Origin of the sequence: Marinobacter sp. (assembly GCF_965229985.1) — a bacterium.
In the GTDB taxonomy this organism is placed as follows: domain Bacteria; phylum Pseudomonadota; class Gammaproteobacteria; order Pseudomonadales; family Oleiphilaceae; genus Marinobacter.
Window position 1 is genome coordinate 2,697,540 of record NZ_OZ245935.1, and the last position, 57,149, is coordinate 2,754,688.

Here is a 57,149-nt window from a genome sequence, read left to right on the forward strand (position 1 = left end):
TGATGATGGAAAGATCGGTGGAGTTATTGAAATGGTTGAGTCCGAGCAATTCTGGGTGCGGATTCAACATGCCCGCCCGGAAGGAAGCAAACTTCGCAGCGCGAAGGGCATCAACCTGCCTGACAGCCAACTGAACATCAGCGCACTGACCGAAGAAGACCTCAGGAACCTTGCGTTCATCGCAGAGCATGCCAACGTTGTGGAGATGTCATTCGCCAACTCAGCTGCAGATGTCGAGTTGTTGCAAGAACAACTCAAGAAGCTTGGCGCAGAAACGTTACCAATTGTGCTCAAAGTCGAAACCCGGAAAGGGTTCGAAACCCTGCCGAGGATGTTGCTGGCCGCCATGCGTTGGCCATGCTGTGGCGTGATGATCGCCCGCGGGGATTTAGCCGTGGAGTGCGGCTACGAGCGTCTGGCCGAGGTTCAGGAGGAGATACTGTCGGTCTGTGAAGCGGCGCACGTGCCTGTCATCTGGGCAACCCAGGTGCTTGAGAATCTCGCCCGAAAGGGCGTGCCATCACGAGCCGAGATATCAGATGCTGTTATGGCGCACAGAGCGGAATGCGTGATGCTTAACAAAGGCCCTCACATCACCGAGGCGGTGCAGGCTCTGGACAATATTTTAAAGCGCATGCAAAGCCACCAAAAAAAGCGGCGGCCCATGCTCAGGGAATTGAGATTGGCCCATCTGGCCACGTGAGCGCGAACACACCTCATGCGTTGGTCACTTTTTGTTCATTGAATCGTCACAACAGGCGACCATTCTTGGAGTTATTTCAGAGAACATGAGGCTGGTTGCATATGGCTCGTCTGGATCCGGGATTAGAGGCTCTTTACCTGGAGCGGAAGCGACTGCCCCATGAAGCGGTCGCGACACTCGTCAATTGTAAAAATCTGATCCTGGGTATGAGCGCTGCCCAACCGCCCGCCCTGATGGCAACGACTGCGGATGCGCTGAAGGATCGACTGATCGGCCCTCTGGCTTTCTATTACCTTCATGGTACCGAAGCTCTGCGCAAAACCCTTTTGGCGCCAGACTTGCAGGAGTTTGTCACTCCCCGCCCCTTGTTTCTCAGCCACTCGGACAGGGACGCGATTGCGCAATCCGGATCCAGGAACTGGATCGAATTTGTACCGGCCATGTTGCACCAGGCCGGTCGCCTGTTAACCGAACACATCGATCCCGAGTGCTTTCTCGTGACGGTTTCGCCGATGGATCGCCATGGCTATTTCAGCCTGGGCACCAACGCCGATTACGGCGCGTCTGTTATCCGAAAAGCCAGAAAAGTCATTGTCGAGGTCAATCGTTACATGCCTCGCACCTTTGGTGAGTGCTCTGTTCACATCTCGGAAGTCGACTTGATCGTGGAACACGATGAGCCACTGATCGAGGCCACACCCAGCTCTCCAACCGACGTCGACCTCAGAATTGCCGACCAGATCGTTCATCAGATCCATGACGGCGACACACTTCAGATCGGCGTGGGAGGGGTACCGAATGCTGTACTGGCAGGCCTCACCAACCATAAAGACCTGGGTTTGCACAGCGAATTGTTTTCTCCTGCAATGATGCCGCTGATTCAGTCTGGCGCCATCAACGGCAAGCGGAAAACCTGGATGCAGCACAAGCACGTGTTCACCTTCGCCCTTGGGGACAGAAAGCTCTACGACTTCCTGGACGACAACCCCTCCATCGTTGGCTATCCGGCATCCTGGGTAAATAACCCCGACATTATCCGGTTAAACGAGAACATGGTTTCCGTCAACTCAGCGCTGGAAATCGATCTGACCGGTCAGATCAATTCAGAGCAATTGGGTGACCGACTATTCTCGGGAAGCGGCGGGCAACTGGACTTCGTTCGTGGTGCCTACGCGGCCAGAAACGGTCGTTCCTTCGTGGCCCTCCGTTCAACGGCGCAGGACGGAAACGTTAGCCGTGTCGTGCCAAGGCTTCGGGGCGGCACCGTGACCGACCCCAGGAACGACGTTCACATGGTCGTGACGGAACATGGCTGCGTCAATCTTAAAGGCCTTTCGATCCCTCAGAGGGCTAGAGCACTTATTAATATCGCAGATCCCGAATTCCGGGAAAGCCTCGAACGTGAAGCGAAAGCGATCGGTCTGCTATAGAACATCAGAGTTGGCAGCATTCAGGCAAATAGTTCAGCTACAGGTTTAATCTGATCTTAATGGTTGCAAGCTAGAGTCTGGGGTCCACTTCAACGAAGAGTAGTTCCCCATGTCTGGCGATTCTTCCCTGTTAGTCGAAAAATTATGGCGATTAAAACGTCGCATTGATAAGGGCGCCTGCCCCGGCGTCGAATTCATTCACCTTAATACGCTCCTCAGAGAACCCGCTTATCGTGCGGATGTACTCAGAAGGGTCGAGTTATCTGGTACCCCAGAACTTCAGGCGCTCGCCAAGGAGATACAACTTAATGACGACGGGCAACCGCTTATGGCGAAAGAAACTACTGCCCGCTTTGAAGCACCCGAAGAACCCCGCACTGGAAAAAAAGGCTGGTTACGGCGCAATGCGCTGATCATTTTCCCGATTCTGGCCATTGGTTCGACGGCAGTCGGGTTCACTGCATTTGAAGACCGTTCTGTACGCGTTGATTCTGACATTCTGGTTGATACCACATGGGAATCTGGTAAACGGTACATCCTTGAGAAAACCATCTATGTTGAGAACTCCAATCTCAACATAGAACCGGGTGTTACCGTCGAAGGCGAACATGGATCAGCGCTTGTCGTGACCGCAAATTCGAAGCTCTTTTCCCGAGGCTCAGCAGACAAACCAATAGTCTTTACCAGTGCCCAGACTGAGGGCAACCGATCCCGTGGCGATTGGGGTGGTGTTGTTCTGCTTGGCAACGCACCGGTGAATCAGCCCGAAGCCTCCATCGAGGGTCTTCCCGAAGGTGAGACACGGGGTGCATTCGGCGGTACTGACGCCGAAGATTCCTGTGGGGTTGTGGAATTTACCCGAATCGAATTCGCTGGCTTCGAGGTCTATAAAGACAACGAACTGAATGGCCTTACCCTAGGCGGGTGCGGTAGCAACACGATTGTCAGGAATGTGCAGGTTCACCGATCCCTGGACGATGGTATTGAAATGTTTGGTGGCAATGTCGATCTCAAAAACATCGTCATCTCTGGTGCCGGAGACGATAGCATCGACTGGGATTGGGGCTGGACTGGAAACGTCCAATTCGCAGTAATCCAACAGCACCCGGATGCCGGAGACAACGCGTTCGAGGGTGATAACAACGGTAACGACCACGAAGCCCTGCCCCGCTCAGAACCCACATTCTACAACGTCACACTTGTTGGCGGCGGCAACAGCCAGAAAAAGCACCGAGGCATGGTGCTGCGGGAGGGCTCAGGTGGCCATTTTCACAATATGTTGATCGACAGCTACGCCATTGAGGCTATCGACACCCGTGACAACGTACTTTCCCTTGTGAATCGAGCCAGACTGACTTTCGGTAACAACCTCTTGGCCAACCTCGGGCATTTAGGAAGAGTCACCCAGGAATCAGGCAAGGATGACGACGACTTCGGCTTCAGCGAGCAAGCCTGGATGGAAGAACCAAAAAACAACAATATATTCCGTGTTGAAACTGCTTTGTTCCCTAACGCCAAAGACCTCACCAATCCGGTTTTCATGCCCAAGGTGCAACTGAGGCAAATGAACGCGACACGCCCACCACAAAGCGAGTTCTTTGATGAGTCGGCCAACTTTGTAGGTGCTGTGAGCCCGGTATCTGCCCAAAGCTGGCTCGACGGTTGGACTGACTTCCCCGCTAATTAACCATCAGACCAGCTTCTCGGGCCACGGAAGGCCCTTCTGACATCTTTAAGTCAATTCCAGTCCTGGCTTAATTTGAGAATCTGATTCTTGTAGGGAGCGATCGTCTCAAGCAAAACATTGGAGCGGGAAAACCAGCTGCGAGCCCAGGCGATTTCGTTCTCCGCTTCATCATAAAGGGTCGACTCAATGGTCCATTGATGGAGGTCGGAATTAATGACTCTAGCTACAGCTACAACGCGGCTTTCCCAAAGGACCTGGAGAGGCTGCAATTCAAACTTGTCACATTTGGCCAGCAGCGAGGTTTCCTGGGTATTGCCGGCTAAATGAGAGGCATCGTGCAATAGTTGAAAGATGACAGATTCCTTGACCACTCCCCATGGAGTATTGGCGAAAGGAGTGAGTCTTACAGACATCGAACAATAACCATTTTCCAGCTCAACGTTGGGACGGATCCAGGCATCGGACGTTGATGACAGGTACAAGGACGATAATGCCTTGAAATGGAGGTTTCTTTCACTCATCGACTTACCTCTCCAAACCATACTGCCCGATGAACATGACATCTTAGCGATTGAATCATGCCTCTTTATCAACACCAGAAAAAAAGTCGGGGCATCTGGCGTCTTGGGCGAAAGGTGGGCCATGATTGAGAGCAAGAGTAGCTTTCTGCCACTACTTTCAGCTCCCAGAATCCTCTCATAGTATTGCAATGTTGAGACAATCGATCTTTAACACTGTTCGGTGAAGCGAGGTAACGTCATGCGCTACAGACTGAGTCCCAACGGCAATTTTGCGAGGCACCTGAGACGGCTAATGCGGTCAATCAATGACGACATCGCGCTCTCACTTCTCCGAGCGTGCCGGGATCCCGAGACTGGGGTTCATGAGGCTCGGAAAGGATGCAAGGAGATTCGGGCCATGCTGCGCCTCGTCAAGCCGCATATGGATAAGGAGGACTTTAGCGACAATCAGTCGTTCTACAAAGAGGTCTCAGCCAAATTATCGGGCAACAGGGATGCGCTTGTTCGGACAATAACCTGGAACGGCCTCACAGCTGAGACGCCATCGTTGCAGGGGGCGCCTGCCGACACGGTTTCAGGCTTTCTATCGTCACAAACCCAGCTTGATCCGCTCGCTGAAAAAGGAAGTGATTTTTTCCTGAACCTTGCACTGGAAGTCGACTCACACAACAAGGAGCCAAAAAATTGGAGCCTCCCCAAATCCCTTTCTGATCTCGTTCCAAACCTCAAAAAAATCTACCAGAAAGCCCGTAAAGCAGAAAAGAAAGCCCGTGAATCTGAAGAGATCGAGGACTTTCATGAGTTTCGGAAACGGTCCAAAGATCTCTTTTACTGCTTGAGAATCCTTCGACCGATGTTCGGAAAGGGCCTCAAATCGAAAGTGTCGCAGCTTCAGAATCTCACCGAGACCCAGGGTGATGCGAACGACTATGCGGTTTTGAGGGATTATCTCATCGACCACCGGGAGGCTCTGGAGCTCGATGAAAAGGATTTTGAACTCGTAAAGAACGCCATTCAGGCGAAGCTGCACAACTTGCAGGACCGTGCACACAGCGAGGCGAAGCACCTGCTCTCTGAGTCTCCTGGAGCGTTCATAAAACTGTTATGAATTTGGGATAAGGATGACTAGAGAGCACTGAGGATCTAGTCATGTCCGCACAACCACAAGTCAAGGAACTCATTGGATACTCGTTTTTGATCGGCTTTGCCAATGACCATGTTTTTGATGCAAGAGAGTTGATCACTTTGGAAGCACTAGCCGGTTCAAATGGGCGGGTAGATGAGGCTGAGATACTTGCACTGCGGGCGCTACTGGATCGCTTGGAGGAGCAGGAGTTGGCTATGAGTGTTCGCTTGGAGATTGATCAGTTCCGGGAAACCAACAACATTTAGCCTGACCTCCCCTTAATGACCTAAACCAATGGAGTCCCCACCCATGAACCCTGATCTTCTTGCCCTTGCCCTGATGAACGACCCCAATTACACCCTCCTGAGCATCGACGACGAATGGGCGGATAGGTCTGAAGAAGACGAAACGCGCGCCTCTTTCGAAATGGTTGCAGATGGTGGCGAGTTGATTGGGTATATTAAAACCTGGCACGACGACGATGATTACGCCGGGTTTGTCCACTTTGATGCCGAGGGCAACATCGTAGACTGGAAGACTTTTGCAAAAGAAATGCACCAAAACGGTACAAAGTCATGAGAATGTCATAAAAATCAGGCAATCTTTACTTGCTGTTGATCGCCATCATCGTGTGATTTACCAGTGGATCTTCATTACCGGGAACCTAGTGTCCCGGTTTTTTGTTTCCTGGTATCCGTATCAAGAAATGCGGCCATGAGGGCCAAGGCATGGATTCTTTGAACAGCCTAAAGTCCAGATTTCTCTTCTCCACAGCGGGTCTACGATTCCGTCCGAGTGTTGAGATTGAGCGTGGCCACTGCTCCTTATCCATGCACCTCTCTCCATTCTCACTTTCTCCATCCGGCCATATTCTTGATTCAACGATATTCCAGCTCCTGTTCAATGCAGCCTCTCTCAGCGCCAACACGTTAGTGCCTGACGGCGAAGTAAGCTGTATCGAGTTCCAGTTACCTCCAGCTCCTCCGTCCTGTTTTTCAACCGCTGTAGCCGTCGCAGATGTTGTTCAGGCTGATCCTCGTCAGATATGTGTTACAGCACGCCTCTTCGGAGATCTGGACTTTGAGATCGCGTACGCTGTTGGCAAATTTCAAATCCTTGAGACGCCTCACTCGCAGGATATGTTGAATTCAGACCAAGTCAGTCCGGAGGGCTTTACCTCAGCGTTCGACATCGTTCGCCCGTTGAATTCATGAAATTATATTGCGCCCGCAATATTTACGTAACCGAATTGTCACTCTTGGCCTTCACACTGCCCGCTCTCTCGAAGATCAGAAGTCGATCTTGTTGTCCGGCTCCCGGACGGGGGCCGGTTTTTCCTTTTCCCGTTAATGCTTTTCACGGTCCCGAAACAAAGGATTGTTTAAATATCGCCGTCTAAAGGAAAATCCAGTTGGCACCCTATTTGGGTGATGTGCTCAGGATGAGCCCTCTTAAGCAGATCTATCTGCGCGTCGTTTTAACGAGGGCATATATGTCAATTATGGAAAACGCGATCGAAGGCGTGGAAGCTCGTGTCCTTTGGTCCTGCAAGCAAAGATGTGTCGAGCTCCTGGAGCTGGGCATCAGGGAAGTAAGTGGCTTCTTCAGGCCCTTCCGTTATGAAGTCCACATCGAGGGCGAAAGCTCATTGTTCCGCAGCACAAGTGAATACGCCGCCAGGCATTATCTGACAATGCTATTGGGGGATGGGATAGTCGAGCTTGAGCACTCCTTTACCTGAGCTAGACTTAATGCACGACCATCCCCTCTTATTGGTCGTCGAGAAGAATGCCCTGCCCTTCATTTGGCCGATACGCAGTGTCGGCCTTTTGTTTTCCCAAAAAGCGCCCATTTCACCATCTGCTACCATTTTCAGGATGACTCGTAATATCAGGTTGGCAATTGGATGTTCGGAAATAAAACAATCGGATTCAAAAGGAGCAGGACAGATTATGACAACCCTGAAAGCAACAGCGGCAGCCGCAACCCTCTCACTTACTCTGGCAAGCACGCAGGTACTGGCAGAAATGCAAACCAAGACTATCGAATACAAGGTCGGCGAAACCACCTTCACCGGTTACATGGCCTGGGATGATGAGTTCGAAGAGAAGCGTCCGGGCGTTCTGGTGGTCCATGAGTGGTGGGGCCACAATGAATTCGCACGAGATCAGGCGGAGCGGCTTGCGGCATCCGGCTACACGGCGTTTGCTCTGGATATGTATGGCTCCGGCAAACAGGCAGATCATCCCGATACCGCCCAGAAGTTCATGCAGGAAGCGACCAAGGACATGGACCAGGTCAAAGCGCGCTTCATGAAGGCGATGGAAATCCTGCAGAATCATGAAAGTGTTGATGCTTCGCGCATTGCTGCACAAGGCTACTGCTTTGGCGGCGCAGTCGTCTTGAATATGGCACGCATGGGCGTGGATCTGGACGGCGTCGTCAGTTACCACGGCGCGCTTGGCAGCCCAATCACCGCAGAAGCCGGAACCGTGAAAGCCAGGGTTCAGGTGTACACCGGTGGTGCCGACAAGATGGTTCCCTCGGAGCAGGTCGCCGGCCTGGTGAAAGAGATGCAGGACGCCGAAGTAGACCTCACGCTGGTGAGCTTCCCCGGGGTATTGCACTCCTTCACCAACCCGGGAGCCGACAAGGTCGCCGAGGAATTCGGCATGCCGATTGGCTATGACGAAGAAGCCGCCAACCGCTCCTGGGAAGGCACCATGCGTTTCTACGAGGCCATTTTTGCCCAGTAAAACGGGCAACGCCCCTGAGTCACGGACCCGGCTTGACCGCCGGGTTTTTCTTTTTCAGAGGGAAGACGCGATGCTGTTGCGAACGTCGGTCATCAAATCGTCCAGCGGCAAAGCCCCGGAAGCCATCGGGGGATGGATTACAATCTCAATCTCACCGCTGCTGAACGCCGCACTGCCCTTGGGCAAACGTTGGTGGGAGCCGCAGATGGTTATGGGAAGAATCGGTAGCTGACCATCCTGGGCAATGACAAAGCCACCCTTCTTGAAAGGCAGCAACTTGCCATCCCACGAACGGGTACCCTCCGGAAAAATCAGTATGCTGGTGCCGTCCGGAAGCTGGTCAACACCGCGCTTGATACTTTCCAGGGCGTCGCTGCCTTTGGAGCGGTCGATAAACAGGTTCCGGGACGTCTCCAGAGCCAATCCGAACAGGGGCACCTTGCGCAGCTCCTTCTTGATCACCCACCGGTACTGCAGACCGAGGGCTAGCACCAGTGCGGGCGGATCAAGATAGGAAGCATGATTGCTCAGAATCACGTAGCGCTGGCCCGGTTCGATGTTTTCCTTGCCACGCACTTTCAGGCGGATACCGCAAACCTTCAGGATGATCCAGGCATAGATCTGGGTGCCATGAAACGCGGCGTCCCCACGCTTTCCAAGCAGGGCAGCAATCACGATCGGGAAAAACAGGATCAGGGTGAGCAGTATGGCCCAGAACAGGATCCAGGCAGCTTTTAGCAGTCGGAGCATGTAATGATTCCTGGAGATCTCGACTTCCGGTTAAACGAGCAGCAGGCCGGTAAAGATTACACAAAGAGGGGATAATGACAAAAGCGGGGCATCATGTAATGCCTATTTTCAGACATTAAAAAAGGCAGCCGAAGCTGCCTTTTTGGCGGTTATTGCCGAATCCATCAGGGATTACAGGGCAACAACGTTCTCCGCCTGAGGACCTTTCTGGCCCTGGGTAACGGTGAACTCAACCTGCTGGCCTTCTGCCAGAGTTTTGAAACCGCTGCCCTGAATAGCGCTGTAGTGAACAAAAACGTCCGGGCCGCCTTCACGAGTGATAAAGCCAAAGCCTTTTGCTTCGTTGAAGAACTTAACAGTACCGGTAGTAGTAGACATACTTAAACTTCCTGAAATCAATCATATTATCTGCCGCCTCTCACCTTCATAGTGTCAAGTCGGCGTTTTGCGGAAATACAGAACTCGCGGAATCAAAAACAGGACGGTCACTACTAACTGCGGAGGTACGTCTTATTCATGAAATGCTTTACTGAATCTTTCCTACGCCTTTCACTCTACTCCTGAATCCGAAGCTTGCCAAGGGTATTTTCAAGAAAATATGTAGGTAGTGGTACCCATCAACCCTTCACCAGGCCGAAGGTGTAAATTCCCAACGCAGTCATGAGGATGGAGCCAACCACGTGAGCCAGAATACCGGTAATGGCCATGGCCCATTTGCCTTCCTGGATTGCGGCAAACATCTCGAGCGAGAACGTGGAAAAGGTGGTTAAGGCACCGCACAAACCGGTGATGGCGAAAAGCCGCCATTCTGGCGCTAATGTGGTGCCGTGACTGAAATAGCCGATCAGCAGACCAATCAGCCAGCCACCGCTGAGATTGGCAACCAGGGTTCCGTAGGGAACAGCATGGTAGGTCGTGTTCAGCCACAATCCCAGCGCCCAACGCAGGTTGGCGCCGATCACGGCGCCAACACTGACTGCAAGAAAAGACAACCACATGTCAGGGCAGTTCCTTGTCAGGCGGGGTTGTGATCAATCACAGACTCCTTGTTCTGCGCAAAGGCATCAAACGGGAAGTCATCTACCGTCAGCATTTCCAGAACCACGGTTTCATACTGGCGCATGAAATCGGCCTCTTCCTTGGTGTAAACACCGGCCTCAAGCGCAGCCTCAAAACGTTCTTCCGGATGCAACGCCGTCATCGGCAGTTCGCCCTTGGCATAGGCCTTGGTTACCTTCCGGTAAAGCTGCTCGGCCTTGTCGTAATCTTTCAGCAGACCGTTGTAGCGCGCTACCGGGTTCTCAACGGTACCCTCACCGTTGGTGGTCCACACACTCGCGATCAGCTTGTTGCGGATTGGCGTGTCGGTGGAAATTGCACGGGCCAGCTTGCGGGCCAGATCATCATGGGGGCTGTCCCACCGGCGACCCAGCGGCATGGTAACACCGCGCAGAACCAACGCCACTGCCCGGTTCGGCAGGTTTTGCAGAAACTCATCCAGTGCACTCTCAGTGCGATGCAGCAGCAGGCTCAGGCTGTATTCCATCACTTCCTTTTCACCCTCCACCGGCTGGGTTTCGTGCCAGTTCTTGAGCACCATGGAAGCGAGGTACAGGTTGGACAGCATATCCCCCAACCGCGCAGAGATAAGCTCCCGCATTTTCAGTTCGCTGCCGAGCGTGGTCATCGCCGCATCGGAGCACAGGCCAAAGGCCGCGCTGAAGCGGGCAACGGCTTGCGCGTACTTGCGACTGGCACTATCAAACGGAACGTCTGCCCGACCAAGACCCAGAGCCTGGGTGAAGGCGCGAGCGGCATTGCCGAAAATCAGCCCGGCGTGGCCGAAGAAAGCATCGTCAAACGCGTTGATGTCATCGTTGTCCTTGGCCGCCAGCTCCTTGAGCACATAGGGATGGCAGCGAATGGCGCCCTGACCGAAGATCATCAGGCTACGGGTCATGATGTTGGCACCCTCAACGGTGATAGAGACGGCAGCACCGCTGTAGCCAATGCCCAGGTAGTTGCGCGGGCCAAGTGTCACTGTCTTGCCACCGTGAACGTCCATGGCATCGGTAAGCACACCACGCTGGAACTCGGTAAGGTGGTACTTCAGGATTGCCGAAGGCACCGCCGGCTTCTCGCCTTTATCAATCATGTTGGCCGTATGGTTTACAGCAGCCTGGGAGATATAGGTCTTGGCGGCAATCCGGGCCAGTGGCTCCTGCACGCCTTCCATATCCGCAACCGGCGTATTGAACTGGCGGCGGATGCGTGTAAAGCCACCGGCGGTGCCAACCGAGTAGGCAGCAGCACCGGCAGCGCCTGAAGGCAGCGTGATGCAGCGCCCCACAGACAGACACTCAACCAGCATGCGCCAGCCCTGGCCGGCCATATCCACACCTCCAATAATGTAATCCAGAGGAATAAAGACGTCTTTACCCTTGATCGGTCCGTTCAGAAACGGACTGCCAATCGGGCAGTGGCGACGGCCGATTTCCATGCCTTTGGTGTCCCGCGGGATGAGGGCACAGGTGATACCGTAGTCTTCAGTGTCACCCAGCAGCCCGTCCGGATCGAACATCCGGAAGGCCAGGCCTACAACGGTGGCGATGGGAGCCAGGGTTATCCAGCGCTTCTCGAAGTTGAGCCGGATACCGACCACTTCCTTGCCGTCCACCTTCTGTTTGCACACGATACCGGTGTCCGGCAGTGAGGTTGCATCAGAACCGGCGCGAGGACCGGTCAGGCCGAAGCACGGGATCTCACGGCCATCCGCCAACCGGGGCAGATAATGGTTTTTCTGGTCTTCGGTGCCATATTTGACCAGCAGCTCACCCGGCCCGAGCGAGTTGGGCACACCGACAGAGACCATCAGTGATTCATTGGCAGCCAGTTTCTGCAACACCGCTGTCTGGGCCTTGGCGGAAAACTCCAGGCCACCGTATTCCTTCGGGATAATCATGCCGAAGAACTTCTCTTTCTTCAGGAAGTCCCACAGCTCTTTTGGAAGGTCTGCCCGTTCAACGGCAACGTCCCAGGCGTTGCACATGGAGATTGCCTGGGTGCATTGATTGTCCACGAAAGCCTGCTCTTCCTCGCTCAGGCCGGTATTGCGATTAATGAGCAGGTTATGCCAGTCCGGACGACCGGTGAACAGTTCGCCATCCCAGCCGACAGTTCCGGCTTCCAGGGCAACTTTCTCTGTATCCGAAACCTTAGGGGCGACTTTCTTGAACATCGCAAAAATGCGGGGAGTCAGCCAACTCTGACGGAAGCCCGGAAGGCCCGCGGCTGCTGTGATTGCGGCACCAATAAAGAGCAACAGAGCCAGCCAGCCGGAGGCAAAGATGAGGGACAGCAGACCGGTTACCGCCATCACACCGATAGCGGAAGTTGCACCTGACTCGCGCCGCATCACAATCAGCAAACCGGTCAGTGCCACTACAAACAGAATGAAAGTCATCATAGGTTCTCTCTGTCATCCATGGTTCGGAAAATTCGAAGACTACAATTCGTTACGTTTACGGTACCGCATCAGATGAGGGCTGACCAGCAAATGCCGCACAGTCAGCCAGTTACGGCCATCAGACCCTGATTTATGAGGTCACAATCACACGAATACCTTCCAGAGCCAGGCTGGCATGGCCTATGGCCTCTTTCGCCGCCGCGAACTGGTTCCGGAAGAAGTCGATTTCCTCTTCACGGATCGCCGGATTCACTTTCTGCAACGCTTCCAGTCTCCGGATTTCCGGCTCGAAACTGGCTGCGAGCTGCTCAAGTGCCGCTGTTTTCAGGGGTTCCAGGTGAGGCTCAGACAACCGCTCAGCGTGATCCACCATGGTTTCGACCTGGGGCCGTATCTGGGGCACGATTGCCTGGGCCGTGCGCCGGCGGATATTCGAGCACATCTCGTTGAGGCGGTCGTGGGGCAACGCTCCCGAGAGTTCCTTGCCATTCACGTCCACCAGTAGCCGAAGTGGCGAGACCGGTAGGTAGCGGGTCAGCTGCAGGGCTTCTGGCGCCGGGCAGTGCACGGTGAACAGGGCTTCCATCAGCAGCGTTCCAGGAGGCAAGGCCTTGACGGAAAGGCTGGCAAGGGCGGCCTTTCCAAGACCGGAACTGGTGACCGAGTCCATCACCCCGGTAACCATCGGGTGCTCCCAGCTCATAAACGCCAGGTCTTCCCGCTCGAGGGCATTGTTTCGATCCCAGGTCACAGTCATCCCATCTTCCGGCAACTCGGCCACATGGCCAGCCTGGTATTGTTCGCCGGGCCGCAGAATATCGGAGTGATCGGCATGGTCTTCGACGTCCACGCCGAGAATGTCAAAGGCTTCCATCATGTAGTCCCGAACCCTAGCCTCGGCTTCCTCGTCTTCGATGGCAGCGATCAGATCCTTTGCCACCTCAGGCCGGCAGGAATTCAGCTCAATCAGGGCATCGCGGCCATTTTGCAGCAGCGTTTTCAGGCGTTTCGCCTCGTTTTCAGAAGCTTTCACCAGCTCGTCGGAGATACTGGCATCACCATCAATAGCCTGCTGCCACTGGGCCTGCACCGTTTCCTGAACCGCAACACCCACGGCGCAGCTTTCGGCAAAGGCGTTCAGACCCTCATGGAACCAGCGGAACTGGACCTCCTGGCTGGTATCACGCAGATATGGAACATGAATATCGATGGCTTCGGTCTGACCGATCCGGTCCAGCCGGCCTATGCGCTGCTCGAGCAAGTCCGGGTTTGCGGGCAGATCGAACAGCACAAGGTGATGGGCAAACTGGAAGTTGCGGCCTTCGCTGCCGATTTCAGAGCAGATCAGCGCCTGGGCACCCTGCTCCGTGTCGGCAAAATAGGCGGCGGCGCGATCACGCTCGATCAGGCTCAGGTGCTCATGAAAGGCAGCACTGCGGATGCCGGCCCGCAGCTGGAGATAATGCTCCAGGGCCATGGCGGTCTCGGCGCTGGCACAGATGACAACGACCTTTGCGGGACGCAGGCTGACCAGCTTTTTCTCAAGCCACGCCACCCGCGGATCGTCTGCCAGCCACTGCTCCTCGGGCACCAGTTGCTCGGGGGTCAGCCCCTGAATACCTGAAGCCAGACCTTCGTACATGGCCGGGCACGGCAAAGGTTCCGGGTTGGGACGGCGCTCGGGGAATCCCTGAATTGCCGCCCGGGTGTTCCGGAACAGCACCCGCCCGGTGCCATGTCGATCCAGTAAGGCATCAATGACCGATTGCCGTGGGTTGTCTCCGGCCAATAGCTGGTCCAGCTCTTCGCCAAGCCATTCCCGCAGCAGTTTCTGGTCTTCGGCACTGATTTCGGATTCTTCGTCCTGAAGCCGACGGACAACAGCGTTAATCGTCTCGTACTGCTCTTCCTCTTTCCGGAAGGCTTCCAGATCGTGGAAACGGGCCGGATCGAGCAGCCGCAAACGGGCAAAGTGACTGGCAACACCCACCTGCTCAGGGGTCGCCGTCAACAACAGCAAGCCCCGGCTGATCGCCGACAATTCCTCAACGATCTGGTATTCAGAACTGACCTCTTCCGGGCTCCAGGCCAGGTGGTGGGCCTCGTCTACAATCATCAGGTCCCATTCGGCCTTCAGGGCATCGTCCCGCGCCTTCTGGCTTTTCTTCAGGAAATCGAGACTGCAGAGCACCAGCTGCTCGCTCTCAAAGGGATTGACCGCGTCTTCGTCGCCAAAAATGTGGTTAACCAGGGCATCAACGTCGCTTTCCTGCTCTTTCAGGGCATCGTAGCGACCTTGATCCACGATGGAGAAACGCAGATTGAAACGCCGAAGCATTTCCACCAGCCATTGATGGGTGAGGGAATCCGGCACCACGATAAGGGCGCGTTTTGCCCGCCCGGTGTGCAGCTGATAATGCAGGATAAGCCCCGCCTCGATGGTTTTGCCGAGGCCGACTTCATCGGCCAGCAGCACCCGAGGCGCATGACGCCGGGCAACTTCATGGGCAATGTAGATCTGGTGCGGCAGGTGTTGGGTGCGAGCGCCGATCAGCCCCTGGGCGGGGGATGCCCGCAGCCGGTTCATGTGCTGAAGTGTGGCGTACCTCAACCGGAAAGCGCCGTTGCGATCGAACTGGCCCGCGAACAGCCGCTGGTGCGGCGCTGAAAAATTAACCGAGCCTGCAAGTTTTACCTCGGAGATTTCATGCAGGTCGGTACCATCGTCTCCGTGGTACATGAGTACACCACCGATATCCTCGACCGCGCGAACGGTGTACCGCTCGCCGTCAAAGGTCTCAATCTCCTCGCCCAGCTGATAGATGATGCGGGACAGAGGTGCGTTATCAATCGCGTAGGTGCGCTCTTCATCGGCAGCAGGAAACCCGAGGGTCACCCGGCGCCCGGAGATATCCGTGACAATTCCGAGTCCCAGGCCGGTATCACTGTGGCTGACCCAACGCTGACCAATAACAAATTCCGATGTATCCAAGAAACCTCCAGACCAATTAAGTTCTTGTGGCGCCGTTCTCACGCACCCAGTAAGCCGTTGCCCCGCACACCGCCGCCGGCACCACAAACAGGTTCAGCACCGGCACCATGGCGGCCAATGCCACCGGTAAGCCGAACCCGAAGGCAGACAGCCGCGTGTCACCCAGCAAACGACGCAAGGCGGGGAAGCTGACCTTATGGTTGTCTGCGGGATAGTCCACGTATTGCAGGGCCATCATCCAGCTGTTGAAAAGAAACCACAGAACGGCTGCAACCAGGTTAACAACCGGGATCAGGCCGATGATAAGCAGGCCGATGGCACGGGGCAGGTAATACAGAATCTTCTGGACCTCACGCCAGAGCGCGCGGGGAATGTCCTTGATAATGGATGCCCAGCTGTCGTCGGTGTTCACCTCCTGACCGGTCAGATGTTTTTCCGTCAACTCGGCAAGGTAGCCGTAGAACGGGGAGCCAATCAGGTTGGCGACAATCACGAAGCCATAGGCCAACATCAGCACGATGACCGCGCCGTAGAGAATCCAGAACAGCCAATCCAGTGCCTGAAGCCAGGCCCAGTCCGGCAACCACGCCATGGCGGCGGCGATCAGGCCGGCAAAAAGCTCTCCCATAAAGAAGAACAGCAAGCCGAAGAGCAGAATATTGATAATCAGTGGAATAATGACGAACAGCCGCAGGCCGGGCTGACGAATCAGGCGGAAACCTTCACCCAGATAGCCCAGTCCACGAAAAAAATTACCCTTGAGCATAGCTGGCAGGACCTCCGCTTCAATGACAATGACGGGGCGCAAAGCATATCATGTTGGCAACATTCCCACAGCCCGAGAACGCTCAGTGACCTCCCCGATGGATACTTTGAAACAACAAATGACCAGCCTGTTGCAATACCGCCCCCTCTGGCGGGCAGCTTTTGTGGTTTCCGTGCTGGCCATCGGGTTTTTTGCGACAACGGACAATCCTTACCCCATTCCCTCATCATCAAGCGACAAGGTTAACCATCTGATCGCCTTTCTTGAACTCACCATACTGACCCGCCTGGCCTGGCCGGAACTTCGGGCGATCTGGTTTGCACCGGCACTGCTGAGCTTTGGCCTTGGGATCGAAATCATCCAGGCAAACCTTCCCTACCGGGAATTTTCCCTGGCAGATCTGGCAGCAGACGGCGCCGGAATCGCCATCGGCCTCCTTCCCTGGCCCGGCATTCGCAGAGTCGGAAAACCGGATTTGCGAAATTCGCCAGGATCCCTGTGAGATATATCTCACAAAGACGTGAGATCTTGCGGTGACATCACGTGCGCAGTGGTGCGAATACGCCCTTAGGGAAATCCTAACTTACTGATATGTATATTTTATTGGATAATTCAACGCCGACCCCAATCGTAACGGGTGCACAGTTCACACGTTTGTCAGAATCCAATTGGTATAGTGTTTACATCAAGGACGACAGGGAAATGGACGACGCACTGGATGCACCCCGGCATGGATTGCAGGGAGAGGCAAGGACACAGGGACGCCTCGCTTAAGGGATAACTATTCGGATAGCCGGCTCGGATGCCGGCACCACGGAGTGGCTCAAGGATCTCGCAACATGGCTGTTGCCCAATGCGCAAGGATGCGCCGACCTGTTCCGAGAAAGGGTAACCGTATGGTTGCCCTTTATTTTTTTAAGCCCACCGCTTCTGCTTCAGCCTTCCCGCTGGTCACTCCAGCGAGATAGATGCGCACCTTATTGAACTCCTCGAACTCATGCAGATCCGGCCAGGTCCGGGCCTCCATCGTTGTCTGCCTCTGATATTCGCTGTCACCCAACACCTTCATCCTGGAATCGGCAAGCAAAACCCGCGGGGCCGCCTGTCGAAACACCTTGAGCAAAGGTCGGTTCTCGGGGTCATAGAGCACATCTGCCGCCGTCACCACGTCCAGATGCTTCGGGCGATCTGCCCAGTCACGGCAAAGGCCAATGGAAACGCCATTGAGAGCCGCGTTGGCACTGGCTGCGTCCAGCGCTGCCGGATCAATGTCGCAGGCGATGGCCTCCCTTGCTCCGGCCATTGCCGCAGCCACGGCCACTATTCCGGATCCGGAGCCGAAATCCAGGACCCGCTTACCCTCGACCCACTTGGGGTTGTCCAGAATCCAGCTGGCGAGCACCTGGCCGCTGGCCCAGCAAAACGACCAATAGGCAGGTTCGGCAACCACCGCCTGGGCTTCTTCATGGGACAAGGGCCCTTCAAGCACCGTCGGATCAAAGAGATACAGGGCGATTCGCTCACAGCCCGCGGGGCGGGACACGGCCACCCGGCCCCGGGCCAGGGTTTTGCGCAGGTGCTGATTCAGACAATCCGCTGACATGGGGTATCCAACCTCGAATTTCACGAAGGCGTCATTGTACCCATGACCCTGGCGGGAAACAGGGTGCGGCAAGCAGAAAACAGCCATTTCCGCTATACTGCCGCCTCCATCTGACAACTGGTTTACCGCTGAAATGGCAAGCAGACCCGACACCGACGACTACCTTTCCCTGTTCCTGAACGATGTGCCGCTGATGGACGTCCGGGCACCGGTGGAGTTCAGTCGTGGCAGTTTTCCAAATACCGAAAACGCGCCCCTGATGAACGATGAGGAGCGCCACCGGGTCGGCATCTGTTACAAGGAAAAAGGCCAGGACAAAGCCATCGAGCTGGGCCATCAGCTGGTATCCGGCGACATCAAGGCCCAGCGTATTGAAGCCTGGAAGCGCTTTATTGCCCGCCATCCCGAGGGTTATCTGTTCTGCTTCCGGGGCGGCCTGCGTTCCCGGCTTACCCAACAGTGGATCCGGGAGGCTGGCATTGACTATCCGCTGGTCAAAGGCGGCTACAAGGCACTGCGCCGGTTTCTGATCGACAGCCTGGAAGCGCAGATTGAATCCGGCGAATTCCGGATTCTCAGCGGGCGCACCGGTACCGGCAAGACACGGGTACTGAAACAGCTCCCCAATCCGGTGGATCTTGAGGGCCTGGCCAACCACCGCGGCTCCAGTTTCGGGCGCCAGGTAACGCCCCAACCCTCACAGATCGATTTTGAGAACCGGCTGGCCGTGGCCATGCTCAAAGCACGTCACTTCAACGATGGCCCGGTTTACCTTGAAGATGAAAGCCGCCTGGTAGGGCGTTGTGCCCTGCCCGAATCCCTCAAGGATCGCATGGCCGAGTCGCCGCTGCTGATTCTTGAGCAACCCATGGCAGAGCGTGTTGCCATTATCCGGGAAGACTATGTTGAAGGCATGTTCTCGGATTACGTGAACCGCGACGGAGCCGAAGCGGGCTGGCTGAATTTCCGGGACTACCTGTTGAGTGCCATTGATCGCATTCGCAAGCGCCTGGGTGGCGAGCGGCATAAACAGCTGCGCGGCCTGATGGAAGAGGCGCTTGTGCAGCAGGAAGCCACCGGACTGACTGGCGCCCATGACGCGTGGATTCAGGCGCTGCTTCAGGACTATTACGACCCCATGTACGACTACCAGCTGAGCCAGAAAGAGGGCCGGATTCTTGTCCGCGGAGGCCCCAAAACCATTCTTGACTGGGCCAGTGAGCGATCAATTGCGTAAGCGACTGACTGAACATTTTTACCTGCAATACACGCCCCTGACATTTGTCTGCTATATAGAGAAGTAGACGAATCACGTTGTTGCAGGATTTTGTCCGTTAATCCGACACTTATGAAGAATACCAACGAACAAGGAGTCCTTTATGGAAGATCTATTCGGCGCTGAGGGCGGTGCCTCGGAACTTATGAATCAAGCCATGGCCCTGGTCATGACTTATGCCCCGAAAGTGGTGCTGGCGATTGTCACATTGATTGTGGGCATGTGGCTGATCAACCGGTTTGTAAACGTACTCGATAACAAGCTGGGCAAGAAAGACCCCACCCTGAACAAGTTTCTTTGCGGCCTGATCAGCGTCATCCTCAAGATCCTGCTGCTGATTTCCGTGGCGTCGATGGTTGGCATTGCCACCACATCCTTCATCGCCATCGTCGGTGCTGCCGGTCTGGCCGTCGGCCTGGCGCTTCAGGGCAGCCTGGCCAACTTCGCCGGCGGCGTACTGATCCTGATATTCAAGCCTTTCAAGGTCGGCGATGTCATCGACGCCCAGGGCTACCTGGGCTCCGTCCGGGAAATATCCATCCTCTACACCATTGTCGACACCTTCGATAACCGCCGGATCGTGATCCCGAATGGTCAACTGGCCAACGCCAGCCTGACCAATCTGAGCGCCTATGAGACCCGCCGTTGCGACATGAGCTTCGGCATCGGCTACGGCGATGACATCGACAAGGCCAAGGCCGTCTGCAAGCGACTCATCGAAGAAGACGAGCGCGCGCTGAAAGACCCCGAGCCTCTGATCGTGGTTGGCGCCCTGGGTGAAAGTTCTGTCGATCTGACCGTGCGGGCCTGGACCAAGTCCGCCGATCTTTGGCCGTTCTACTGGGACATGCATGAGAAGGTGAAAAAAGCGTTCGACGCCGAAGGCATCAGCATCCCCTTCCCCCAGCGCGATGTGCATATGATTAAAACCGACTGAGATTCGCGATCGGTTTCTCATTGATACATCTGGTTACTCGCAAACTGCGTAACCTCAACTAAGCTGACCATTAATGGCGGGGTTTACCGACCCCGCCAGGCCATCGGGGCCAGGCAATCTGATCAAAACAGGCTCCGGAACGCTGTCATTGCTGGTAGGAGGTTGTCACTATGCCGGTACAGCAGTTGAAGGAATTCCTTGATGAGGCGGGTGTGGAATACATGTGCCTCTCTCACCCTCCTGCGTATACTGCCCAGGAACTGGCCCACCACGTAAAGATTGCCGGCGACCGCGTCGTTAAAACGGTGATCATCGAGCTGGATGGCAAAATGGCAATGCTGGTCATGCCAGCAACCTGGCGAATCCGCTGGGACAGGCTATCACGCATCCTGGACACCGACTTTATCGATCTCGCCGATGAGCAGGAATTCAAAGACCGCTTCCCGGACTGTGAAGTAGGCGCCATGCCCCCCTTTGGCAACCTGTTCGGAATGACCGTGTATTGCGCAGAAGCCTTGACCGAGCAGCCGGAGCTTGCCTTCGCCGCGGGCAGTCACAGCGAATCGGTCCACATGAAAACCGCTGATTTCCTGACCCTTGTGCAACCCATGGTACTGAACCAGGGCTTCAACAAACCGGGAGCCCAGAAACCCGCGTGGCTGGTCAAGGGCCGTCGCCGGCCGGACGACGCTGCCAAGCAGCGGGTATCAGGAATGGCCGGGTACTAAGGCTTTTCTGGCCGGCTTGATCCCGGTCTCTTGTCTGGCTGCCGCCATCGCGTAAACTGGGGGCATCAGACAGGAAACCGATATGACTCAAGCCTTTGATATTGTGGTAGTTGGTGCCGGCATGGTCGGTGCTGCCCTCGCCACTGGCCTCGGCCAGAATGGCTTCCGCGTTGCCCTGGTTGACCGGGCTCCGCCGCCCGCCTTTGATCCAGACAGCGCCCCGGATATCCGGGTTTCTGCCCTCAGCGCCGGCAGCGAGCGCTATCTTCAGAGCCTGGGCACCTGGGACCATATACTCCGCATGCGGGCAACGCCCTACAGACGCCTGGCCGTGTGGGATGAAACCCGTTATCCACTGCAGAATCTGGTGCCCAGAAAGCTGGCTGAAGTTCAATTCGACGCCACCGAGCTGGGGGCACAGCACCTGGGGCATATTGTCGAAAACTCGGTGACCCAGCAGGCACTCTTGCAAACTGCCGAGGCCTGCCCCCAGGTGACCCTGTTCCACGGCCAGGGTGTGGCCTTACTGGCGCAGTCCGGTGATACAGCGACGGTCACCCTGGATGATGGCCGAGAGCTGGTCGCAACCCTGGTGGTTGGAGCCGATGGCGCCCAGTCGCGAATTCGCGACCTGGCCGGCATCGGCACCACCCGGAACCAGTATGACCAGCAGGCAATGGTCATCTCGGTACGCTATCAAGGGCCAGTCGAGGACATTACCTGGCAGGGCTTCCACCCCTCCGGCCCCCGGGCCTTCCTGCCCCTGCACAGCGCTGGCCCGGAACATCCCGGCGAAAGCTGGGGCTCACTGGTCTGGTACGATTCACCCGAAGAGCTGGCGCGCCTGAAATCGCTGGACGACAACACGCTGATGAGCGAGATCCAGTCGTCGTTTCCCACGAGCCTGCCACTGCTGACCCACATCGACAGCAAGGCCTCGTTTCCCATTGCCCGCCAGCACGCCAAACACTACCACGCCGGGCGAGTGGTCCTGGCCGGCGATTCAGCCCACACCATCAACCCGCTGGCTGGCCAGGGAGTGAACCTGGGCTTCCAGGATGCGCAAGCCCTTCAGGCAGCCCTCAAAGAGGCCAAGCGCGCCGGTGACGACCTGGCCGATTCGAAATGGCTGAACCTGTACGAACAACAGCGCCGGCCGGCGAACCGCAGAATGATGCTGACCATGGATCTGTTCTACCATCTGTTCAGCAACAAGATTCCACCGATCCACCTTCTGCGCAACCTCGGCCTCGGCGCCGCCCGGGCCCTGCCCTTCGCCCGCAACCGGGTGGCCCGATACGCCATGGGCATCGACGAGGAACTGCCGGCCGTCGTGAGACAGATAACCTCCCGGATTCCGGGCCTGAATCAGCTTTAACGCCTAACAACTATCGCAAGGACAATCCAAAAGGAGCCACCATGTCAGAGACGATTTTCACCAAGATTATCAACCGGGAAATCCCCGCAGACATCCTCTACGAAGACGACATCGCCCTGGCGTTCAGTGACATCAACCCGCAGGCGCCTGTGCATTTTCTGGTCATCCCCAAGAAAGCCATCGCCACCATCAATGACATTACCGAAGAAGATCGGGAGTTGGTGGGGCATCTGTATCTGGTGGCAGCGAAGATTGCCAAAGAGAAGGGGTTTGCCGACGACGGCTATCGCGTTGTCATGAACTGCGGGGAAAATTCGGGGCAAACGGTGTTCCACATCCACTTGCACGTTCTTGCCGGCAAGCCGCTGGGCTGGCCTCCGTATACCGATAAGATGAAGCAGGGCTGATTGCTTTAGACCTATGGGGAGGGCCGGCATGTGGTGCGGCTTTCCGGGACACGCTCGAGCCGTCCCTGGTCGCTTGACTTTCGCCATCCATGGCGAAAGACAGTCCCGGAAAGCCGCACCACACGCCGGCCGGTCAAACCACACAGTTAGGCGTGCTTAGTAACTACCAAATACTACTGATAGGCAGCACCAAGGTTTGAACGGAGGGGCTGGTCCGGGCTTTCCAGACTGTCTGTGGCCATGGATGGCCACAGCCAAGCCCTACAGGGACGTACTTGCGGGCGTGTCTGGAAAGGCCGGACCAGCCCCGCCAGCCACCCAAGTCAAACGATCAGCGACCGACGACTTTCTCAGCCTCTTCCACCGGCGTATGACGAACGTCCTCGCCTTTGACCATGAAGATCACGTTCTCGGCAATGTTGCAAGCGTGGTCACCTACCCGCTCCAAGGCACGGAGCACCCACATCACGGACATGCACCGTGAGATGTTGCGGGTATCTTCCATCATGAACGTCAGCAGAGTACGGGCCGCTGCCTGATATTCCTCATCGACGCGCTTGTCTTCCTTCATGATCCGCAGTGCCTGCTCGGAATCCAGGCGGGCAAAGGCGTCCAGGGCATCGTGAAGCATGCTTAGCACGTGGGTACCGATGTGGCGCACTTCCACGTAGCCGCGGGGGGCCTGGCCCTCTTCCTGCAGTTTGATAGCCAGTTTGGCGATTTTCTTGGCTTCGTCACCCACACGTTCCAGATCGGCGACCATCTTGATGACCGAGATGACCAGACGCAGATCCCTTGCCGTCGGCTGGCGACGGGCGATGATCAGGGTGGCTTCCTCGTCGATCTCCACTTCCATGCGGTCAACTTTCTTGTCGTTGGCGCGGATCTCGTCAGCCAGATGGCCATCGCCATCCACCAGCGCCTGAATGGCATTCTCCACCTGGGCTTCTACCATGCCGCCCATTTTCAGGAACTCGGTTTTGAGCTCCATCAGTTCATCATTGAACTTGTGGGATATGTGATCCCCGTAAACGTCGTCCTTCTTAGTAGGCATACTGTTCTTCTCCAAAATTCCTCAGGTCCGGAATCAGCCGAAACGGCCGGTGATATAGGACTCGGTCAGTTCATGTTCCGGCGAGGTGAATACCTTGTTGGTCTCGTTTACTTCCACCAGGTGCCCCAGGTGGAAGTAGGCCGTGCGGTGGGATACCCGGGCCGCCTGCTGCATTGAGTGGGTCACGATAACGATCGTGTAGCTCTCGGACAGTTCGGCAATCAGTTCTTCCACTTTCGCCGTGGCAATAGGATCCAGCGCCGAGCAGGGCTCATCCATCAGCACAACTTCAGGGCTCACTGCAATCGCACGGGCAATACACAGACGCTGCTGCTGGCCGCCAGACATACCGGTTGCATTGGCGTCCAGGCGATCTTTAACTTCTTCCCAAAGACCGGCCTTACGTAGGCTATTCTCCACGATTTCATCGAGATCCGATTTGCGATTGGCCAGCCCGTGGATGCGGGGGCCGTAGGCCACGTTGTCGTAAATGGACTTGGGGAACGGGTTGGGTTTCTGGAACACCATTCCAACCCGGGCTCTGAGTTCAACCACGTCACGCTTTGGATCATAAATGTCGTGGTCGTCCAGGTGCAGGGACCCCTTCACACTACAGATATCAATGCTGTCATTCATGCGGTTCAGACAGCGCAGGAAAGTGGATTTACCGCAACCGGATGGCCCGATGAAGGCGATGACTTCGTTGCGGGCAATATCCAGGCTGATTTTCTTGATTGCACGAGTATCACCGTAAAACACGTCGACGTCGCGCAGTTTGAACTTCGGATCGTCGGAGAACGGCTTGCCAACGGTCTTGCCTTCCTCGATCACGGTTTCAGCGGGTTTTGATTCCTGAACTGGCACGGCGACCTCGTCGGGTTGGGTAGCTTCACTGGCAATGGTTGTATTCACACTATTCATCTTGATTCTCCTTACCACCGGCGCTCGAGACGTTTGCGCATCCAGATGGCCAATGCGTTCATGCTGATCAGGAAGGTCAACAGCACCATGATGGCTGCCGACGCACGTTCAATAAAGGCCAGCTCAGGGCTACCTGCCCACAGGAACACCTGCACCGGCAGAACCGTGGCCGAATCGAAGAAGCCATCGGGCACATCCACGATGAACGCTACCATACCGATGAGTAGCAGCGGTGCGGTTTCACCCAGTGCCTGAGCCATACCGATGATGGAACCGGTCAGCATGCCCGGCATGGCCAGCGGCAGTACATGGTGCAGAACCACCTGCATTTTGGAGGCGCCGATACCTTCCGCCGCCTCCCGGATCGAGGGCGGTACGCTTTTGATTGCCGCGCGGCTGGAAATGATGATGGTCGGCAGGGTCATCAACGTCAGAACCAGACCACCAACCACCGGAACCGAGCGCGGCATGCCAAACAGGTTGATAAACACGGCCAGGCCGAGCAGACCAAAGATGATGGAAGGAACCGCCGCAAGGTTGTTGATATTCACCTCGATAAAATCGGTGAACTTATTCTGGGGCGCGAATTCTTCCAGGTAGATCGCCGCTGCCACACCAATCGGGAACGACAGGATCAGGGTAACGAACATGGTCAGCAGCGAACCGACAATGGCGCCAAGAATGCCCGCCTTGGACGGATCCCGGGAATCACCGCCGCTGAAGAACACATCGTTGAAGGAGGTCTCGATAACGCCCCGCTCCTGAAGCTCTTCCACCCAGGCTTTCTGCTGGTCGTTCAGCTTGATCGAATAGGCATCGTCCCCCGCGTGCTTCACGTAGACATCCACATCGGTGTGACTGAGGAATGTCATGGTCTGAGTCGTACCCAACCACTCCGGATTCGCCTTGAGTGCATCGCGCAGCTCCACCGAAGCATAGGGGTTAATCAGTTCGCGAACCTGCTTGCGATTCTCTTCGCTCGCACCTGGAATTTCTTTGATCAGGGACTGAACCAATGGCTCAACAAAATCGGCCATCTTTATCTGGCGTTCATCCGTAGGATCATCCAGGTACATCATCTCACCATCCAGCTGCACATCCATGGTGATGGTGGTCTTCATGAACCCCGTATACCCCTTTCCGATGATATCGGTAAACAGGGTCAACAGAGCCCCAAGGGCAATCGCGATCGCGATTACACCGTAGGCACGGAACCGACGTTCCTTCCGGTAGCGGCGCTTGAGCGACTGGCGGACAATCTCCGCTTGTGAACGTTGATCAGTCATACTGTTCCCGATATTTGCGTACGATTTTCAGTGCAATGACGTTGAGCAGCAGGGTTGCCAGGAAGAGCATGGCGCCCAGTGCAAAGGCGGCCAGCGTCTTGGCGCTGTCGAACTCCTGGTCACCGGTGAGCAGGGTCACGATCTGGACAGTGACGGTGGTAACGGTTTCCAGTGGATTGGCGGTCAGGTTGGCCGCAAGCCCTGCGGCCATGACCACAATCATGGTCTCCCCGATGGCCCGGGACACGGCCAGCAGAATACCGCCCATGATGCCGGGCAGTGCGGCGGGGAAAATCACCTTCTTCATGGTCTCGGACTGGGTTGCACCCAGCGCCAGGGAGCCATCCCGCATGGCCTGGGGCACCGCATTGATCACATCATCCGAAAGCGACGAGACGAACGGGATAATCATGATGCCCATGACGGCACCGGCTGCCAGGGCACTCTGGGAAGACGCTTCGATACCCATGGAAGCGGCCACGTCGCTGATAAAAGGCGCAACGGTCAGCGCGGCGAAGAAGCCATAAACCACGGTAGGAATACCGGCCAGCATTTCCAGCAACGGTTTGACCACTCCGCGCACCTTCTTGCCGGCATACTCGGACAGGTAAATCGCCGACAGAAGTCCTACCGGTACGGCCACAATCATGGCGATCGCGGAGATAAGGAGGGTGCCGGTAAACAGGGGGATCATCCCGAAAGCGCCCTGGGAAGCAACCTGGTCGGCCCGAAGGGCGGTCTGCGGGCTCCAGTGGCTGCCAAAGAAGAACTCGGTAAACGGCACCTTCTCGAAGAATCGGAATGTCTCAAAGGCTACCGAGAAAATAATTCCAACGGTGGTCAGGATAGCCAGGGCTGCGCAGGCGAAAAATACCCACTTGAGAATGGACTCGACCTGGGCGCGGGCGTTCAGGCGGGGTCGGATCCTCAACCAGCCGAGGAATCCGGCGAGCACGGCCACAGAGATTACAAGTGCGGACATCAGCAAACGGCTTTGGGCCTGCAACGCCTTGAGCCTCTCCGCAGCATCAACAATAGGTGCCTCAGCGAAACCCGGAGGCAATGCACCGCTGGCAACGTTACTGATTTTGCTCAGCAGAAGACTCGCTTCACCCTGGCTCGCGGGCATCATGCCGTCCGGCAGGCCGCCAATTACAATCAGCTGAATGACCTTGCCCTGGAATGCCGCCCACAAACCAAGAACGATCAAGGCTGGAATGCCACTCCACAATGCCGCCCTGGCTCCGTAATAAAACGGAAGGGATTTGAGATGACGAATCCCACCCAGCGGCATCGCCAACGACCGGGAGCGGGCGTAACCCAGCCAATAGGCCACGATCGCCAGCACCAGGGTCAGTAATAAAAGATTAGCCGGTTGCATGAAAATTCCTGTATTCGACTTCGTATTGGCGCACAGTTTACAGGTTCAGCTCTGCACTGGCACCGGATCGTCCAAACGTGCAAAAGGTGCGGACCCCATTCGGGACCCGCACCTCTGTATTCTCCGAACCGCTGGCTTACTTGAGCTCGTCCAGGGTCAGGTTACGCATACCCTCGGCCTTGTCCATAAGGTCCATCAGGGCCTCACGGGGGGGCACGATCAGGCCAACGTCTTTCAGGTAGCCGTTCGGGCCCATGGCTGCGTTGCTGATAAACTCATCAACGTATTCTTTGATTCCCGGGACCACACCGATATGCGCTTTCTTCACGTAGAAGAACAGTGAGCGCGCGACCGGGTATTCGTCAGCAGCAATTGCCTCGGCAGTCGGAACCATACCGTTCAGGGTAGCCGCCTGCAGACGGTCTGCGTTTTCTTCCAGGAAGCTGTAGCCAAACACACCGTACATGTCGGTGTCACCGATCAGCTTCTGAACGATCAGGTTGTCGTTCTCGCCCGCTTCAATGAAGGCGCCGTCTTCACGCACGCTTTCACAGATCGAAGAGTGCTCGTCCTTGCTCAGGTCGGCGGCTTCCGGCAGCTCATCGCAACCAGCGGCCAGGGCCAGCTCGTTGAAGGAATCACGAGTACCAGAAGTCGGAGGAGGACCCATCACACGGATCGGCTTGTTCGGCAGGCTGGAGTCAACATCACTCCACTTTTCGTTCGGGTTAGCTACCCACTCGCCGTTAACAGGCACTTTGGAACCCAGTGCGAGGAACAGCTGCTCAAGCGTAAGCTCAAGGTTTTCAGCATTCTTGGAGCTAGCGATCACGATGCCGTCAGAACCGATACGGAACTCGGTGATATCAGTAACACCATTGCTCTGGCACAGCTCAAACTCGGAAGTCTTCATGCGGCGTGAAGCGTTGGTGATGTCCGGGTGCTGGGTACCTATGCCCTGACAGAACAGCTTCATACCACCGCCAGAACCGGTAGATTCCAGCTTGGGTGTGCTGAAGTCGGTCTTGGTGCCGAAACGCTCGGCAACAACAGTGGCGAACGGATAAACAGTTGAGGAACCCACGATGCTGATGGTGTCACGGGCCATGGCTGGTGTAGACATAGCGGCTACGGAGCCGGCCAGTGCTACAGTCGCGAGTGCTTTGTTCAGTTTCATCACGTCATGTCTCCATTTTTTGGTTTGGACGTTTTGTCGGATGTGCTTTACCGATGGGTGCAGACTAATAGCACTCTGTGACAACTTTGTTACAGCTTCTGAAATATAGTCAGGAATGTTCAAATTTGCTTGCAGCGGCGCTTCAGCCCGTTACCATGCGTGTTAAAACAATTCCAGGCTCGCAAGAAGGCAGTACTATGACAGCGTTAGACGATGACAAACCCACACCTCGTGGCGATCTTACCCTCCAGGTCATTCCTCTCCCCGCCGATACCAATGCCAATGGCGATGTCTTCGCCGGCTGGCTGGTGAAACAGATGGATCTCGCTGCTGCCACCATGGCCGGGCGCATTTCCCAGGGCCGTAATGCCACCGTGGCCATGGACAGGATGGAGTTCCTGTCACCTTTGCGGGTAGGGTCGCAGGTGGGTTGCTACTGCGAGCTCGTGGATATCGGCCGCAGTTCCATGAAAATCAGCGTGGAAGTGTGGACCCTCGACCGTACCGCGAAGCATCCACGCAAGGTGACCGAGGGACTGTTTGTCTATGTCGCCATTGATGAGCATGGTCGAATCCGGGAAGTCCCCGAACAGAATCTTTAGGCTCTCATTTCCAGCCATGCAGCAGGCGGGCATAGTTAAGGCGCTCCCAGGTCCGACTGTTGGGCGCCTTTGCCATTGAAAGTGCTCCTCGCGCCTCTGTCAGATCACGATAGCCCATATCAGACAGTCGCCGGTCCAGTCCGTCGTGTATTTTCCCCAGCGCCCCGGGGCCGTCCGCCAGGATGGCAGACACCACCTGAACAGCAGTCGCCCCGGACAGGATCGCCTTGGCCGCGTCATCACCGCTGTGAACGCCACCCGATACCGCCATCTCCAGGGATGTCTGGCCATACAGCATGGCCGCCGCGTGTAATCTCAACGGCAGCTCGGCGCTGGAAGACAGCACCACTTCCCGGCTCAATTCCAGCTCATCAAGATCCATCTCGGGCTGATAAAACCGGTTGAACAACACCAATCCCCGAACGCCTGCCGCTTCAACACCGGCCACAAATGCCGGCAATGCCGAATAGAACGGAGACAGTTTGACGCTGACAGGGATGCTCACCTGCTCAACCACTGAGCGGACCACCGCTTGCTGGCGCTGTTCAAGACTGGTGGCGGTCTCAGAAGGATCTGTGGCCAGATCATAGAGGTTGAGCTCGATGGCATGGGCACCGGCGGCCTCCAGCTCAAGGGCATGAGCGGTCCAGCCTCCCGTCGAGATACCGTTGAGCGAAGCAACTATCGGGACATCCAGTGATCGGCGCAACAATTCCAGCCGCTGGAGGTAGCTGCCCGATCCCATCTCGAAAACTTCCGATTCCGGAAAAAACGAACGGGCCTCGGCGTCCATATTGATGCGGGAGTCGATAAACCGGTGGGCGGCCATCTGCTCCTCCACCAGCTGCTCCTCGAACAGCGAGTGCATGACCACGGCACCCGCCCCTGCCTTAACACAGGCTCTCAGCGCATCCAGATCATCGGTCAGCGGACTGGCGCCGACCACCAGGGGCGAACGGAGTTCCAGCCCCAGCCAACGGGTTGCCAGCTCAGTCATGACGTTCACCCTTGTCGTTGTCACCATCGGAAGATTCGTGGGGCTCGAAGTGGATCCCCGCCAGCTGTTTGTAGAGTTCCCGCTGTTCAGTGGCCGCCTCCGAAGCTGCCGCCACCAGTTGTTCGTAGCGCTGGGGATCCCTCAGCTCCAGCATCCGGAACCGGGCTTCTTCCTGCATGTAGGCTTTCATGGTGACTTTCTGGCGCAGGGAGTCCAGTTGCAGGGGCGGCAGCCCCTCGTGAATACGCCGGGGATCAAACCGGTACAGCGGCCAGGCCCAGCTGTCCACCGCCCGCTTCTGCTGTGCCGGGGAGTGCACCAGGTCGTAACCGTGGGCAATGCAGGGGCTGTGGGCAATGATCAGCGCCGGGCCATCGAAGCTCTCCGCTTCCTGCAGGGCCTTGGTGGTGTGGTTGCTGTGAGACTGCATGGCGATCTGGGCCACGTAGACATGGCCATAGCTCATGGCGAGCAGGCCCAGGTCTTTTTTGCGGGTGGCCTTGCCAGCGGAGGCAAACTTGGCGATGGCACCCATCGGCGTGGCCTTGGATTGCTGGCCGCCGGTGTTGGAATAGACTTCGGTATCCAGCACCAGCAGTTTCAGGTTCTGGCCCGAGGCCAGAGCGTGGTCCAGGCCGCCATAGCCGATATCGTAGGCCCAGCCATCCCCGCCAATCACCCAGACACTTTTCGGGCAGAGCTCGTCGGCCAGGCTGTCGAGCTCCCGTGCCTCTGGCCCCTGCTGGTCCGCCAGCCAGCTGCGAAGCTGCTCAATCGCTGTGCGCCGGGATGCCATTGCCGATTCATCAACGGTGGTGCAGGCGCTGGTCAGCTCAGAGTGCAACGCTTCAGGCAGTTGCCCCTGGAACCCGTTCAGCAACTGCCGGGCCCGATCCACGAGTTTGTCCAGCCCCAGGCGCATGCCCAGCCCCAGCTCCGCCGCGTCTTCAAACAGCGAATTGTTCCAGGTCGGGCCCCGACCATCGGCATTGACCGTGTAGGGTGTGGTGGGCAGATTGCCGCCGTAGATGGAGGAGCAGCCGGTGGCATTGGCAATCAGCAACCGATCCCCCACCAACTGGGTCAGCAGCCGGATGTAGGGTGTTTCACCGCAGCCGGAACAGGCGCCGGAATATTCGAACAGGGGAATCAGCAGCGGCAGGGATTTGAAGTCCCGGGGGATGCGATCCCTGGGCACATCCGGCAACTGCCGGAAGAACGCCAGGTTGTCTGCCTCCACCTCGCGGTGCTGCTCGATGGGCTGCATATTGATGGCTTTGCGTTTGGGCTGGGTCCGGTCCTTTGCCGGGCAGACCTCGACACACAGACCGCAACCGGTGCAGTCGTCGGGCGCCACCTGAATGCGGTAATCCAGTCCCTCCAGCTCCGAGGTGTGGGTTTCCGGCACCACCTCGAACGCCTCTGGCGCCCCTTTGACCGTCTCGGGCTCAAACACCTTGCTGGTGATCGCGGTGTGCGGACAGATCATTGCGCAGAAGTTGCACTGCACGCAGAGGTCGGATTCCCAGATGGGGATCTCCAGGGCGATGGTTCGCTTCTCATACTGGCTGGTTCCCGTTGGCCAGGTACCATCCGGCGGAAAAGCACTGACCGGCAGTTTGTCCCCCTGCCCTTCCAGTAACAGACGAGTGACTTTCTGCACAAAGTCCGGCGCATCCTCCGGCACTCTCGGTGGCCGGGTGCGGGTTGCCGTCACCTTATCCGGTACCGGTACCTCGTGCAGATTGTCGAGCGCCGAGTCCACCGCTTCCACGTTGCGGCGCACCACTTCCGGCCCGCGGCGGCCCCAGGTTTTACGAATGGATTCCTTGATATGGGCAATGGCCTCATCCCGGGGCAGGATATCCGCCAGGGCGAAGAAGCAGACCTGCATCACCGTATTGATCCGTCGTTCCAGCCCCGCTTTTTCCGCCACTTCGGCGGCATCGATCACGAACAGCCGGGCCTTGCGCTCGACCAGGACCCGCTGAACCTCAAGAGGCAACCGGTCCCAGACCTCGCCGACGGCCCAGGGCACATTGAGCAGCACCGTTGCACCCTCGGCGGCGTGCTCCAGCACATCAAAACGCTCCAGAAACTGGGGTGCATGAATGGCCACGAACTGGGCCCTGTTGATCAGGTAGCTGGAGCGGATGGGCAGCGGGCCGAACCGCAGGTGGGATACCGTGGTGGCGCCGGATTTCTTGGAGTCATAGACGAAATGGCCCTGGGCAAACAGGTCCGTGCCCTCGCCCAGAATCTTGATGCTGGCCTTGTTGCTGCTGACGGTGCCATCAGCGCCCAGACCGAAGAACAGGGCCCGGCGGGTTTTCGGGGACTCAATGTCCAGCTCGTTATCCACATCCAGGGAGAGATGGCTGACATCGTCCCGCACGCCAACGGTAAAACGGGTTTTCGGCGCTTCGGCTTTCAGTTGGTCGAAAATGGCGCAGACCATGGCCGGGGTAAATTCCCGGGAAGACAGACCATAGCGCCCCCCGATGACCCGGGGCAGCACCTTGCGATCGCCCCGGCTGTAAGTTTCCATCAAGGCGCCACTCACTTCCAGCAACAGGGGCTCACCCTGGGCTCCGGGTTCCTTGGTACGGTCCAATACTGCCAGGTGCTCGACAGTATCCGGCAAAGCGCTCAGGAAACGATCCGTGGCAAAGGGCCGGAACAGGCGCACCTTGAGGACCCCGACTTTCTCGCCCTGCTCCAGCAGCCACTCCACTGTCTCATGGGCGCATTCGGCCCCGGAACCCATCAGGATGACCACCCGGTCGGCCTCGGGGTGGCCGACATAGTCAAACAGCCGGTATTGGCGGCCGGTAATCCCGGCAAACCGGTTCATCACGGCTTCAAGTGTTTCCGGAAACGCCTGATAGAAGGGATTGATGGCCTCCCGGGCCTGGAAGAAAGCGTCCGCATTCTGGGAGGTGCCCCGAACCACTGGCCGGTCCGGCGTCATCCGGCGGCTACGATGTGCTTCCACCCCGTCGTGCGATACCAGCGCCCGCAAATCCTCGTCACTGAGCGCTGCAATCTTGGAAATTTCATGGGAGGTGCGAAAGCCATCGAAGAAATGCATCACCGGCACCCGGCTTTCCAGGGTCACGGCGTGGCCGATTGCGGCCATATCCTGAGCTTCCTGAACCGATCCCGACGCCAGCAGGGCAAACCCGGTACCGCGGGCACTCATGACATCGGAATGGTCGCAGAAGATGGACAAAGCATGGGTGGCAATGCTGCGGGCGGCAATGTGCATGCAGAACGGCGACAGCTCACCGGCAATCTTGTACAGATTGGGCAGCATCAACAGCAGCCCCTGGGAGGCAGTAAAGGTGGTCACCAGTGAACCGGCCTGCAGCGCACCGTGCATAGCACCGGCCGCACCGGCCTCGGACTGCATCTCCACCACACTGGGCACCTGCCCCCAGAGATTGGGTTTGCCCAGAGCCGCCCAGTCATCAGCGTGTTCGCCCATCACCGAGGCGGGGGTAATCGGATAGATGGCAATGGTTTCGCTCAGGCGGTAAGCCACCGAGGACACCGCTTCATTGCCGTCGAGGGTATAAAACTCCATGGCCACGACTCCCTGTGGTGAGACCTGCTGACAGCTTTGAGTCTAGTCTCGCGCGGGGCAACCGCAAGGGGGCGCGGTTGATCTGAGACAGATTTTGTCGAGAAACCGGGTCAGCGTTTGCCCGCTCCGCTGGCGATGAGTTGATCGAACAATGATCGATAGCCTTCAGCCAGCCGGGTTGCCCGCCAGCCGTCCGGTGAACACGCCGCGGGCCGCTGCGCCAGCAGGCGCTCCAACTGATCAGCGGCGGCCTCGGCTTCCTGTTCGGCATCGCGATCATGGCTGGCGTAGCGACAAGGTTCAGGCACGTATTCCCGATAGGCCAGTCGGTCCGGCGCCAGAGGCACGCAACCAGACGCCATGGCTTCGAGCATCGACAGACCCTGGAAATCATGCAGCGCCGTGGAGACAACAATATCCGCCTGGCGCAGCAGATGATCGTAGTCTTCACGGCTGTCCAGGAATCCCCAGTGTTCGATGCAAGGATCAAACCGTTCGCGGATCCGGTCAAATGCCTTCGGATAACTGCGAAACCGCTCACCCACCACACTCAACCTGAACGTTACCGAGCGCTGTTCCAGCACGTGCAGGAATTTCAGCAGACGATCGGGCCCTTTATCGTATTCCCACCGATGGTTCCAGAGCAGATGCGGACAGTTTCGGTCCGTCAGTGACGGGCGCTCAGCAAACAACCGGTCTTCAATCGGCACCGGTATCACCCGGGACTTATCACGCAGAGTTTCGATCAGCCCTTCGGGCACTCTGTCCGGCAGCTTGCGGTAGAACGAATCGACGCCGTCCAGAAAACTGTCCCGGTTCCAGCCACTGTTGAACACCACACAATCGGCAGAAAGCGCGCTGTAGAGGTTCACCATCTGAGGATCGGCACTGGCGTTCTGGCCACTTGATACCGGAAAGGCGAACTGGTTTTCATGCATGTAGAGCAGGGAGGGGGTATTGGCAAGGCGTGGGTGCAGACCCCGCAAAGTTGCCAAATCCACCATGGATGTCGCGATAATCAGATCCCAGTGTTCCTGCAACAGCGGCTCGTTCAGCCAGCTCAGTGGATTGCCGCGGATCCGCCAGCGGAAGAACCTTGGAGGGAGGACAAGACTGGCCCATCTGAAATCGGGCAACAAGTCGATGAGTTGTTCACGCCAACGCTGATGGCTGGCGGCATCATAGCCCGAGAGCAACAGGATTCTTTGGGGGCCTTCGCCCGGATTCTGCATGATTACATCCAACCGCGGCGCCGAAAAAACCAGATCAGGCCACCGGTGATCGCGATCATCACGGCCCAAACCATCGGATAACCGTAGTACCAACTCAGTTCCGGCATGGCCCAGGGGCTGTCGGCGTGCTCGAAGTTCATGCCATAGATACCGACCACGAAAGTCAGCGGAATAAAAATCGTGGCAATGATGGTCAGTACCCGCATGGTCTCGTTAGTGCGCTGGCTGATGCTTGAGAGATAGATATCCAGCATGCTGGTAGCCATTTCCCGAAAGCTCTCCAGAAGCTCGATAATCTGGACACTGTGGTCATGACAATCCCGGAAATAAACCTGGGTGTCGGCGTTGATCAGCTGCTCCTCGGTTCGCATCAGACTGGTGAGCAACTCACGCTGGGGCCAGAGCACACGCCGGAGTACCAGCAGCTCCCGCTTCAGACCGTGTATCTGGGTCAGCGTGTGGTGTTTCGGGTTCTCGAGTAAATCGGTTTCCATCTCCTCCAACTGGTAGCCGAACTGTTCCAGCACAGGAAAGCCGGAATCTGTGATCAGATCCAGCAGCGCATAGAGCAGGTAGTCGATACCCCGGCTGGAAAACCGTCGGTTATTGGGCATGCGCATGCGTTTGCGAACAGGCTCGAAAGGGTCCTCGTCCAATGGGCACAGGCAGATCAGGTAGTTTTTACCAACGAACAGGCTGATCTGAACGATTTCCATATCCTCACCGTCGTAGAACGGCATGGCGGCAATTATGAACAGCTGATCGTCGTACAACTCCAGTTTCGGACGCTGCCCCGTGTTCAGAACATCCTCAAGGGCCAGGTCATGCAGATCAAACAGATCCCCCAGATTCCGGAGGGTATCAGGATCGGCCTGACCATTAACCTGGACCCAGGTTCTCGAATCCTTGGCCAGATAATCCCGGCAGTCAGCCGCGTTGGAGAGACTGATTTCCTCCACGTGATCTTCGGTGTAATCAATCAGGTGAATGTTCACCGGCCGTCTTGACTCGGTCTTGGCGACCAGGGTGCCCGGCGCGGTTCCGGGATTGTGGTAATGCTTGCTGAAATACGCCATGTCAGGTCCTTATGCGCCTTTCGTTCCGCCAATTACTCGATGCAAGCAGAGCATAGCTCATATCACCGGAAACCCGGGTAGCACGATTTTAGCTAAACGTCCGTATCAGGTTTGAAGCCGGTATCGGGCCAGGGACCACAGGCCGAACACGGGGCCGGGGAACAGCAACAGAACCACCCAGACATCCAACTGGCCCCATAATCCACTGGTCAGCCAGATGGCAGGCAGCGTCAGACCAAACCCGACCGCATTCATCACCGCCAATGAAGAGCCCACTGATTCCCTGGGCGCCGTTACCGAGGCCAGTGCCGAGAACTGGGGTGAATCGGCAACCACAGCAATGCCCCAGATGACCAGCAAGGCAATCAGCAGAACCGGTGCCAGCCCGTTCAACCACGGATACACCAGACAGAAAGCCCCGGATACCATCAGCGCTCGCCGTGCCACCCATTCGCTGCCCAGGGTGCGACTGAGCCGGCCGCCACCGACGCACCCTGCCGCACCAATGCCAATGACGGCAAACGACAACCAGGGAATAAGTGCGTCACTCTGCCCCATACGCTGCAGCTCCCGGCCGATCAGCAGGGGCGTCAATGTCCAGAAGGCGTAAAGCTCCCACATATGGCCAAAGTAGCCACCTGCCACCGCCCGGAACCTCGGTATCCGCAGCGCCGCCAGCCCCTGGCTGAGGGGTAGCCGACCACTGCTTTTGGGCAGATGCGGCCCGTCGCCCAGCAGAAACACCAGCAGCCCTCCGGCCAGGGCGAGGCAGGACGCCGCCATCAGCGGCCACTCCCAGGGCATGCCGAGCGTTGCGCCACGCATCAGATGAGGCAGTGCCGTGCCGAGGGTGAGCATGCCCACCAGCCAGGCCAGTGCCGCACCGGCGTATTTCGGGGTCCAGGCGATCACCATTTTCATACCCAGGGGATAAATGCCAGCAAGACACAGACCGGTGGCGAATCGCAGGAGGAAATCCAGTGGAGGAGCACCTGCGGCAAAAATAAACCCGCCATTAACCAGGGCACCCAGCAGGCTTGAGAGAGCAAAGATCCGGCTGGCGCCAAAGCGGTCCGCCAGGCCGGTCACGGCGATGGTCAGGGTACCGGCGATAAACCCTGCCTGAACCGCCAGCGTCAGCCGGCCCAGATCGGTTTCCGTCAGGCCCAGCTCCGCGGACAGCGACAGCCAGACACCGTTGATACTGAACCAGAGCGAGGTGCCGAACAGCTGGGCCAGCACGATGAAAGGAAGGGGATAGCGTCTTAGCAGGTCGATCATTGTTTTTTTCTTATTTGAGTAAGCGGAAGCAAAAGCCTAGCCTCGGTAGGCCTGCTTCGCCCATGCTACTTTGGTGCCTGGATGCCATCATGCCCTTCCACTCACGGTTTCACCAGCCGGTCCAGTCGCAAGCGTTCCCGCTCGTCGAACAGCCGGCGCCCACCCCAGTAAACAGCCATAACAGCCCCGAAGCCGGCACCGACGGTGATGATCAGCATCACCAGAATCTGGTATTTCACCGCCACTGCCGGGGGGCTGCCAGCAAGTATCTGGCCAGTCATCATACCCGGCAGGCTGACAATACCGGCGGCGGCCATGGCATTGATTGAGGGCATCATGCCACTGCGCATGGCGTCCCTCCGGATATCCTCCAGCGCCTGTTGCCAGGTCTGACCCAGCATCAAGCGGTTCTCGATGACGGCACGCTGGCGCCAGACCGAGTCATTCAACCGATCCAGCGACAGACTCACGCCCGTCATGGTGTTGCCAAGCATCATACCCAGCAGCGGGATGGCGTATTGTGGGGCGTACCAGGGTTCGGGGCCGATCACGACAGTCAGGGCCAGGATGGTCACGGTAAAAGACGACACAAACATCGCCCCTGTACCGATACTGAACGCCCACCAGCCCCGTAATCGTCGCCCCTGGCGCGCGACCACTTCCCGGCCGGCAACCAACAGCATGACCAATGCCAGCAGCGCAATCCAGTAGAACGCAGAGGACGCGAACAGGGCCTCCAGCACCAGCCCGATCAACGCCAACTGAATGACCGTGCGCAGTGCCGCAATCAGCAGACTCCGGGTAATACCGAGTCGGGCCAGATACCCGGTACCGGCCAGCGCCAGAATCAGCACGGCCGTCAGGCCCAGCTTCCACCAGGCCAAATCAATCACTTCCATTAACGCGCTCCAGGCTGGTGCCGTGAATCCGGTAATGGGCATCCGCCACCCGGTATATCTGCGCCGGATCGTGAGCGACCCAAAGCACCGCGATCTGCCGCCTCCGGATCTCGTCGAGCAGCCAGGTTTCAATGGCTTCCGTGCTGTCGTTGTCCAGATTGGCGGTGGGTTCGTCCAGCAATAGCGCTTCTGGCTGAAGCGCCAGGGCCCGCCAGAGCGCGAGCCGCTGTCGTTCACCAGAGGACAGCCGACTTACCGACCACTCCATAACGCCGGGCGGGAAGCCCAGCGCTGACGGCAATCTTGCCTTCGCATCAACCGGGAAGTGACCACCCACCTCATCAAACCACCACTGACTGTCTGCCGGCACCATCACCACCCGGCATCGCCACTGGTGTGCGGGAACATCCAACTGGGCGGTATCACCCAGAGCAACCCTGCCGCCGTGTGGTTCCAGATCAGCCACGGCCCTCAGCAGACGGCTCTTGCCACTGCCTGAGGGGCCGGACAGACAGACAACCTGTCCACCGGGTATCCTCAAAGACACGTTACTCAGAGTGCCAACGCTGAGATTTTCCAGCACCAAATCTGTCAAGATAGCATCACCAGGGCTCGCCAACGTTCATAACGGTTATACCATTGCACACTGCCCTGCCAACGACCAGCCACACAGGCCGCGGATGTATGAAGCTTCGATCCCTTTTCACGTTCACACTGACATCGGCACTGATCGCCGCTCCGGTAGCAGCGGAGGTCAGCCTGGCACCGTTTGCAGGGTATCGAATGAGCAGTTCGGTGGATATCGAGACCGCCGGCGCCAGCACCTCAGACCAGATCGACTTCCGGGATTCCGCAAGCCAGGGGCTGGTGTTCAATTTTGATCTGGCGGAGCCCGGCAAACAGGGAGAACTCTATTTCGGGCGGCAGAGCACCTCGGCCAGACTGGACAATGGCCTGTTCGCACCGGGCGTGGAGTCCATCGACCTGACGATCTACCAGCTCCAGTTCGGCGGGCTGTATTTCCCGGGCGGGCAGAACCACGGCGGGTTTGTCTCTGGTGTGTTCGGGGTTACCCGGCTGGAACCGGACGATTCGAGATACGAAACCCACCACCGGGCCGCCCTGTCTCTGGGTGGTGGCTATCAGTTTTTTCTGACGGAACAACTGCGCCTGAGGCTGGATCTACGCGGCGTCTACACCGCCCTGAACTCGGGAGGTTCCGCGTTCTGCTCTGGCGGCTGCGAACTCAGATTCGACAGCAGCGGCTATCTGCAGGTGGAAGCCGCCGCAGGGCTGGCCATTCGGTTCTGAGCTCCGCTCAGGCTGTCACTGGCCGCCGCTCGGGCAACATCAGGGACAGCAGCGCAGCCGTGACCACCAGTCCGGACGATATCCACAAACAGGCCTCCAGGCCATAAGCCTGATAGACCCAGCCGGACAGAATGGTGCCCAGCAAACGCCCGGCAGCGTTCGACATGTAATAGAAACCCACATCCAGCGACACGCCATCCCCACGGGCGTAGCTAACGATGAGATAGCTGTGCAGGGACGAGTTGACGGCAAACAGCACGCCAAACAACAGCAGACCACCAACAATCACGAACTGGGGCGACCAGCCCGCCGTCAGGCCAATGGCAATCGCTGCCGGAATCAGCGCCAGCGCTGCCGCCCAGAGCACAGCAGGCTGTTTGCCTTCCATGTTGCCGGTGATGCGCGGGGCAATGGTCTGGATAAAGCCATAGCCGATAATCCAGGTGGCCATAAAACCGCCCACTTTCCAGAAGTCCCAGCCAAACACCGTGTGAAGGTAGACCGGTAAGGCCACCACAAACCAGACATCCCGGGCTCCGAACAGAAACATCCGCGCCGCCGAAAGCACATTGATGGCACGGCTTTTTGAGAGAATCTCGCTGAATTTCGGTTTGGCCTTGCTCTTGCCCAGGTCCTGCCCGAGCAGAAACAGGCTGGCCAGCCAGACCAGTCCCAGTGCCACTGCCATGATGATGACTGCGCCCTTAAAGCCGGCTGCCATCAGCAACACACCGCCAAGGAAGAATCCCACACCCTTGAGGGTGTTCTTGGAGCCGGTGAGAATCGCCACCCACTTGTAGAGGGTGCCCTGCTGCTCGTCCGGCACCAGCAACTTGATGCCGCTCTTGGCGGACATCTTGTTCAGATCCTTGGCAATCCCTGAGAGCGCCTGTGCCGCCATAACCCAGGGTACCGTGAGCATCGCCGCCGGCACCGCCAGCATTCCCAGCGCCACAATCTGCAGGAACAGCCCGATGTTCATGGTGCGGTTCAGGCCCATGCGGGCGCCCAGGTAACCGCCAACCAGGTTGGTCACCACCCCGAAGAACTCATAGAAGATGAACAACAGGGCGATTTCCAGCGGCGAGTAGCCCAACTGGTGGAAGTGCAGCACCACCAGCATCCGCAGGGCCCCATCCGTAAGGGTAAAGGCCCAGTAGTTGCCGGTGATCACCAGGTACTGTCGGATGGCGGCGGTCATATCAGGCAGAGCCCACCCTGCGCGCCAGTTCCGCGGTGCGGTTGGCGTAGCCCCATTCGTTGTCGTACCAGGCGTAGATTTTCACCTGGGTGCCGTTGACCACCATGGTGGACAGGGCATCGACGATGGACGAACGCGGGTCGGTCTTGTAGTCAATGGACACCAGTGGGCGCTCTTCGTAGCCCAGAATACCGTTCAGTTCACCCTCGGCAGCCTCTTTCAACAGCTGGTTTACGGTGTCCCTGTCGGTAGCCGATTCCACTTCAAACACGCAATCGGTCAGCGACGCGTTGGTGAGCGGCACTCGCACAGCGTGGCCATCCAGGCGCCCTTTCAGTTCCGGGAATATTTCGATAATCGCCGTTGCTGAACCGGTGCTGGTGGGGATCAGTGAACTGCCGCAGGCCCTCGCCCGGCGCAGATCCTTGTGGGGCGCATCGATAATGGTCTGGGTGTTGGTCAGGCTGTGAATGGTGGTGATGGAGCCGTGCTTGATGCCCAGCTTCTCATGAATCACCTTCACCACCGGTGCCAGACAGTTGGTGGTGCAGGAGGCGGCGGTCACAATGCGGTCGGTGGCCGGGTCGAAAATATCATCGTTCACACCAACCACAATGTTCTTGGCGCCCGCCTCCTTCACCGGTGCCGTGACCACGACCCGTTTTACGCCCTGATCGAGGTACGCCTGCAAGGCACTGACCTTCTTGTTCACACCGCTGGCCTCGATCACCAGATCACAGCCGGACCAGTCGGTTTCACCGATGGTTTTGTTATGAGTCACCCGGATACGCTGGCCCTCGATGACGATATCTGTTCCGTCCGTAGTGGCTTCCTGGCTCCAGCGACCATGGATGCTGTCAAAGTTGAGCAGGTGGGCCAGTGTGGCGGCATCGGCACCCGGGTCGTTGATCGCGACAAACTCCATATCCGGCCAGCCCCAGGCGGCCCGCAGGGCCAGACGACCGATTCGGCCAAATCCATTAATGCCTACTTTGATCTTGCTCATGGTGTGCTCCTGATGAAACTGTTCAAACACTAAACCGCGCGAGGATTACAGGCATTGGACAGACGGTCGGTCTGCCATGGCCTGCAATCGTGCAAGCGGGTTCTCTATCAATCGGTCGTTATGGCTGGCGGTTTCATCCAGCACCCGGCCCAGCCACTGAGGAATGCCCGGGTTCAGGGAATAATAGATCCACTGGCCCCGACGCTCCGTGGCCAGCAGGCCGGCATCCCGCAAGGTTGCCAGATGCCGGCTGACTTTTGGCTGGGGCGCTTCAAAGGCTTCCGTGAGCTCGCAGACACAGAGTTGGTCCTGGCTGCGGATAAGTAACAGCGCCGCAAGTCGGAAATCGTCGGCCAGTGCCTTGAACACCGTGACCGGGTCATAGCTGGCGGGTTTCGCTCCGGTTTCTTTCTGGTGCACTAGCGCGAACAGCGCAATGCGCTCTTTGATTTCCTTGAGAGTGAGGGCAAAGGTGGAATGGCGGTTTGCCGGCACCGGATCGGCAAAATCCCAGGCAATCTGCTGGGCAGGCTGACAGACCGTACCGCACTCGTTCGCGGCTTTCTCGCACAGGGTGATCACATAATCCCAGTACTGCCCCTGCACATCGGCCAATTGCTTACTATGCAATCCTTCAGTGGAAATGCCGGCTTCCTCAAGCACCTGCAGTGCCATGGGGTGGGGCCTGGTTGGCTCGGTACCGGCGCTGGCTACTTCAAACCGGTCTCCGGCCATGTCCCGGAGCAAGGCTTCTGCCATCAGGGAACGGGCACTGTTGGCGGTACAGACGAACAAAACGCGGCGCTTCATATCCCAGATTCCGTATATTCGATTTCATGCATATCTGTTTTTGTGCATAATAGATCCAACATCTCCACGAGTAAAGGAATCCGGCAAAAAATGAGCACCCAGGATCAGGACCTCCCCAACGTCGACCCGGAATTGTTCAACGCTCCAACAACGGGCCAGCTCTTCAAGGCAAAGCCGTCATCACATCCGCCACGGATTCTGTTGCTGTATGGCTCGCTGCGTGAACGCTCGTTCAGCCGACTGGCCGTTGAAGAGGCTACCCGATTGCTCGAAGCTATGGGCGCCGAAACCCGGGTATTTAATCCACGGGGGCTGCCTTTGGCCGATGCAGAAGATGCCTCTCACCCCAAGGTGCAGGAATTGCGGGATCTGGCCCAGTGGTCTGAAGGCATGGTGTGGTGTTCACCAGAGCGTCACGGCGCCATGACCGGCATCATGAAAACCCAGATTGACTGGATTCCCCTTTCCATTGGCGGCATGCGTCCCACCCAGGGCAAGACCCTGGCCGTAATGCAGGTCTGTGGCGGCTCCCAGTCCTTCAATGCCGTCAATCAGCTACGGGTACTGGGTCGCTGGATGCGGATGGTGACCATCCCCAACCAGTCCTCGGTGCCCAAGGCGTTTATGGAGTTTGACGATAACGACCGCATGAAACCCTCACCCTATTACAATCGCATCGTCGATGTGATGGAGGAACTGGTGAAATTCACTCTGCTGATCCGGGACCGGAGCGACTACTTGACCGACCGGTATTCAGAGCGGGTGGAAAGTGCCGAAGAAGTCTCCAAACGCGTCAACCAGCGGTCCATGTGAGGGAAAGGCAATGAGCAGCAATAACGAAATCACCCAGGCGGAAGGCTCCGGCGAAGGCATGGACCTGTTCGGCAGGTACCTGTCGGTGTGGGTGGCTCTGGCCATCATTGCCGGCGTCGCGCTGGGCCAGTTCGCGCCCGTAGTGCCCGAGACTCTGTCCCGCTTCGAATACGCGCAGGTCTCCATCCCCATCGCCATTCTGATCTGGGCGATGATTTTCCCGATGATGGCGCAAATTGATTTCAGTGCGGTGGTCGGTGTACGGAAAGAACCGAAAGGCCTGGCGATCACGACCATCGTCAACTGGCTGATCAAGCCCTTCACCATGTTTGCCATTGCCTGGTTTTTTCTGATGGTGGTGTTCGAGCCATGGATCGCGCCGGGACTGGCCAGCGAGTACCTGGCCGGGGCGATCCTGTTGGGTGCAGCGCCCTGCACCGCCATGGTGTTCGTGTGGAGTTTCCTGACCAAAGGCGATGCCGCCTACACTCTGGTGCAGGTATCCCTGAACGACATCATCATGCTGTTTGCCTTCGCGCCGATTGTTGTTTTCCTGCTGGGCATTTCCGACATCCAGGTGCCCTGGGATACCGTGCTGCTGTCGGTCGTCCTGTATATCGTGATTCCGCTAACAGCCGGCTACCTGACCCGCCGGGCCCTGATTTCGCGCCACGGTCAGCAGTGGTACGACGATGTCTTTATGAAGCGGCTCAGCCCGGTCACCCCGGCGGCGCTGATCGTCACTCTGGTGCTGCTGTTCGCCTTCCAGGGCGAGGTAATCCTGAACAATCCCCTGCATATCGTGCTGATTGCCGTGCCGCTGATTGTTCAGACCTTCCTGATTTTCTTCCTGGCCTACGGCTGGGCGAGGCTGTGGAAAGTACGCCACTGTATCGCAGCGCCTGGCGCCATGATTGGCGCCAGCAACTTCTTCGAACTGGCCGTGGCCGCGGCCATCGCACTGTTCGGCCTGCAATCCGGCGCAGCGCTGGCCACAGTTGTTGGTGTGCTGGTGGAAGTACCGCTCATGCTGATGCTGGTCAAAATAGCCAATCGCACCCGGGACCGGTTTCCGGCATAAGCCGCAGAGGCCAGCGCCAGACTTCGGGTCATGGCGCTGGCTTCACTCGCACTACCTGTTCAGCTCACCGCCACCCTGCTAATATCGCGCCCACATTTCTGACGCACCGAATCTGACGGAATCCACGCAATGGACGTTTTCCAGGCCCTTTTCCTTGGCCTTCTCCAGGGACTGACCGAATTCCTGCCCATCTCCAGCTCCGCCCACCTGATCCTGACCCCGGCATTGTTTGGCTGGACCGATCAGGGCGTGGGTTTCGACCTGTCGGTGCACGTGGGAACCTTACTGGCAGTTGTGCTCTATTTTCGACGGGATGTCTTTGGCATCGCCCGGGACGGACTGATCTCCATTGGCCAGCGCAAAATCGTCGGCCAGGGCGCCCTGGCCTGGTACCTGGTGATCGGCACCATCCCTGCCGGCCTGGCCGGCCTGGCACTGCTGGATATGATCGACAACGAACTGCGGGCGGTGGAAGTCATCTTCTTCACGACCCTGTTCTTCGGCTTGCTTTTGGGTCTGGCCGACTGGCTCCCAAAACGCCAGCGCACCCTCGACAAACTGAACTGGAAAGACGCCGTCCTGGTCGGCATCGCCCAGGCCATGGCCCTGGTCCCCGGCACCTCCCGCTCCGGCGTTACCATCACCGCCGGCCTGTTCCTGGGCATGACCCGCGAAACCGCCTCCAGATTCTCTTTTCTGCTGGCAATTCCCATCATCGTGCTGGCATCTGCGGTAAAACTGCTGGAAGTGGCAACTTCGGATGTAATCGTCGACTGGAGTGGTTTTCTGATTGGCGGGGTTACTTCGTTCCTGATGGCTATTACAGCGATTCACTTCTTCCTGAAGTGGCTGAACAAGGTGGGGATGTGGCCGTATGTGATTTACAGGATTGTTCTGGCAGGTGTGATCTACGCGGTTCTGATGTAAAAGCGGCTAGCAAATGGTCTGAAGCGCAGGTCGGGTAAGGGTTTCCAAAACTGTGCGGAGCCATGGATGGCGGAGCCCAAGCGCCACAGGGATGTGCCGCAAGGAGCGTGTTTTGGAAACCCTTACCCGACCTGTGCAACCTCCAAAGTGGAAATCAGCAGGCCTCCAAAGGCGCATAAGCCAGAACCAGCCACTTGGCGCCCTCATCAAAGTTCACCTGCACCCGAGTATGGTGCCCGCTGCCCTCCGAATTCATCACGATACCCTCGCCAAACTTGGGATGACGCACCCGCTGACCCAGGCTGAAACCGGATTGCTGGGCCGAATCCTGGCTGAACATGCTCTCATTCGGACGCGCCACCATAGCGGGACGGGTCACTGTGTTGCGCAGCCGCACTTCCTGCAGACAGTCACCCGGAATCTCCCGCACAAACCGCGACAACGCATTGAACTTTTCCTGACCGTACAAACGCCGGGATTCGGCGTAAGTAAGCACCAGCTTTTGCATGGCCCGGGTGATGCCCACGTAGGCCAGACGGCGCTCCTCTTCCATACGGCCAGGCTCTTCCAGAGACATGCCGTGGGGGAACAGCCCCTCTTCCACGCCCGCCAGGAACACCAGAGGAAACTCCAGACCCTTGGCGGAGTGCAGGGTCATTAACTGAACGCTGTCTTCATGGGCTTCGGCCTGGGATTCGCCGGCATCCAGGGCGGCCTGGGCGATGAATTCCGACAGCGGATCAACACCATCCTCCACCTCATAATCAGACAGCGCATTGACCAGTTCCTCGAGGTTCTCCACCCGGGCTTGGCCTTTTTCACCTTTCTCACTGGCGTGATAGTCCTTCAGCCCGCTGTTTTCGATGGTCTGCTTCATCAGGCCATGCAACGAAGCATCGCCCACCATGTCGGAGAGGCCTTCGATAATGGCAATGAAAGACTGCAGCCCGGTTTTGGCCCGGCCTTTCACCTGCCCGGCTTCCAGCAGACGCTCGGCGGATTCCCACAATGAGATACTCTGCTCGGTCGCGAATTCCCGAAGCTCCGCCAGGCTCTTGGCGCCAATGCCACGGGGCGGTACGTTCACCACCCGCTCAAACGCTGCATCGTCTCGGCGATACTGCACCAGCCTCAAGTACGCCAGGGCGTTGCGGATTTCCTGACGATCATAGAAGCGCAGGCCGCCGTATACCCGGTAGGGAATGCCCTGGCGCATCAGCGCCTCTTCCAGCACCCGGGACTGGGCGTTGGAGCGGTAGAGAATCGCCGATTCACTGCGCAGGTTGCCGTCCTGCACCCAGGCAGAAATGCTGTCGGCGATGTAGTTGGCTTCGTCCTGTTCGTTAAACGCCGCGTAGAGGCTGATCGGTTCACCTTCCGGGCCGTCGGTCCAGAGCTCCTTGCCCAGCCGGCCCTGATTGTTTGCGATCACCGCGTTGGCCGCCTTCAGGATCATCTGGGTGGAGCGGTAGTTCTGCTCCAGTCGCACCAACCGGGCATTGGGAAAATCCCGCTGGTACTGCTGAATATTCTCGATCTTGGCGCCCCGCCAGCCGTAAATGGACTGGTCGTCATCACCGACCACCGTCAACGGCACCCGGTTGCTGGCCAGCACCTGCAGCCAGGCGTATTGAATGGTATTAGTGTCCTGGAACTCGTCCACCAGGATATGCTGGAACCGGCTCTGGTAATGGGCCAGCAGCTCCGGGCGATGCAGCCACAGTTCATGGGATCGCAGCAACAGCTCGCCAAAATCCACCAGACCGCCCTGCTGGCAGAGCTTCTCGTACTGGCGATAGATCTTCAGCATGATCGACAGGAAATGGTCGCCCGGATTCTCCTGGATGTGATCCGCTCGCAGCCCTTCGTCCTTCTGACTACTGATAAACCACTGGGCCTGCTTCGGCGGCCACTTGCTCTCATCAATCTGGTTTTCCCGCATCACCCGCTTGATCAGCCGCAGCTGGTCGTCGCTGTCCAGCACCTGGAAGTTTTCTGGCAGGCCGGCGTCTTTCCAGTGGGAACGCAGTAGCCGGTGAGCGATGCCATGAAAGGTACCGAACCAGAGACCACGGGCAGGAATGTCCATCATCTGCTCAATGCGGTATCGCATCTCCTTGGCGGCCTTGTTGGTAAAGGTCACCGCCAGGATTCCAGTGGGCGGCACCCGATCCACGGTCATCAACCAGGCGATCCGATGCACCAAAACGCGGGTTTTGCCACTTCCGGCGCCGGCCAGAACCAAAAGGTGATCGTTCTGAGCGGTAACAGCTTCACGCTGGGCATCGTTCAACGGATCGATGATGTGGGAGACGTCCATAAAGAATCGGTTCGCTACTGGTTAAATAAACAGGTTAACGAGTATAACAGGAGAAAAGCAGGATTTCCGGATGGGAGTTTTTCTGGTTGCGCGTCGGATTACGCGTTGCTAATCCGACCTACGTAATGCCGAATCTAATGATTCGAGAAGCCCTCTCCCCATGTCAGAGAGAGCGCGGGGGAGGTTCCCCTTCAGGACTGTCTGTGGCCATGGATGGCCACAGCCAAGCGCACATGGATGTGCTCGTAGCGTGTCCTGAAGGGGAACCTCCCCCGTGCGACACCCCCAGAGATGAGGGCTTTTCTTTTAGAAGCCTCTTGGTACAGTCTGCGCCTCCACAAACTCGAACAGACCTTCCAGGCCGCCTTCACGGCCAATGCCGGACGCCTTCATACCACCAAACGGCGCTTCCGGTGTCGGGCCGGTGCCGGTGTTCCAGCCACAGTGGCCGAAGCGAAGGCCGGCAGCCACGCGCTGGGCGCGTTCGGCATCGTTGGTGAACACGTAGGAGGCCAGGCCGAACTCGGTGTCGTTACCGGCTTCAATGACTTCCTCTTCCGTGCGGAACAGGGCCATGGGTACCAGCGGGCCGAAGGTTTCTTCCTGGTAGCAGCACATCTCCCGGTTAACACCGTGTACCACCGTGGGCGGGAAGAACAAATCGTTGCCCAGCTCTTCCGGCTTCTTGCCCGCGACCAGGGTGGCGCCTTTTTCAAGGGCGTCCTGTACGTGGCGTTTAACCTTGTCGTAGCCAGCCTGGTTGATCAGCGGGCCAAGATCCACGTCGCCATTGATGCCGTCACCGACGGTCATTTTGTTGACCCGCTCGGCAAGCTTCTCACCGAAGGCATCGGCCACTTTCTCATGCACGAAAATCCGGTTGGCACAGACACAGGTCTGGCCGCCACCACGGAATTTGTTGGCGATGAGGTTGTCTGCCGCAGCGTCCAGATCGGCATCGTCGAAGACGATGAACGGCGCGTTGCCGCCCAATTCAAGGGCCAGTTTCTTGACCTGATCCGCGGTGTCGACGATCAGCTTACGGCCCACTTCGGTGGAACCGGTGAAGCTGAGCATGGGTACGTCCGGGCTCTCGCAGAGAACCTTGCCAATCACGCTGGCCTTACCCATCACAAGGTTAACCATGCCATCCGGGATATCGGTGTGTTTGTCCATCAGGCTGAACAGGGCAATCATGGTCAGCGGGGTTTCGCTGGCCGGTTTGATCACCGAGGGGCAGCCTGCCGCCAGCGCAGCAGAGAGCTTCTTGGCAATCATGCCAATGGGGAAGTTCCAGGGCGTGATCAGGCCAGTGACACCAATAGGCCGGTAGTGGACGGTCCAGGTGCAGTCCTTTGGCTTCTCAGGGATAGTGTGGGCATCCAGTGCCTGAATATGCTTGGAGCAGTAATCGAAGAACCCGGCGGCATAATCCACTTCACCCTGGGCTTCCTGCAGCGGTTTACCATGTTCCATGCACAGGATACGGCCCACTTCTTCCTTGTTGGCCTTGAGCGCATCCCGGATGTCTTCCAGCCACTTGCGGCGGGTCTCGATGCTGTAGGGACTGGTCAGTCGCAGTGCCGACTTGCCGGAGGCAACGGCGGCGTTCACTTCGTCTTCCGACATGGATGCGACCTGGGCGATCACCTTGCCCGTTGCCGGGTTGTAAACATCGAAGGTGTTGCCATGCTCATTGTCAGTCCAGCGACCACCGATATAGCCGGTCAGCTTTTCCAGCAGGGGTGACTCGATCATCTCGGCTCCTCTTCTGTGATTGGCTCCGCCCCCGTGTGGGGCGCAGTCCAGGTAATCTGGTTGCGTCAGTGTTTTATGTCTTTCATAGTGGATGTTGTATCCCGACCTGTAAAGTCAAGGGCAGGCTTTTGATCATCGCCTGAGTGTGCCTATACTCGGGGGATCAGACACCCAGGAGACCGGACAATGAAGGCATTTTTCCATCACGCACAGGATGAGCACATTCCACAGACGTACTTTACCCGGGGACAGATGCGCCAGCCCCAGGAGATTCCTGCCCGCACTGGTGAAATGCTGGGCGGACTCAAGGAAATGGGTATCTCCGTGCTGCAGCCTGCGGACCAGGGTGCTGGCCCGATCTCGAAAGTTCACGATCTGGGTTACCTGCGTTTTCTGGAATCTGCGCATCGGCGCTGGAAACAGATGGACGACTGGGGCGATGAGGTCATCTCGAATATCTTTGTCCGTTCCCCCAATCACCTGACTGGCATTCTCGCCGAGGCGGCCCGCTATCAGGCCGATGGCAGCTGTCCGATAGGCGAACACACCTGGCATGCCGCCTACTGGTCTGCCCAAAGCGCGCTGGGCGCAGCTGATGCACTGATCGCCGGCGACAGAACGTCGTACGCCGTGTGCCGTCCGCCAGGGCACCATGCCCGCCGGGATGCCGCCGGAGGTTTCTGTTACCTGAACAATGCCGCCATTGCCGCCGAGCACATGAAAGCCCGGTTCCCCAGGATCGTGATTCTGGATACCGACATGCACCATGGTCAGGGCATCCAGGAAATCTTCTACGATCGAAGCGATGTGCTCTATATTTCAATCCACGGCGACCCCACCAACTTCTACCCGGTAGTCACTGGCTTTGAGAACGAGCGTGGCGAAGGGGAAGGCTTTGGCTACAACATCAATCTGCCGATGCCCCACGGCTCAACGGAAGACGATTTCTTCGCGAAACTGGATGAAGCCCTGGCGGCCATCAAGCTTTACCAGCCGGATGCCCTGATCCTCGCCCTCGGTTTCGATATCTACAAGAACGATCCACAGGCCAAGGTGTCAGTCTCTTCAGAAGGGTTCTGCAGGCTCAGCACCCACGTGCGCCAGCTGGGACTGCCAACGCTGGTGGTGCAGGAAGGCGGGTATGATCTGGACGCCCTGAGCGAGAACGTCCAACAGTTTTTCAAGGGTCTGGCAGGCTGAGGTTTCAGGCGGCGGGCACGTAGACCTTCACGTTTTCGTGCCCCTCGGCCTTCAGATGCCCGGCATGCATCCGGCTCATGGTGCCTCGGTCGCAATACAGCAGGTATTGCCGGTTCGCCGGCAGCTCCGGTAGCTGCTGATTCAGCTCGTAGAACGGGATCTGCAGGATTTCGTTATTGGTCAGCTTCAGCGGTGATTGCTCGCCCTCCGAGGGGTGGCGCACGTCGATGATCACATCATTCACCGATGGCGTTTGCACCAGCTCCACTTCCTCAGGCGTCACGGTCGTCTCCAGCAACCGGTTCACCGGCGTCTCCTCCCGGGCCTGAATCGCGCTGGCAAGCACCGAAGCGTCCAGCAGTGCCTCATCTTCCTCCACGCGGTGCAGTTTGGCTCTGGTGGCCGGCTTCTGGGAGATTACGCCACAGTACTCGGGCATGTTGCGGGCATAGACTTCGGTGCCAATTTCCCGGGCGATGCGGATGATGGATTCCTTGTCCATGGACACCAGAGGTCGCAAGACCACTTCATCACTGGCCCTGTCTACCACGTTGAGGTTGCTCAGGGTCTGACTCGATACCTGGGCCACTGCATCGCCGGTTACTACGCCGACTGCGTTGTTCTTGCGGGCAATCTCGGCAGCCGCCATAAGCATCTGGCGTTTGAGCACCACCCCCCAGTGACGGTGATTCACCGATCGCATGATTTCGGCAACCACGCCCTCGAAGGGTACCGAGATAAACTTGGCGCTGTGGGAAGCGCCATAACGGTCCCAAAGGTAGTGCACCACCTGGCGCACACCCACCTCATGGGCAGTGCCTCCCAGGTTGAAAAACAGAAAATGACTGCGAAGGCCGCGACGCATCATCAGGTAGGCGGCCACGGAGGAATCGTACCCCCCGGAAATCAGAGTCAGCACGTTTTCGACACTGCCCAGCGGATAGCCGCCCAATCCCCGGTGCTTGCGGTGGGCGATGTGGTACTGATCGCCATGGACCTCAATCCGCACTTCAACCTGGGGCGATTTCAGATCAACCCCCCTGGCCTCCGATGCCTGCATCAGGGCGGCGCCCACCGTCCGTTCCAGATCAATGGAGCGGAAGTTGTGCTCACCATGACGACGGGCCCTTACCGCGAAGGTTTTGCCGTTCAACCGGTCAGCGAAAGCTTCAACGGCTTTGTCGGCAACATCTTCGAGGTTGATAAACGGAAACGCCCCGATTTCCTGAATCGTGGAAATGCCCGGTATGCGCAAAAGCGCCTCCAGGGCAGGGCCTGACAGGCCCCGGTTGTCAGGCACCTCTACATCCACCCGATCCCAGCTGCCTTCCACGCGAATTTCAGGATCCAGCCGTGCCAGCAATTTTCGGATGTTCTGCCGCAGGTGACGCATCTGCTGACGACGGACAGGTTTACTCTTGATGGCAACTTCTGGAGCGGGACGAATAAGCAGTTTCATAAATCGGAATTTTGTCGGGTGGCGTATTGTACTGAAAGGCCTTAGTCTACCCTTTTGACTGCGTGCCTCAAAATCGGGCATTTCCGCAACATCCAGGAGTTTCACCGTTAATGCAGGAAACCACCATCAATGCCCTGGTCTCCCCCGAGGGCAGCCTTGAAATTCTCTCCAATCATGAGGTCAACCGCCTCAAGGATCGCAGCGAGGGAGGCCTGTATCGGCTGTTTCGCCAATGTGCCCTGGCGGTTCTGAATACCGGGGTAGAAACCGACGACTGTCAGGCACTGATGGAATCCCATGCTGACTTTGATGTCCGCCTGGTGCCGCAGCCCCGGGGCCTGAAACTGGAACTGATCAATGCGCCCGCACATGCGTTCGTTGATGGACAGATGCTTCGGGCGATCCGTGAGCACCTGTTCTCGGTTCTCAGAGACATCATCTACTCCCATTCTATTCCCCAGTCAGCCGCAGGTTTTCGCCGGGACGACCCGGAAGACCTGACCAATTATGTGTTCCACATCCTGCGCAACGCCCGGGTTCTTCAGGCGGGAAGACAGCCGGATCTGGTGGTCTGCTGGGGTGGCCACTCGATCGGCCATGACGAATACCAGTACAGCAAGGATGTCGGTCATCAACTGGGGCTCAGGGCCCTGAGCATCTGTACCGGGTGTGGTCCGGGGGCAATGAAGGGGCCCATGAAAGGCGCCACCATTGGCCACGCCAAGCAGCGGGTAAAAGACGGCCGCTACATTGGCATCACCGAGCCGGGCATTATTGGTGCGGAGGCCCCCAACCCCATCGTCAATGAACTGGTGATCATGCCGGACATTGAGAAACGCCTGGAAGCCTTCGTCCGCTGTGGTCACGGGGTCATTGTGTTCCCGGGTGGTGTCGGCACCGCTGAGGAAATTCTCTACCTGCTGGGCATCCTGCTGCATCCGGACAATGCCGACTTGCCCTTCCCGGTGGTGTTTACCGGCCGGCAGGAGAACGCGGAATATTTCGAGATGATCGACAAGTTCATCCGGAACGCCCTTGGGGACGAAGCCGCAAGCAAATACGAAATCATCATCGACGATCCGGTGCGCGTGGCCCAGACCATGAAAAAGGGCATGAAAGAGGTTGAGACCTTCCGGCGCGCCATGCAGGACGCCTATTACTTCAACTGGATGCTGAAGATTGACCCGGTGTTCCAGTTACCTTTCGAGCCAAATCACAACAACATGCGGGCGCTGGAACTGCACCGGGACCAACCAGTACACCTGATCGCCGCAAATCTGCGCAAGGCATTCAGTGGCATCGTGGCAGGGAACGTCAAGGAGGGTGGTATACGGCAGGTGCAGGAGAAGGGGCCGTTCGAGATTGCCGGTGATCCCAGCCTGATCAAACCGCTCGAGGCCATGCTTGAACAGTTTGTAGCCCAGAACCGGATGAAACTGCCGGGCTCTTCGGCCTACAGACCGAGCTATCGCATCGTCAGCGGAGCGGCCTGAGCCGCCTCGCTGGCACTGTAGAGCTTACTTGCCGCCGTCTGCGGGAAGACTGGCGTAATAGGCCGCCAGATTGGCGATATCCGTGTCACTCAAGGCAGCAGCCTGACCCTGCATGATCGCGGCTTGGCCACCAGAACGCTGCTTGTTCTTGTACGCCTTCAGGGCCGATACCAGGTACTGCTCATTCTGGCCCGCCAGATTCGGATAGGTCGGGATCTGCGCAAGACCATTCTGGCCGTGGCACGCAGCACAGACCGCCGCCTTGGCCTTGCCAGCTTCGGCATCCGCGGCAGAGACTACTGCAGGTACAGCAGCGCCAAGCGCAAAAATTCCCGCAACAGCGTAGTGTTTCAGATTCATTGTCATTACCCTCTCATCATCGTTTTCAAGATTTTCAGACCGGTTCGGAAGCCGGACAGTAAACTGACTAGCACTTATAGCACAGAGCCGGGGAACCTCAAATGCGATAGGTCAAGGACGTCTTTTCGACGTTCGTCCTCTTTTCTGTTCTGGCTAATAAGGTGAAAGTACGTTCGATTCCGAATCCAAGATTGTTTTAATTCTCCGGAGATATCGTCAATGTCTGTAGAGGCCCAGGAACTTGCCTGTCGCGAAGGCCATATTGGTGTTCTGACGCTGAACTCCCCAGGCACGCTCAACGCACTTTCCGAGCACATGATCGAGCAGATCCAGGAAATCCTTGACCGCTGGGCCGACGATGACCGGATCTGCATCGTGGTGATTCAGGGGGCGGGCGAGAAAGCCTTCTGCGCCGGCGGTGATATCCGGGAACTTTACGATACCATGCTCACCTCCCGGGACCGGGAAGAACCAGCGCGCGTTTTCAACCGCGAATACCGGATGGACTACAGCATTCACCGGTTCCCGAAACCTGTGCTTGGCATTGCCCACGGCGTGGTGATGGGCGGTGGACTTGGCGTATTTGCCGGCTGCCGGTATCGGCTGGTGACACCGGATGTCACCCTGGCAATGCCCGAGATCACCATCGGCCTGTTTCCGGATGTGGGCGCCAGTTGGCTTCTGAAAAGGTTGCCCGGCCGACTCGGCCTGTTCATGGGGTTGACCGGTGCTCGCCTGAACGTAAGCGATGCACTTCGGGTCGGCCTTGCGGACATGGCCATTCTGCCGGAAGACCGGGGCCGTCTGCTGGACCGACTGGCGTCGGAACGCTGGACCGGGCAAACCGCTGCCGACGACAACCGCCTTTTCCGCTTGCTCAATCAGGTTCAGACACCGGATTACCGGGCACTGCCACCCAGCCATCTTGCAAAACACGAACAGCGGATTGCCCGGCTGAGCGCCGGCGATGAACTGCCGGAGATCGTCGATCAGCTGCTCACGGCGGAGGTGGACTGCGACTGGTGGCATGCCTGCATGAACACTTTGAGAACCGGATGCCCCGTGTCGGCCTGGCTGGTCTGGACACAACTACAAAAAGCACAGCAGATGTCCCTGAAGGACGCCTTCCGAATGGAGCTGGCGATGGTCTCGGAATGCATCCGCCGGCCGGACCTGGCCGAGGGCATACGAGCCCTGGCCATCGACAAGGATCGCCAGCCAAAATGGAGTTACCCGGCGATTGCCGATGTACCAGAGGATATCGTTGCGGCCCATTTCATTCCGGAGTGGGATGACGAAACCGATCCGATGGGGCTGGAGTAGCGTTCGGGAACTAGAGTTGCGCGCCCGCCTGCACCAGCAGCATTTCCAGATCCCGGTTATTGGTGGTCCGGGCGATGTCCAGCGCGGTCTGGCCGTCCCTGGCCCGGTAATTCACATCGGCCCCGGCGGCCACCAGCCTTTCTGCGGTCAGCAAATCACCATTGGCCACGATTTTCATCAACAGGGATTCACCCCCCTGGCTGACATTGACGTTGGCACCGGCTGCCACCAATAGCTTCACCACTGACAGATGGCCGTTCTCTGCCGCCCGCATAACGGGGGTATAACCGTTCTGGTCACTGGTATTTACATCCGCACCGGCGGACAACAACAGCTCCACGCGCCGCTTTTCACCACTACCGGCCGCTGTAATCAGAAGTGCATCGGCCTCGGCCAGGGCCTCGGGACTAAGAGCAACCGGTTGGTTCGGGGAAGCGCAGGCAGACAGGAAAGCAAGAAGCGGAAGCAAAATCAGCAAAAAACGGAGGGCGCCGGTTCCCTTGGCCATAGCAAACAGTCTCTGTGAAGGGGTGGAAGAATCACTGGGCCCATTCTGGGCAGGCACCGCTGGAAATTAAATCGAGCGGGTCACAAACCCGGGCCATTTTCCAATAGATCGCGAACCAACTGCCGCAGGTGATCCTCACCTTCTCTTTGCCCCAGGCAAAGTTTCTCTGCCTGAAGCGAGGACCATGAGCGGCCCTGCAGCACGCTACGGCACCACAAGGTCAGCCCGTCCTGATCCCTCAGCCAGGCCATGATACCCGGCGCCTGGCTCAGCTTCCGCAACACTGGCACCATCACCTGAAAGCCCCGGTGGCCGTTGGCGAAATTGCGAAGGTCCCGCAGATCATCAGCATCGAGCGCAGGCCCCGAAGGCAGGTCAGCCGTTATCTCCGCGAGCATTTCCGGTTCCAAACCATGCCAGTTGTCGGGCACCAGGATAAGCCAGTGGCCAGACAGTCGGGTGCGGATACGTCCTTCCATTTCCAGGCCGGGCTGCGAGATGCCTTTGATCATCTGCAACGGATACTCACCACTGGAAGCCTCCTGTTGCAAACCCACCCTGACCACATGAAGACCACAGGCCTGCCAAAACGCCAGTAGCTCGGCGCTGCCACCAAAACTGGTTCCCAGGTAATCAACACCCTGCTCAACGGTGTACGCCCTTGCAGCCTCCACCAGGCTCTGGCCAATACCTGACCGCCTGGCGTCATCTGATACTGCAATGCGGACAACCCGGAGCGCCTTCAGGGCGGCGGCTTCCGGGTAGCCGCTGTGACTGGCCAGAGATTGCGGCAGCAGATGGCCGCGAATGCGACGGGTACCCAGGCTGACCTGTTCAGCCAGCTCAGGCGAAAGCCCACCTTCAAGCGCACACCAGAGTATTCCAACCGTCCGGTCGCCAATCCGCGCCCGCCAGGTCCGGGCGGCCGTGTCGTCCAGCCATTGCCGAAGATCAGCAGGGCTGGTCCGGTAATGGGCATCCACCAGCAAACCAAAGGCGTTCGACAGCGGCTCATCACCGGCGGTTGCCGGCTGCCAGGATTCGATAACCAGCTCCCCGGTCCTGCTTTCGGTTTTGGCGGCTGAACCACTGCCATCCGCGGCCAGAAGAAAGAGCCGGGAGATCAGGGCCTCCAACGGATCACTCCCGGACCAGCGCACCGGCTCGGTCAGCGTTACCGACTGCCAATGGGGCGTTGACTGCTCCAACACCTGTCGGAAGCGAATGGCAAAGCCACGTCCGGCTCCTTCGTAGCCATGGACCGTAGTTGAGAACGCTACCCTGGGCCAGCCCAGCAAAACCGATTTCAGCAGAGGTGCTGGCAGGGCCGCAGCCTCGTCCACCAGAACCACCTCTGCCTCCGGTCGCAAGGCCAGGAGTTCCCGAACAGGAACATACCTCAGGCGCCCGCCCGAGCGGGTTGTCAGCGTCTCGGCGTTCACCTCATCCAGCTGATCTGCCAGAACTTCGCGGGCGTGGCGAAACAGAGCCTCTACATTCTGTTGCGATGGCGCAGTAACAACGATTTCCTGCCTGCCTTTCTCCAGCAATTCCGCCGCCG

Annotated in this window: 51 protein-coding genes (2 of these 51 cut by a window edge); 22 read left to right on the forward strand and 29 right to left on the reverse strand. The window is 57.7% G+C overall.

All coding sequences use genetic code 11. The features are described from left to right. The 3 genes from ACO06L_RS12405 to ACO06L_RS12415 all read left to right on the forward strand — a co-directional run. Positions 1–703: the final stretch of a pyruvate kinase gene (locus tag ACO06L_RS12405; protein WP_202346052.1), read on the forward strand. 1,178 nt of this gene lie to the left of the window's left edge; 703 of the gene's 1,881 nt are visible here — the last part of the coding sequence; its start codon lies off the left edge, out of view; the stop codon is at positions 701–703. A gap of 101 nt (positions 704–804) precedes the next feature. Beyond that, complete coding sequence (locus ACO06L_RS12410; RefSeq protein ID WP_202346053.1) at positions 805–2,133, forward strand: acetyl-CoA hydrolase/transferase family protein; 1,329 nt, start codon at positions 805–807, stop codon at positions 2,131–2,133. Positions 2,134–2,242: 109 nt separating this feature from the next. Continuing rightward, entirely contained in the window at positions 2,243–3,820 is a 1,578-nt protein-coding gene (locus ACO06L_RS12415) for a hypothetical protein (protein ID WP_202346054.1), read from the forward strand. Positions 3,821–3,870: 50 nt separating this feature from the next. Here the strand turns inward: ACO06L_RS12415 and ACO06L_RS12420 are convergent, their stop codons facing one another. Then, the gene (locus ACO06L_RS12420) at positions 3,871–4,341 is read right to left on the reverse strand and encodes a hypothetical protein (protein WP_202346055.1); all 471 of its coding nucleotides are present in this window, start codon (positions 4,339–4,341) and stop codon (positions 3,871–3,873) included. Positions 4,342–4,633: 292 nt separating this feature from the next. On the opposite strand from ACO06L_RS12420, the gene ACO06L_RS12425 reads away from it, so the two are divergent. From ACO06L_RS12425 to ACO06L_RS12445, 5 genes are all read left to right on the forward strand, one after another. Further along, complete coding sequence (locus ACO06L_RS12425) at positions 4,634–5,449, forward strand: CHAD domain-containing protein (protein ID WP_227715753.1); 816 nt, start codon at positions 4,634–4,636, stop codon at positions 5,447–5,449. A gap of 41 nt (positions 5,450–5,490) precedes the next feature. Continuing rightward, positions 5,491–5,733: a hypothetical protein gene (locus ACO06L_RS12430; RefSeq protein WP_202346057.1), complete on the forward strand. Its 243-nt coding sequence runs from the start codon at positions 5,491–5,493 to the stop codon at positions 5,731–5,733. Between the two features lie 43 nt (positions 5,734–5,776). After that, positions 5,777–6,046 carry a hypothetical protein gene (locus ACO06L_RS12435; RefSeq protein WP_202346058.1) on the forward strand — a complete coding sequence of 90 codons (270 nt, stop codon included), beginning with the start codon at positions 5,777–5,779 and terminating at the stop codon, positions 6,044–6,046. A gap of 913 nt (positions 6,047–6,959) precedes the next feature. Next, complete coding sequence (locus tag ACO06L_RS12440) at positions 6,960–7,208, forward strand: hypothetical protein (RefSeq protein ID WP_227715752.1); 249 nt, start codon at positions 6,960–6,962, stop codon at positions 7,206–7,208. Positions 7,209–7,419: 211 nt separating this feature from the next. Then, entirely contained in the window at positions 7,420–8,223 is an 804-nt protein-coding gene (locus ACO06L_RS12445) for a dienelactone hydrolase family protein (RefSeq protein ID WP_202346059.1), read from the forward strand. 54 nt (positions 8,224–8,277) lie between these two features. Here the strand turns inward: ACO06L_RS12445 and ACO06L_RS12450 are convergent, their stop codons facing one another. From ACO06L_RS12450 to cysZ, 6 genes are all read right to left on the reverse strand, one after another. Then, entirely contained in the window at positions 8,278–8,973 is a 696-nt protein-coding gene (locus ACO06L_RS12450; RefSeq protein WP_202346060.1) for a lysophospholipid acyltransferase family protein, read from the reverse strand. Between the two features lie 171 nt (positions 8,974–9,144). Further along, positions 9,145–9,351: a cold-shock protein gene (locus ACO06L_RS12455; RefSeq protein ID WP_008172950.1), complete on the reverse strand. Its 207-nt coding sequence runs from the start codon at positions 9,349–9,351 to the stop codon at positions 9,145–9,147. Between the two features lie 239 nt (positions 9,352–9,590). Then, a complete protein-coding gene (crcB, locus tag ACO06L_RS12460; protein WP_064229731.1) occupies positions 9,591–9,971 on the reverse strand; it encodes a fluoride efflux transporter CrcB in 381 nt (126 codons plus the stop codon). Positions 9,972–9,988: 17 nt separating this feature from the next. Beyond that, a complete protein-coding gene (locus ACO06L_RS12465) occupies positions 9,989–12,439 on the reverse strand; it encodes an acyl-CoA dehydrogenase (protein WP_064229730.1) in 2,451 nt (816 codons plus the stop codon). A gap of 130 nt (positions 12,440–12,569) precedes the next feature. After that, on the reverse strand, positions 12,570–15,431 hold the full coding sequence (gene rapA / locus ACO06L_RS12470) for an RNA polymerase-associated protein RapA (RefSeq protein WP_202346061.1): 2,862 nt from the start codon (positions 15,429–15,431) through the stop codon (positions 12,570–12,572). A gap of 16 nt (positions 15,432–15,447) precedes the next feature. Then, positions 15,448–16,197, reverse strand: a complete 750-nt coding sequence (gene cysZ / locus ACO06L_RS12475) for a sulfate transporter CysZ (RefSeq protein ID WP_064229728.1) — start codon at positions 16,195–16,197, stop codon at positions 15,448–15,450. Positions 16,198–16,315: 118 nt separating this feature from the next. Here cysZ and ACO06L_RS12480 point away from each other — a divergent pair, with 118 nt between their 5' ends. Further along, positions 16,316–16,699, forward strand: coding sequence for a VanZ family protein (locus ACO06L_RS12480; RefSeq protein ID WP_227715751.1), 384 nt, complete (start codon positions 16,316–16,318; stop codon positions 16,697–16,699). A 405-nt stretch (positions 16,700–17,104) separates the two neighbouring features. On the opposite strand, the gene ACO06L_RS12485 is transcribed toward ACO06L_RS12480, so the two are convergent. After that, positions 17,105–17,800 carry a class I SAM-dependent methyltransferase gene (locus ACO06L_RS12485; RefSeq protein WP_202346063.1) on the reverse strand — a complete coding sequence of 232 codons (696 nt, stop codon included), beginning with the start codon at positions 17,798–17,800 and terminating at the stop codon, positions 17,105–17,107. A 133-nt stretch (positions 17,801–17,933) separates the two neighbouring features. Here ACO06L_RS12485 and mnmH point away from each other — a divergent pair, with 133 nt between their 5' ends. The 5 genes from mnmH to ACO06L_RS12510 all read left to right on the forward strand — a co-directional run bounded on the left by mnmH (position 17,934) and on the right by ACO06L_RS12510 (position 22,526). Then, complete coding sequence (gene mnmH / locus ACO06L_RS12490) at positions 17,934–19,037, forward strand: tRNA 2-selenouridine(34) synthase MnmH (protein WP_202346064.1); 1,104 nt, start codon at positions 17,934–17,936, stop codon at positions 19,035–19,037. A 142-nt stretch (positions 19,038–19,179) separates the two neighbouring features. Further along, the gene (locus tag ACO06L_RS12495; RefSeq protein ID WP_064229726.1) at positions 19,180–20,013 is read left to right on the forward strand and encodes a mechanosensitive ion channel family protein; all 834 of its coding nucleotides are present in this window, start codon (positions 19,180–19,182) and stop codon (positions 20,011–20,013) included. Between the two features lie 170 nt (positions 20,014–20,183). After that, complete coding sequence (locus ACO06L_RS12500) at positions 20,184–20,741, forward strand: aminoacyl-tRNA deacylase (RefSeq protein WP_064229725.1); 558 nt, start codon at positions 20,184–20,186, stop codon at positions 20,739–20,741. An 82-nt stretch (positions 20,742–20,823) separates the two neighbouring features. Beyond that, positions 20,824–22,119, forward strand: a complete 1,296-nt coding sequence (locus ACO06L_RS12505; RefSeq protein WP_064229724.1) for an FAD-dependent monooxygenase — start codon at positions 20,824–20,826, stop codon at positions 22,117–22,119. 41 nt (positions 22,120–22,160) lie between these two features. After that, entirely contained in the window at positions 22,161–22,526 is a 366-nt protein-coding gene (locus ACO06L_RS12510) for a histidine triad nucleotide-binding protein (protein WP_202346065.1), read from the forward strand. Between the two features lie 331 nt (positions 22,527–22,857). Here ACO06L_RS12510 and phoU read toward each other — a convergent pair whose 3' ends face one another. From phoU to ACO06L_RS12535, 5 genes are all read right to left on the reverse strand, one after another. After that, positions 22,858–23,580 carry a phosphate signaling complex protein PhoU gene (gene phoU, locus ACO06L_RS12515; protein ID WP_202346066.1) on the reverse strand — a complete coding sequence of 241 codons (723 nt, stop codon included), beginning with the start codon at positions 23,578–23,580 and terminating at the stop codon, positions 22,858–22,860. A gap of 33 nt (positions 23,581–23,613) precedes the next feature. Continuing rightward, positions 23,614–24,501 carry a phosphate ABC transporter ATP-binding protein PstB gene (gene pstB, locus ACO06L_RS12520; protein WP_202346067.1) on the reverse strand — a complete coding sequence of 296 codons (888 nt, stop codon included), beginning with the start codon at positions 24,499–24,501 and terminating at the stop codon, positions 23,614–23,616. Between the two features lie 11 nt (positions 24,502–24,512). Continuing rightward, entirely contained in the window at positions 24,513–25,787 is a 1,275-nt protein-coding gene (pstA, locus tag ACO06L_RS12525) for a phosphate ABC transporter permease PstA (RefSeq protein WP_064229720.1), read from the reverse strand. Continuing rightward, positions 25,780–27,168: a phosphate ABC transporter permease subunit PstC gene (gene pstC / locus ACO06L_RS12530; protein ID WP_202346068.1), complete on the reverse strand. Its 1,389-nt coding sequence runs from the start codon at positions 27,166–27,168 to the stop codon at positions 25,780–25,782. Before pstC ends, pstA begins: the two co-directional genes overlap by 8 nt. A gap of 136 nt (positions 27,169–27,304) precedes the next feature. Further along, positions 27,305–28,345, reverse strand: a complete 1,041-nt coding sequence (locus tag ACO06L_RS12535; protein ID WP_138103173.1) for a substrate-binding domain-containing protein — start codon at positions 28,343–28,345, stop codon at positions 27,305–27,307. Between the two features lie 197 nt (positions 28,346–28,542). Between ACO06L_RS12535 and ACO06L_RS12540 the strand changes: the two genes are divergently transcribed. After that, positions 28,543–28,947, forward strand: coding sequence for an acyl-CoA thioesterase (locus tag ACO06L_RS12540; protein WP_064229717.1), 405 nt, complete (start codon positions 28,543–28,545; stop codon positions 28,945–28,947). A gap of 4 nt (positions 28,948–28,951) precedes the next feature. Here the strand turns inward: ACO06L_RS12540 and ACO06L_RS12545 are convergent, their stop codons facing one another. From ACO06L_RS12545 to ACO06L_RS12575, 7 genes are all read right to left on the reverse strand, one after another. Then, positions 28,952–29,944 carry a dihydroorotate dehydrogenase-like protein gene (locus ACO06L_RS12545; RefSeq protein ID WP_202346069.1) on the reverse strand — a complete coding sequence of 331 codons (993 nt, stop codon included), beginning with the start codon at positions 29,942–29,944 and terminating at the stop codon, positions 28,952–28,954. After that, on the reverse strand, positions 29,937–33,530 hold the full coding sequence (nifJ, locus tag ACO06L_RS12550; RefSeq protein ID WP_202346070.1) for a pyruvate:ferredoxin (flavodoxin) oxidoreductase: 3,594 nt from the start codon (positions 33,528–33,530) through the stop codon (positions 29,937–29,939). Before nifJ ends, ACO06L_RS12545 begins: the two co-directional genes overlap by 8 nt. A 110-nt stretch (positions 33,531–33,640) precedes the next feature. Further along, on the reverse strand, positions 33,641–34,762 hold the full coding sequence (locus ACO06L_RS12555; RefSeq protein ID WP_202346071.1) for a tRNA-queuosine alpha-mannosyltransferase domain-containing protein: 1,122 nt from the start codon (positions 34,760–34,762) through the stop codon (positions 33,641–33,643). Positions 34,763–34,764: 2 nt separating this feature from the next. Beyond that, the gene (gene corA / locus ACO06L_RS12560; protein ID WP_202346072.1) at positions 34,765–35,838 is read right to left on the reverse strand and encodes a magnesium/cobalt transporter CorA; all 1,074 of its coding nucleotides are present in this window, start codon (positions 35,836–35,838) and stop codon (positions 34,765–34,767) included. 105 nt (positions 35,839–35,943) lie between these two features. Continuing rightward, positions 35,944–37,119 carry an MFS transporter gene (locus tag ACO06L_RS12565; RefSeq protein ID WP_202346073.1) on the reverse strand — a complete coding sequence of 392 codons (1,176 nt, stop codon included), beginning with the start codon at positions 37,117–37,119 and terminating at the stop codon, positions 35,944–35,946. Positions 37,120–37,220: 101 nt separating this feature from the next. After that, positions 37,221–38,018 carry an ABC transporter permease gene (locus ACO06L_RS12570; RefSeq protein WP_202346074.1) on the reverse strand — a complete coding sequence of 266 codons (798 nt, stop codon included), beginning with the start codon at positions 38,016–38,018 and terminating at the stop codon, positions 37,221–37,223. Then, entirely contained in the window at positions 38,005–38,613 is a 609-nt protein-coding gene (locus ACO06L_RS12575; protein ID WP_202346075.1) for an ABC transporter ATP-binding protein, read from the reverse strand. Before ACO06L_RS12575 ends, ACO06L_RS12570 begins: the two co-directional genes overlap by 14 nt. Positions 38,614–38,702: 89 nt before the next feature. On the opposite strand from ACO06L_RS12575, the gene ACO06L_RS12580 reads away from it, so the two are divergent. After that, positions 38,703–39,329, forward strand: coding sequence for a hypothetical protein (locus ACO06L_RS12580; protein WP_202346076.1), 627 nt, complete (start codon positions 38,703–38,705; stop codon positions 39,327–39,329). A gap of 7 nt (positions 39,330–39,336) precedes the next feature. Here the strand turns inward: ACO06L_RS12580 and arsJ are convergent, their stop codons facing one another. From arsJ to ACO06L_RS12595, 3 genes are read right to left on the reverse strand one after another with little or no spacing between them, the layout of a single operon-like run. Beyond that, entirely contained in the window at positions 39,337–40,530 is a 1,194-nt protein-coding gene (gene arsJ, locus ACO06L_RS12585) for an organoarsenical effux MFS transporter ArsJ (protein ID WP_202346077.1), read from the reverse strand. Between the two features lies 1 nt (position 40,531). Further along, entirely contained in the window at positions 40,532–41,536 is a 1,005-nt protein-coding gene (locus ACO06L_RS12590; RefSeq protein WP_202346078.1) for an ArsJ-associated glyceraldehyde-3-phosphate dehydrogenase, read from the reverse strand. Between the two features lie 45 nt (positions 41,537–41,581). Beyond that, complete coding sequence (locus ACO06L_RS12595) at positions 41,582–42,346, reverse strand: metalloregulator ArsR/SmtB family transcription factor (RefSeq protein ID WP_064229707.1); 765 nt, start codon at positions 42,344–42,346, stop codon at positions 41,582–41,584. Between the two features lie 90 nt (positions 42,347–42,436). On the opposite strand from ACO06L_RS12595, the gene arsH reads away from it, so the two are divergent. The 3 genes from arsH to ACO06L_RS12610 all read left to right on the forward strand — a co-directional run bounded on the left by arsH (position 42,437) and on the right by ACO06L_RS12610 (position 45,167). After that, positions 42,437–43,159, forward strand: a complete 723-nt coding sequence (arsH, locus tag ACO06L_RS12600) for an arsenical resistance protein ArsH (RefSeq protein ID WP_202346079.1) — start codon at positions 42,437–42,439, stop codon at positions 43,157–43,159. A gap of 10 nt (positions 43,160–43,169) precedes the next feature. After that, positions 43,170–44,240 (forward strand): ACR3 family arsenite efflux transporter, encoded by a 1,071-nt coding sequence (arsB, locus tag ACO06L_RS12605; RefSeq protein ID WP_064229705.1) that lies wholly within the window; start codon positions 43,170–43,172, stop codon positions 44,238–44,240. Between the two features lie 129 nt (positions 44,241–44,369). Continuing rightward, positions 44,370–45,167 (forward strand): undecaprenyl-diphosphate phosphatase, encoded by a 798-nt coding sequence (locus ACO06L_RS12610; RefSeq protein WP_202346080.1) that lies wholly within the window; start codon positions 44,370–44,372, stop codon positions 45,165–45,167. Between the two features lie 154 nt (positions 45,168–45,321). Here the strand turns inward: ACO06L_RS12610 and uvrD are convergent, their stop codons facing one another. Both uvrD and ACO06L_RS12620 read right to left on the reverse strand, forming a co-directional pair. Next, entirely contained in the window at positions 45,322–47,487 is a 2,166-nt protein-coding gene (gene uvrD, locus ACO06L_RS12615; protein ID WP_202346081.1) for a DNA helicase II, read from the reverse strand. A 306-nt stretch (positions 47,488–47,793) separates the two neighbouring features. Next, a complete protein-coding gene (locus ACO06L_RS12620) occupies positions 47,794–49,245 on the reverse strand; it encodes an NAD-dependent succinate-semialdehyde dehydrogenase (protein WP_202346082.1) in 1,452 nt (483 codons plus the stop codon). Positions 49,246–49,431: 186 nt separating this feature from the next. On the opposite strand from ACO06L_RS12620, the gene ACO06L_RS12625 reads away from it, so the two are divergent. Next, positions 49,432–50,445 carry a histone deacetylase family protein gene (locus ACO06L_RS12625; RefSeq protein WP_064229696.1) on the forward strand — a complete coding sequence of 338 codons (1,014 nt, stop codon included), beginning with the start codon at positions 49,432–49,434 and terminating at the stop codon, positions 50,443–50,445. A gap of 4 nt (positions 50,446–50,449) precedes the next feature. Here the strand turns inward: ACO06L_RS12625 and thiI are convergent, their stop codons facing one another. After that, positions 50,450–51,904: a tRNA uracil 4-sulfurtransferase ThiI gene (gene thiI / locus ACO06L_RS12630; protein WP_202346083.1), complete on the reverse strand. Its 1,455-nt coding sequence runs from the start codon at positions 51,902–51,904 to the stop codon at positions 50,450–50,452. A 110-nt stretch (positions 51,905–52,014) separates the two neighbouring features. Between thiI and ppnN the strand changes: the two genes are divergently transcribed. Continuing rightward, positions 52,015–53,397 (forward strand): nucleotide 5'-monophosphate nucleosidase PpnN, encoded by a 1,383-nt coding sequence (gene ppnN, locus ACO06L_RS12635; RefSeq protein ID WP_064229694.1) that lies wholly within the window; start codon positions 52,015–52,017, stop codon positions 53,395–53,397. Positions 53,398–53,421: 24 nt separating this feature from the next. Here the strand turns inward: ppnN and ACO06L_RS12640 are convergent, their stop codons facing one another. Then, a complete protein-coding gene (locus tag ACO06L_RS12640; RefSeq protein WP_053113218.1) occupies positions 53,422–53,757 on the reverse strand; it encodes a c-type cytochrome in 336 nt (111 codons plus the stop codon). Positions 53,758–53,976: 219 nt separating this feature from the next. On the opposite strand from ACO06L_RS12640, the gene ACO06L_RS12645 reads away from it, so the two are divergent. Beyond that, on the forward strand, positions 53,977–55,080 hold the full coding sequence (locus ACO06L_RS12645; protein ID WP_202346084.1) for an enoyl-CoA hydratase/isomerase family protein: 1,104 nt from the start codon (positions 53,977–53,979) through the stop codon (positions 55,078–55,080). A 10-nt stretch (positions 55,081–55,090) separates the two neighbouring features. On the opposite strand, the gene ACO06L_RS12650 is transcribed toward ACO06L_RS12645, so the two are convergent. Together ACO06L_RS12650 and ACO06L_RS12655 are read right to left on the reverse strand one after the other, a co-directional pair. Next, on the reverse strand, positions 55,091–55,588 hold the full coding sequence (locus ACO06L_RS12650; protein WP_202346085.1) for an ankyrin repeat domain-containing protein: 498 nt from the start codon (positions 55,586–55,588) through the stop codon (positions 55,091–55,093). An 80-nt stretch (positions 55,589–55,668) separates the two neighbouring features. Continuing rightward, positions 55,669–57,149 carry the 3' portion of a tRNA(Met) cytidine acetyltransferase TmcA gene (locus ACO06L_RS12655; protein ID WP_202346086.1) on the reverse strand. The gene runs 679 nt beyond the window's last position, so the window shows 1,481 of its 2,160 coding nt (coding positions 680–2,160); its start codon lies beyond the right edge, outside the window; its stop codon occupies positions 55,669–55,671.

What these genes read in the sequence shown, in the direction of transcription:
- pstB (WP_202346067.1), bottom strand. Translation starts at nt 24,501, where the DNA reads ATGAATAGTGTGAATACAACCATTGCCAGTGAAGCTACCCAACCCGAC.
- ACO06L_RS12570 (WP_202346074.1), bottom strand. Translation starts at nt 38,018, where the DNA reads ATGGAAGTGATTGATTTGGCCTGGTGGAAGCTGGGCCTGACGGCCGTG.
- arsJ (WP_202346077.1), bottom strand. Translation starts at nt 40,530, where the DNA reads ATGACCGCCGCCATCCGACAGTACCTGGTGATCACCGGCAACTACTGG.
- ACO06L_RS12480 (WP_227715751.1), top strand. Translation starts at nt 16,316, where the DNA reads ATGACCAGCCTGTTGCAATACCGCCCCCTCTGGCGGGCAGCTTTTGTG.
- ACO06L_RS12540 (WP_064229717.1), top strand. Translation starts at nt 28,543, where the DNA reads ATGACAGCGTTAGACGATGACAAACCCACACCTCGTGGCGATCTTACC.
- phoU (WP_202346066.1), bottom strand. Translation starts at nt 23,580, where the DNA reads ATGCCTACTAAGAAGGACGACGTTTACGGGGATCACATATCCCACAAG.
- ACO06L_RS12625 (WP_064229696.1), top strand. Translation starts at nt 49,432, where the DNA reads ATGAAGGCATTTTTCCATCACGCACAGGATGAGCACATTCCACAGACG.
- mnmH (WP_202346064.1), top strand. Translation starts at nt 17,934, where the DNA reads ATGGCAAGCAGACCCGACACCGACGACTACCTTTCCCTGTTCCTGAAC.
- ACO06L_RS12465 (WP_064229730.1), bottom strand. Translation starts at nt 12,439, where the DNA reads ATGATGACTTTCATTCTGTTTGTAGTGGCACTGACCGGTTTGCTGATT.
- ACO06L_RS12610 (WP_202346080.1), top strand. Translation starts at nt 44,370, where the DNA reads ATGGACGTTTTCCAGGCCCTTTTCCTTGGCCTTCTCCAGGGACTGACC.
- ACO06L_RS12620 (WP_202346082.1), bottom strand. Translation starts at nt 49,245, where the DNA reads ATGATCGAGTCACCCCTGCTGGAAAAGCTGACCGGCTATATCGGTGGT.
- ACO06L_RS12595 (WP_064229707.1), bottom strand. Translation starts at nt 42,346, where the DNA reads ATGAAGCGCCGCGTTTTGTTCGTCTGTACCGCCAACAGTGCCCGTTCC.
- ACO06L_RS12510 (WP_202346065.1), top strand. Translation starts at nt 22,161, where the DNA reads ATGTCAGAGACGATTTTCACCAAGATTATCAACCGGGAAATCCCCGCA.
- ACO06L_RS12435 (WP_202346058.1), top strand. Translation starts at nt 5,777, where the DNA reads ATGAACCCTGATCTTCTTGCCCTTGCCCTGATGAACGACCCCAATTAC.
- arsH (WP_202346079.1), top strand. Translation starts at nt 42,437, where the DNA reads ATGAGCACCCAGGATCAGGACCTCCCCAACGTCGACCCGGAATTGTTC.
- ACO06L_RS12535 (WP_138103173.1), bottom strand. Translation starts at nt 28,345, where the DNA reads ATGAAACTGAACAAAGCACTCGCGACTGTAGCACTGGCCGGCTCCGTA.
- ACO06L_RS12450 (WP_202346060.1), bottom strand. Translation starts at nt 8,973, where the DNA reads ATGCTCCGACTGCTAAAAGCTGCCTGGATCCTGTTCTGGGCCATACTG.
- ACO06L_RS12640 (WP_053113218.1), bottom strand. Translation starts at nt 53,757, where the DNA reads ATGAATCTGAAACACTACGCTGTTGCGGGAATTTTTGCGCTTGGCGCT.
- ACO06L_RS12420 (WP_202346055.1), bottom strand. Translation starts at nt 4,341, where the DNA reads ATGAGTGAAAGAAACCTCCATTTCAAGGCATTATCGTCCTTGTACCTG.
- corA (WP_202346072.1), bottom strand. Translation starts at nt 35,838, where the DNA reads ATGGCGTATTTCAGCAAGCATTACCACAATCCCGGAACCGCGCCGGGC.
- ACO06L_RS12440 (WP_227715752.1), top strand. Translation starts at nt 6,960, where the DNA reads ATGTCAATTATGGAAAACGCGATCGAAGGCGTGGAAGCTCGTGTCCTT.
- ACO06L_RS12495 (WP_064229726.1), top strand. Translation starts at nt 19,180, where the DNA reads ATGGAAGATCTATTCGGCGCTGAGGGCGGTGCCTCGGAACTTATGAAT.
- pstC (WP_202346068.1), bottom strand. Translation starts at nt 27,168, where the DNA reads ATGCAACCGGCTAATCTTTTATTACTGACCCTGGTGCTGGCGATCGTG.
- ACO06L_RS12430 (WP_202346057.1), top strand. Translation starts at nt 5,491, where the DNA reads ATGTCCGCACAACCACAAGTCAAGGAACTCATTGGATACTCGTTTTTG.
- arsB (WP_064229705.1), top strand. Translation starts at nt 43,170, where the DNA reads ATGAGCAGCAATAACGAAATCACCCAGGCGGAAGGCTCCGGCGAAGGC.
- ACO06L_RS12410 (WP_202346053.1), top strand. Translation starts at nt 805, where the DNA reads ATGGCTCGTCTGGATCCGGGATTAGAGGCTCTTTACCTGGAGCGGAAG.
- nifJ (WP_202346070.1), bottom strand. Translation starts at nt 33,530, where the DNA reads ATGGAGTTTTATACCCTCGACGGCAATGAAGCGGTGTCCTCGGTGGCT.
- ACO06L_RS12565 (WP_202346073.1), bottom strand. Translation starts at nt 37,119, where the DNA reads ATGATCGACCTGCTAAGACGCTATCCCCTTCCTTTCATCGTGCTGGCC.
- ACO06L_RS12650 (WP_202346085.1), bottom strand. Translation starts at nt 55,588, where the DNA reads ATGGCCAAGGGAACCGGCGCCCTCCGTTTTTTGCTGATTTTGCTTCCG.
- thiI (WP_202346083.1), bottom strand. Translation starts at nt 51,904, where the DNA reads ATGAAACTGCTTATTCGTCCCGCTCCAGAAGTTGCCATCAAGAGTAAA.
- pstA (WP_064229720.1), bottom strand. Translation starts at nt 25,787, where the DNA reads ATGACTGATCAACGTTCACAAGCGGAGATTGTCCGCCAGTCGCTCAAG.
- ACO06L_RS12590 (WP_202346078.1), bottom strand. Translation starts at nt 41,536, where the DNA reads ATGAGCAAGATCAAAGTAGGCATTAATGGATTTGGCCGAATCGGTCGT.
- ACO06L_RS12580 (WP_202346076.1), top strand. Translation starts at nt 38,703, where the DNA reads ATGAAGCTTCGATCCCTTTTCACGTTCACACTGACATCGGCACTGATC.
- ACO06L_RS12545 (WP_202346069.1), bottom strand. Translation starts at nt 29,944, where the DNA reads ATGACTGAGCTGGCAACCCGTTGGCTGGGGCTGGAACTCCGTTCGCCC.
- ACO06L_RS12445 (WP_202346059.1), top strand. Translation starts at nt 7,420, where the DNA reads ATGACAACCCTGAAAGCAACAGCGGCAGCCGCAACCCTCTCACTTACT.
- crcB (WP_064229731.1), bottom strand. Translation starts at nt 9,971, where the DNA reads ATGTGGTTGTCTTTTCTTGCAGTCAGTGTTGGCGCCGTGATCGGCGCC.
- ACO06L_RS12500 (WP_064229725.1), top strand. Translation starts at nt 20,184, where the DNA reads ATGCCGGTACAGCAGTTGAAGGAATTCCTTGATGAGGCGGGTGTGGAA.
- cysZ (WP_064229728.1), bottom strand. Translation starts at nt 16,197, where the DNA reads ATGCTCAAGGGTAATTTTTTTCGTGGACTGGGCTATCTGGGTGAAGGT.
- ACO06L_RS12485 (WP_202346063.1), bottom strand. Translation starts at nt 17,800, where the DNA reads ATGTCAGCGGATTGTCTGAATCAGCACCTGCGCAAAACCCTGGCCCGG.
- ACO06L_RS12645 (WP_202346084.1), top strand. Translation starts at nt 53,977, where the DNA reads ATGTCTGTAGAGGCCCAGGAACTTGCCTGTCGCGAAGGCCATATTGGT.
- ACO06L_RS12555 (WP_202346071.1), bottom strand. Translation starts at nt 34,762, where the DNA reads ATGCAGAATCCGGGCGAAGGCCCCCAAAGAATCCTGTTGCTCTCGGGC.
- ACO06L_RS12455 (WP_008172950.1), bottom strand. Translation starts at nt 9,351, where the DNA reads ATGTCTACTACTACCGGTACTGTTAAGTTCTTCAACGAAGCAAAAGGC.
- ACO06L_RS12505 (WP_064229724.1), top strand. Translation starts at nt 20,824, where the DNA reads ATGACTCAAGCCTTTGATATTGTGGTAGTTGGTGCCGGCATGGTCGGT.
- uvrD (WP_202346081.1), bottom strand. Translation starts at nt 47,487, where the DNA reads ATGGACGTCTCCCACATCATCGATCCGTTGAACGATGCCCAGCGTGAA.
- ACO06L_RS12415 (WP_202346054.1), top strand. Translation starts at nt 2,243, where the DNA reads ATGTCTGGCGATTCTTCCCTGTTAGTCGAAAAATTATGGCGATTAAAA.
- ACO06L_RS12425 (WP_227715753.1), top strand. Translation starts at nt 4,634, where the DNA reads ATGCGGTCAATCAATGACGACATCGCGCTCTCACTTCTCCGAGCGTGC.
- ppnN (WP_064229694.1), top strand. Translation starts at nt 52,015, where the DNA reads ATGCAGGAAACCACCATCAATGCCCTGGTCTCCCCCGAGGGCAGCCTT.